General features: G+C 61.8%; 52 protein-coding genes and 1 tRNA gene (2 of these 53 cut by a window edge). 25 read left to right on the top strand and 28 right to left on the bottom strand.

Annotated elements, in window-relative coordinates; translation table 11 throughout:
- The 3 genes from PQR08_RS21125 to frc form a co-directional block, all read right to left on the bottom strand.
- Positions 1 to 347, bottom strand: partial view of a hypothetical protein gene (locus PQR08_RS21125; protein WP_408162238.1) — the start only. 361 nt of this gene lie to the left of the window's left edge; 347 of the gene's 708 nt are visible here — the first part of the coding sequence; it begins with the start codon at positions 345 to 347; its stop codon lies off the left edge, out of view.
- A gap of 11 nt (positions 348 to 358) precedes the next feature.
- Positions 359 to 1,147, bottom strand: a complete 789-nt coding sequence (locus PQR08_RS21120; RefSeq protein WP_250484363.1) for a fumarylacetoacetate hydrolase family protein — start codon at positions 1,145 to 1,147, stop codon at positions 359 to 361.
- Positions 1,148 to 1,417: 270 nt separating this feature from the next.
- The gene (gene frc / locus PQR08_RS21115; protein WP_187605218.1) at positions 1,418 to 2,680 is read right to left on the bottom strand and encodes a formyl-CoA transferase; all 1,263 of its coding nucleotides are present in this window, start codon (positions 2,678 to 2,680) and stop codon (positions 1,418 to 1,420) included.
- 412 nt (positions 2,681 to 3,092) lie between these two features.
- Here frc and sucC point away from each other — a divergent pair, with 412 nt between their 5' ends.
- Positions 3,093 to 4,283, top strand: coding sequence for an ADP-forming succinate--CoA ligase subunit beta (sucC, locus tag PQR08_RS21110; RefSeq protein ID WP_238292843.1), 1,191 nt, complete (start codon positions 3,093 to 3,095; stop codon positions 4,281 to 4,283).
- Positions 4,284 to 4,295: 12 nt separating this feature from the next.
- Positions 4,296 to 5,168: a succinate--CoA ligase subunit alpha gene (gene sucD, locus PQR08_RS21105; protein ID WP_250484362.1), complete on the top strand. Its 873-nt coding sequence runs from the start codon at positions 4,296 to 4,298 to the stop codon at positions 5,166 to 5,168.
- 88 nt (positions 5,169 to 5,256) lie between these two features.
- Here sucD and PQR08_RS21100 read toward each other — a convergent pair whose 3' ends face one another.
- The 5 genes from PQR08_RS21100 to oxlT form a co-directional block, all read right to left on the bottom strand.
- On the bottom strand, positions 5,257 to 6,000 hold the full coding sequence (locus PQR08_RS21100) for a GntR family transcriptional regulator (RefSeq protein WP_035502489.1): 744 nt from the start codon (positions 5,998 to 6,000) through the stop codon (positions 5,257 to 5,259).
- The gene (locus PQR08_RS21095; protein ID WP_075583861.1) at positions 5,990 to 6,211 is read right to left on the bottom strand and encodes a hypothetical protein; all 222 of its coding nucleotides are present in this window, start codon (positions 6,209 to 6,211) and stop codon (positions 5,990 to 5,992) included. Before PQR08_RS21095 ends, PQR08_RS21100 begins: the two co-directional genes overlap by 11 nt.
- A 114-nt stretch (positions 6,212 to 6,325) precedes the next feature.
- Positions 6,326 to 7,339, bottom strand: a complete 1,014-nt coding sequence (locus PQR08_RS21090) for a 2-dehydropantoate 2-reductase (protein WP_035502487.1) — start codon at positions 7,337 to 7,339, stop codon at positions 6,326 to 6,328.
- Positions 7,340 to 7,499: 160 nt separating this feature from the next.
- Positions 7,500 to 8,438: a LysR family transcriptional regulator gene (locus PQR08_RS21085; protein ID WP_250484361.1), complete on the bottom strand. Its 939-nt coding sequence runs from the start codon at positions 8,436 to 8,438 to the stop codon at positions 7,500 to 7,502.
- A gap of 15 nt (positions 8,439 to 8,453) precedes the next feature.
- Entirely contained in the window at positions 8,454 to 9,800 is a 1,347-nt protein-coding gene (gene oxlT, locus PQR08_RS21080) for an oxalate/formate MFS antiporter (RefSeq protein WP_187605222.1), read from the bottom strand.
- A 478-nt stretch (positions 9,801 to 10,278) separates the two neighbouring features.
- Between oxlT and PQR08_RS21075 the strand changes: the two genes are divergently transcribed.
- Both PQR08_RS21075 and PQR08_RS21070 read left to right on the top strand, forming a co-directional pair.
- A complete protein-coding gene (locus tag PQR08_RS21075) occupies positions 10,279 to 11,226 on the top strand; it encodes a LysR family transcriptional regulator (protein ID WP_250484360.1) in 948 nt (315 codons plus the stop codon).
- Positions 11,227 to 11,323: 97 nt separating this feature from the next.
- Complete coding sequence (locus PQR08_RS21070) at positions 11,324 to 11,662, top strand: hypothetical protein (protein WP_035502482.1); 339 nt, start codon at positions 11,324 to 11,326, stop codon at positions 11,660 to 11,662.
- A 104-nt stretch (positions 11,663 to 11,766) separates the two neighbouring features.
- Here the strand turns inward: PQR08_RS21070 and PQR08_RS21065 are convergent, their stop codons facing one another.
- Positions 11,767 to 13,218: an aldehyde dehydrogenase family protein gene (locus tag PQR08_RS21065; protein WP_187605224.1), complete on the bottom strand. Its 1,452-nt coding sequence runs from the start codon at positions 13,216 to 13,218 to the stop codon at positions 11,767 to 11,769.
- A gap of 213 nt (positions 13,219 to 13,431) precedes the next feature.
- Here PQR08_RS21065 and PQR08_RS21060 point away from each other — a divergent pair, with 213 nt between their 5' ends.
- Positions 13,432 to 13,773, top strand: coding sequence for a zinc ribbon domain-containing protein YjdM (locus PQR08_RS21060; protein WP_238214721.1), 342 nt, complete (start codon positions 13,432 to 13,434; stop codon positions 13,771 to 13,773).
- Positions 13,774 to 13,862: 89 nt separating this feature from the next.
- On the opposite strand, the gene PQR08_RS21055 is transcribed toward PQR08_RS21060, so the two are convergent.
- Positions 13,863 to 14,291, bottom strand: a complete 429-nt coding sequence (locus PQR08_RS21055) for a hypothetical protein (protein WP_187605226.1) — start codon at positions 14,289 to 14,291, stop codon at positions 13,863 to 13,865.
- A gap of 332 nt (positions 14,292 to 14,623) precedes the next feature.
- Between PQR08_RS21055 and napE the strand changes: the two genes are divergently transcribed.
- The 14 genes from napE to PQR08_RS20985 are packed head-to-tail and all read left to right on the top strand — an operon-like array spanning position 14,624 to position 25,295.
- Positions 14,624 to 14,782: a periplasmic nitrate reductase, NapE protein gene (gene napE, locus PQR08_RS21050; RefSeq protein ID WP_035502476.1), complete on the top strand. Its 159-nt coding sequence runs from the start codon at positions 14,624 to 14,626 to the stop codon at positions 14,780 to 14,782.
- Positions 14,783 to 14,807: 25 nt separating this feature from the next.
- A complete protein-coding gene (locus tag PQR08_RS21045) occupies positions 14,808 to 15,155 on the top strand; it encodes a chaperone NapD (protein WP_273654951.1) in 348 nt (115 codons plus the stop codon).
- Complete coding sequence (gene napA, locus PQR08_RS21040) at positions 15,127 to 17,610, top strand: periplasmic nitrate reductase subunit alpha (RefSeq protein ID WP_250484358.1); 2,484 nt, start codon at positions 15,127 to 15,129, stop codon at positions 17,608 to 17,610. The genes PQR08_RS21045 and napA overlap by 29 nt, the downstream gene beginning before the upstream one ends.
- Positions 17,611 to 17,621: 11 nt before the next feature.
- Entirely contained in the window at positions 17,622 to 18,107 is a 486-nt protein-coding gene (locus PQR08_RS21035) for a nitrate reductase cytochrome c-type subunit (RefSeq protein WP_187605230.1), read from the top strand.
- A gap of 9 nt (positions 18,108 to 18,116) precedes the next feature.
- Positions 18,117 to 18,722, top strand: coding sequence for a NapC/NirT family cytochrome c (locus tag PQR08_RS21030; protein WP_284509012.1), 606 nt, complete (start codon positions 18,117 to 18,119; stop codon positions 18,720 to 18,722).
- A gap of 40 nt (positions 18,723 to 18,762) precedes the next feature.
- Complete coding sequence (gene ccmA, locus PQR08_RS21025) at positions 18,763 to 19,386, top strand: heme ABC exporter ATP-binding protein CcmA (protein WP_250484357.1); 624 nt, start codon at positions 18,763 to 18,765, stop codon at positions 19,384 to 19,386.
- On the top strand, positions 19,383 to 20,051 hold the full coding sequence (ccmB, locus tag PQR08_RS21020; RefSeq protein ID WP_250484356.1) for a heme exporter protein CcmB: 669 nt from the start codon (positions 19,383 to 19,385) through the stop codon (positions 20,049 to 20,051). The genes ccmA and ccmB overlap by 4 nt, the downstream gene beginning before the upstream one ends.
- Positions 20,052 to 20,055: 4 nt before the next feature.
- Positions 20,056 to 20,799 (top strand): heme ABC transporter permease CcmC, encoded by a 744-nt coding sequence (gene ccmC, locus PQR08_RS21015; protein WP_250484355.1) that lies wholly within the window; start codon positions 20,056 to 20,058, stop codon positions 20,797 to 20,799.
- Entirely contained in the window at positions 20,796 to 20,936 is a 141-nt protein-coding gene (locus tag PQR08_RS21010) for a hypothetical protein (protein ID WP_238292867.1), read from the top strand. Before ccmC ends, PQR08_RS21010 begins: the two co-directional genes overlap by 4 nt.
- Positions 20,933 to 21,388: a cytochrome c maturation protein CcmE gene (gene ccmE, locus PQR08_RS21005; RefSeq protein WP_250484354.1), complete on the top strand. Its 456-nt coding sequence runs from the start codon at positions 20,933 to 20,935 to the stop codon at positions 21,386 to 21,388. The genes PQR08_RS21010 and ccmE overlap by 4 nt, the downstream gene beginning before the upstream one ends.
- On the top strand, positions 21,385 to 23,355 hold the full coding sequence (locus tag PQR08_RS21000) for a heme lyase CcmF/NrfE family subunit (protein ID WP_250484353.1): 1,971 nt from the start codon (positions 21,385 to 21,387) through the stop codon (positions 23,353 to 23,355). The genes ccmE and PQR08_RS21000 overlap by 4 nt, the downstream gene beginning before the upstream one ends.
- Complete coding sequence (locus tag PQR08_RS20995) at positions 23,352 to 23,891, top strand: DsbE family thiol:disulfide interchange protein (protein WP_250484352.1); 540 nt, start codon at positions 23,352 to 23,354, stop codon at positions 23,889 to 23,891. The genes PQR08_RS21000 and PQR08_RS20995 overlap by 4 nt, the downstream gene beginning before the upstream one ends.
- On the top strand, positions 23,878 to 24,276 hold the full coding sequence (locus PQR08_RS20990; RefSeq protein ID WP_284509011.1) for a cytochrome c-type biogenesis protein: 399 nt from the start codon (positions 23,878 to 23,880) through the stop codon (positions 24,274 to 24,276). The genes PQR08_RS20995 and PQR08_RS20990 overlap by 14 nt, the downstream gene beginning before the upstream one ends.
- Entirely contained in the window at positions 24,273 to 25,295 is a 1,023-nt protein-coding gene (locus tag PQR08_RS20985) for a tetratricopeptide repeat protein (RefSeq protein ID WP_250484350.1), read from the top strand. The genes PQR08_RS20990 and PQR08_RS20985 overlap by 4 nt, the downstream gene beginning before the upstream one ends.
- 72 nt (positions 25,296 to 25,367) lie before the next feature.
- Here PQR08_RS20985 and PQR08_RS20980 read toward each other — a convergent pair whose 3' ends face one another.
- The 9 genes from PQR08_RS20980 to PQR08_RS20940 form a co-directional block, all read right to left on the bottom strand.
- Positions 25,368 to 26,492 (bottom strand): porin, encoded by a 1,125-nt coding sequence (locus PQR08_RS20980; protein WP_250484349.1) that lies wholly within the window; start codon positions 26,490 to 26,492, stop codon positions 25,368 to 25,370.
- Between the two features lie 57 nt (positions 26,493 to 26,549).
- Positions 26,550 to 27,215, bottom strand: coding sequence for a 3,4-dihydroxy-2-butanone-4-phosphate synthase (ribB, locus tag PQR08_RS20975; RefSeq protein ID WP_250484348.1), 666 nt, complete (start codon positions 27,213 to 27,215; stop codon positions 26,550 to 26,552).
- Between the two features lie 49 nt (positions 27,216 to 27,264).
- Positions 27,265 to 27,678: a GFA family protein gene (locus tag PQR08_RS20970; protein ID WP_250484347.1), complete on the bottom strand. Its 414-nt coding sequence runs from the start codon at positions 27,676 to 27,678 to the stop codon at positions 27,265 to 27,267.
- A gap of 97 nt (positions 27,679 to 27,775) precedes the next feature.
- The gene (locus PQR08_RS20965; protein WP_250484346.1) at positions 27,776 to 29,392 is read right to left on the bottom strand and encodes a 3-(methylthio)propionyl-CoA ligase; all 1,617 of its coding nucleotides are present in this window, start codon (positions 29,390 to 29,392) and stop codon (positions 27,776 to 27,778) included.
- Positions 29,393 to 29,405: 13 nt separating this feature from the next.
- Entirely contained in the window at positions 29,406 to 30,833 is a 1,428-nt protein-coding gene (locus PQR08_RS20960; RefSeq protein ID WP_408162227.1) for an aldehyde dehydrogenase family protein, read from the bottom strand.
- Between the two features lie 134 nt (positions 30,834 to 30,967).
- On the bottom strand, positions 30,968 to 32,419 hold the full coding sequence (locus tag PQR08_RS20955; RefSeq protein WP_250484344.1) for a spinster family MFS transporter: 1,452 nt from the start codon (positions 32,417 to 32,419) through the stop codon (positions 30,968 to 30,970).
- Positions 32,420 to 32,560: 141 nt separating this feature from the next.
- Positions 32,561 to 33,571, bottom strand: a complete 1,011-nt coding sequence (locus tag PQR08_RS20950; RefSeq protein ID WP_250484343.1) for a flavin reductase — start codon at positions 33,569 to 33,571, stop codon at positions 32,561 to 32,563.
- 86 nt (positions 33,572 to 33,657) lie between these two features.
- Complete coding sequence (locus tag PQR08_RS20945; RefSeq protein WP_238292892.1) at positions 33,658 to 34,722, bottom strand: LLM class flavin-dependent oxidoreductase; 1,065 nt, start codon at positions 34,720 to 34,722, stop codon at positions 33,658 to 33,660.
- A 303-nt stretch (positions 34,723 to 35,025) separates the two neighbouring features.
- Complete coding sequence (locus PQR08_RS20940; protein ID WP_250484342.1) at positions 35,026 to 35,919, bottom strand: LysR family transcriptional regulator; 894 nt, start codon at positions 35,917 to 35,919, stop codon at positions 35,026 to 35,028.
- Between the two features lie 424 nt (positions 35,920 to 36,343).
- Between PQR08_RS20940 and PQR08_RS20935 the strand changes: the two genes are divergently transcribed.
- From PQR08_RS20935 to PQR08_RS20925, 3 genes are read left to right on the top strand one after another with little or no spacing between them, the layout of a single operon-like run.
- Positions 36,344 to 36,883 (top strand): DUF3302 domain-containing protein, encoded by a 540-nt coding sequence (locus PQR08_RS20935; protein WP_250484341.1) that lies wholly within the window; start codon positions 36,344 to 36,346, stop codon positions 36,881 to 36,883.
- On the top strand, positions 36,883 to 38,016 hold the full coding sequence (locus tag PQR08_RS20930) for an HlyD family secretion protein (protein WP_250484340.1): 1,134 nt from the start codon (positions 36,883 to 36,885) through the stop codon (positions 38,014 to 38,016). Before PQR08_RS20935 ends, PQR08_RS20930 begins: the two co-directional genes overlap by 1 nt.
- A gap of 2 nt (positions 38,017 to 38,018) precedes the next feature.
- Entirely contained in the window at positions 38,019 to 39,446 is a 1,428-nt protein-coding gene (locus PQR08_RS20925; protein WP_250484339.1) for an efflux transporter outer membrane subunit, read from the top strand.
- Between the two features lie 107 nt (positions 39,447 to 39,553).
- Here PQR08_RS20925 and PQR08_RS20920 read toward each other — a convergent pair whose 3' ends face one another.
- Positions 39,554 to 39,730, bottom strand: coding sequence for a DUF1073 domain-containing protein (locus PQR08_RS20920; protein ID WP_250484338.1), 177 nt, complete (start codon positions 39,728 to 39,730; stop codon positions 39,554 to 39,556).
- A 375-nt stretch (positions 39,731 to 40,105) separates the two neighbouring features.
- Between PQR08_RS20920 and PQR08_RS20915 the strand changes: the two genes are divergently transcribed.
- Together PQR08_RS20915 and PQR08_RS20910 are read left to right on the top strand one after the other, a co-directional pair.
- Positions 40,106 to 40,336 carry a hypothetical protein gene (locus PQR08_RS20915; protein ID WP_250484337.1) on the top strand — a complete coding sequence of 77 codons (231 nt, stop codon included), beginning with the start codon at positions 40,106 to 40,108 and terminating at the stop codon, positions 40,334 to 40,336.
- A gap of 116 nt (positions 40,337 to 40,452) precedes the next feature.
- On the top strand, positions 40,453 to 41,814 hold the full coding sequence (locus PQR08_RS20910; RefSeq protein WP_408162224.1) for a M23 family metallopeptidase: 1,362 nt from the start codon (positions 40,453 to 40,455) through the stop codon (positions 41,812 to 41,814).
- A 253-nt stretch (positions 41,815 to 42,067) separates the two neighbouring features.
- Here the strand turns inward: PQR08_RS20910 and PQR08_RS20905 are convergent, their stop codons facing one another.
- The 8 genes from PQR08_RS20905 to PQR08_RS20870 all read right to left on the bottom strand — a co-directional run bounded on the left by PQR08_RS20905 (position 42,068) and on the right by PQR08_RS20870 (position 56,694).
- Positions 42,068 to 45,238 carry a type I restriction endonuclease subunit R gene (locus PQR08_RS20905; RefSeq protein ID WP_250484336.1) on the bottom strand — a complete coding sequence of 1,057 codons (3,171 nt, stop codon included), beginning with the start codon at positions 45,236 to 45,238 and terminating at the stop codon, positions 42,068 to 42,070.
- Between the two features lies 1 nt (position 45,239).
- Positions 45,240 to 46,484 carry a restriction endonuclease subunit S gene (locus tag PQR08_RS20900; protein WP_238214727.1) on the bottom strand — a complete coding sequence of 415 codons (1,245 nt, stop codon included), beginning with the start codon at positions 46,482 to 46,484 and terminating at the stop codon, positions 45,240 to 45,242.
- On the bottom strand, positions 46,481 to 48,034 hold the full coding sequence (locus PQR08_RS20895) for a type I restriction-modification system subunit M (protein WP_238214729.1): 1,554 nt from the start codon (positions 48,032 to 48,034) through the stop codon (positions 46,481 to 46,483). Before PQR08_RS20895 ends, PQR08_RS20900 begins: the two co-directional genes overlap by 4 nt.
- Positions 48,035 to 50,138: 2,104 nt before the next feature.
- Positions 50,139 to 50,215: transfer RNA gene (locus PQR08_RS20890), tRNA-Ile, on the bottom strand.
- Positions 50,216 to 50,338: 123 nt separating this feature from the next.
- Complete coding sequence (gene rpoD / locus PQR08_RS20885) at positions 50,339 to 52,396, bottom strand: RNA polymerase sigma factor RpoD (protein WP_187605576.1); 2,058 nt, start codon at positions 52,394 to 52,396, stop codon at positions 50,339 to 50,341.
- A gap of 466 nt (positions 52,397 to 52,862) precedes the next feature.
- Positions 52,863 to 54,743, bottom strand: coding sequence for a DNA primase (dnaG, locus tag PQR08_RS20880; protein WP_187605574.1), 1,881 nt, complete (start codon positions 54,741 to 54,743; stop codon positions 52,863 to 52,865).
- 20 nt (positions 54,744 to 54,763) lie between these two features.
- Positions 54,764 to 55,210, bottom strand: coding sequence for a GatB/YqeY domain-containing protein (locus tag PQR08_RS20875; RefSeq protein WP_035502425.1), 447 nt, complete (start codon positions 55,208 to 55,210; stop codon positions 54,764 to 54,766).
- A 257-nt stretch (positions 55,211 to 55,467) separates the two neighbouring features.
- Positions 55,468 to 56,694, bottom strand: coding sequence for a BaiN/RdsA family NAD(P)/FAD-dependent oxidoreductase (locus PQR08_RS20870; protein ID WP_035502424.1), 1,227 nt, complete (start codon positions 56,692 to 56,694; stop codon positions 55,468 to 55,470).
- 76 nt (positions 56,695 to 56,770) lie between these two features.
- On the opposite strand from PQR08_RS20870, the gene tsaD reads away from it, so the two are divergent.
- Positions 56,771 to 57,671, top strand: partial view of a tRNA (adenosine(37)-N6)-threonylcarbamoyltransferase complex transferase subunit TsaD gene (gene tsaD, locus PQR08_RS20865; protein ID WP_238214734.1) — the 5' portion only. It continues 128 nt past the right edge of the window; only the first 901 of its 1,029 coding nucleotides appear in the window; its start codon is at positions 56,771 to 56,773; the stop codon falls past the right edge of the window.

The following is a 57,671-nucleotide window of genomic DNA, read 5'->3' as shown; positions in this document are numbered from 1 at the left end:
GCCGCCATCGCGCCGCCTGCGAAGACCGCATACGCGCCATTCGCGCCCGGCAGCACCCATGCGACGAAAGCGATCGTGGTGAGCGACGCGTGCGTCGATGCGCCCGAAGCAATCGAAGCGCTCCCGCCGAATCGATATCCGGCGAATCCCGCGACACCGGCGAGCAGGAGCGCGGCGGCCAGCGTCGCCACGGCGGCAGGGCCGCCGCTCGCGCAGGCCGCGACGACGATCACCGCGCCGGCTGCCACCAACGCACGCGCATGGGAACGCGCCGCGCCTGCCCGCATCGACGAACCCGCCGACAACGCCGCGAGCACGCACAGCGCGCCGGCCAGAGCATCGGACATGCGTCGCTCCTTCAGACGGCCAGCACGTTCGACAGCGTGCCGATGCCCGCGATCGACACATCCACGCGCGCGCCGTCCTTGATCGAACCGACGCCGATCGACGTGCCGCACGCGATCACATCGCCGGGCACGAGCGTCATGTCCTGCGATAGCATGCTCACCTGTTCGGCGGGCGAGAAGATCATATCGTCGAGCGGATAGTTCTGACGCTCGACGCCTTCGAGCGTCGTGACGACGTTCGCTGTGCGCCAGTCGAAGCCGTTGCCCGGCGTGACGATCGCGGGCCCGAGGCACGTGAACGTGTCGAAGCCCTTCGAGCGGCACCACTGCGCGAAGTTGGGATCTTGCTGCAGCAGTTCGATCGCGGTGACATCGTTCACGCACGTATAGCCGAAGATCGCCTCCTCGGCTTCCTCGACCGACGCCCCGCTCACCGTCTTGCCGATCACGATGCCCAGTTCGCCCTCGTACGCAATCTTGCCTTGATAACTCTTCGGCCGTCGGATCGACTCGTTCGGCCCGATCACCGACATCGGCGGCTTGATCAGAAAGAGCGGATGCTGCGGCGGCGCCTTGTCGAGCTTCTGCGACAGCGCGTAGTAGTTGTTCCACAACGCGATGACCTTGCTCGGCTGGCACGGCGCGAGCAGCGTGAGGTCGTCGGCGGCGAAGGAAATATCGGTCGGGCGCGGGCGGTCGAACATCGCGCCTTCGTGCTGCACGACGCGGCCCGAGTGCTGATCGAGCGTACCGAAGCCGATGCTGCCGCCGGCATTGCGAAAACGAATCCAGTGTGTCAAATCTGTCTCCTTGAGAATAGGAGCGCGGGCGTACATGGCCCGCGCTCTCGTCCCCTCCTCCTTACATCGGATCAGGCCCGCGCCGCGGGCCCACTTTTACTTCGCGCCGAGCATCATGACGGGCAGTTCCGTGGATGAGCTTGGCTGCTTCGCTTCGTTACAGGACAACCGTGCTGCTCATGTCGCGCGTCTCGGTTTCTATGGACGTGCCGGGTCCGCGCCGCCTTCTTTCGAAGGCGGCGGGAGGCAGAGCAATTGCGTGAGAGGCGTCTAGATCGCGCCGAGACTCTTCAGCGTTGCGACCTGATCGGGTGTATAGCCGAGTTCGGCCATGACTTCGTCCGTATGCTCGCCGAGCAATGGCGAGCGCACGACTTCGGTCGGGCTGTCGGACAGTTTGATCGGATTGCCGACCGTGAGATATTTGCCGCGCACCGGATGATCCACTTCGACCACCGTGCCCGTCTTGCGCAGCGACGGCTCTTCGGCGATTTCCTTCATCGAGAGAATCGGGCCGCACGGAATGTCGTGCTTGTTGAGGATTTCCATCGCCTGGAATTTGGTCTTCGACATCGTCCAGCGCTCGATCTCCGCAAAGATGTCCTTCAGATGCGGCAGGCGCGCGTTCGGCGTCTTGTAGTCCGGATGGTCGATCCACTCCTCTTTGCCGATCACCTTGCAGATTTCACCCCACACCGGCGCCTGCGTGATGAAGTAGATATACGCGTTCGGATCGGTTTCCCAGCCCTTGCACTTGAGAATCCAGCCAGGCTGACCGCCGCCCGATGCGTTGCCCGCGCGCGGCACCGCTTCGCCGAACGAGCCGTTCGGGTACTGCGGATATTCCTTCATCACGCCGGTGCGTTCCAGCCGTTGCTGATCGCGCAGCTTGACGCGACAGAGGTTGAGCACGCCGTCCTGCATCGCGGCGAGCACTTTCTGGCCGCGTCCGCTCGTGTTGCGCTGATACAGCGCCGTGACGATGCCGAGCGCGAGATGCAGGCCCGTGCCGGAATCACCGATCTGCGCGCCGCTGACCACCGGCGGGCCGTCGTCGAAACCGGTCGTCGAAGCCGCGCCGCCCGCGCATTGCGCGACGTTTTCGTAGACCTTGCAGTCCTCATAGGGTCCGGGGCCGAAGCCTTTTACCGAAGCGACGATCATCCGCGGATTCAACTCCTGGATGCGCTCCCACGTAAAGCCCATGCGATCGAGCGCGCCCGGCGCGAAGTTCTCGACGAGCACGTCGCATTTCTTCACGAGCGTCTCGAGCACCTTCTTCCCTTCGGGATTCTTGGTGTCGATGGTGATCGAGCGCTTGTTGTGGTTGAGCATCGTGAAGTAGAGGCTGTCGGCGTCGGGAATGTCGCGGAGTTGTTCCCGCGTGATGTCGCCCGCGCCCGCGCGTTCCACCTTGATCACGTCCGCGCCGAACCACGCGAGCAGCTGCGTGCAGGTCGGTCCCGACTGAACGTGCGTGAAATCCAGGATGCGCACGCCGTCCAGCGCCTTGCCAGAGTTGTTCACCGTCATGGCTTGTCTCCCAATTCTTTAGTTCGACGTTTATGGATTCAGATTCATTTGTACATCCTTTGCGCCATCGTGCCAGCCTTGCGCGCATCCTCGCGGCAGCTGCCGAGCATCTCGGCTCCCGTGATATACAATATTCCAGACACAATATTAGTCAACTGTAGTTCGGTCGGAACAAACCCTGTGATGCACTGCACGATTGTCTGAAATGCTCTACCGATGGTGCTTTCGCCATCATCGATATTGCGTCGCAGCAACTACCGTATTCCTCCGAAGTTTCGTCCATTACCCGCGTCAGTCCACCATACCCGCTAAAACCTTTTGCTCGCCGTGAAATCTGATATACAGTATTTCAGCGCGACGAGGGATGCGTTTTCGCCGCGCCTACTCCCATTAGAGGACATCAGGAGACGCAATGAATATCCACGAATATCAGGCGAAGACGCTGCTGCGAAAGTACGGCGTCGCGGTTCCGGAAGGCCGCGTCGCCTTTTCCGCGCAGGAAGCCGCCGACGCGGCGCGCGCGATTGGCGGACCGGTCTGGGTCGTGAAGTCGCAGATTCACGCCGGCGGCCGCGGCGCGGGACGCTTTTCCAATGATCCGGACGGCAAAGGCGGCGTGCGCGTCGTGAAGTCCGTGGACGCGGTGCGCGAGAACGCGCAGCAGATGCTCGGATCGGTGCTCGTGACGAAGCAGACCGGGCCGGCGGGCAAGGAAGTGAAGCGTCTCTATGTCGAGGAAGGCTGCGATATCGCGCGCGAGTTGTATCTCGGCATGCTGGTCGATCGCGCCACGTCGCGCATCACGATCATGGCATCGACCGAAGGCGGCATGGAAATCGAGGAAGTGGCGCACCGCACGCCGGAAAAGATCCTCAAGGTCGCGATCGATCCGGCGACCGGGCTGCAACCCTTTCACACGCGTCAGATCGCATTCGGCCTCGGTCTGAGCGGCAAGCAAGTCGGCGCGGCGTCGAAATTCATCACGGCGCTGTATCAGGCGTTCGTCGATCTCGACGCGTCCATCGTCGAAGTGAATCCGCTCGTCGTGACCGGTTCCGGCGACGTGATGGCGCTCGACGCCAAGCTCAATTTCGACGACAACGCGCTCTATCGCCATCCCGACATCGAAAAGCTGCGCGACGAGGACGAGGAAGATCCCGCCGAAATCGAAGCGGCGAAACACGGTCTGAACTACGTGACGCTCGACGGCAACATCGGCTGCATGGTGAACGGCGCCGGCCTCGCGATGGCCACGATGGACATCATCAAGCTATACGGCGGCGAGCCGGCCAACTTTCTCGATGTCGGCGGCGGCGCGACGCAGGAACGCGTGGCCACCGCATTCAAGCTGATTCTGCGCGACCCGAAAGTGCGCGGCATTCTGGTCAACATCTTCGGCGGCATCATGCGTTGCGACGTGATCGCGCAAGGCGTCGTCGCGGCCGCGCGCGAAGTCGATCTGCGAGTGCCGCTCGTCGTGCGCCTCGCTGGAACGAACGTCGATGCGGGCCGCGAAATCCTGCGCACCTCCGGCCTCACGATCATCCCCGCCGAAAACCTCGCCGATGCCGCCGACAAGATCGTCGGCGCCGTCGCTCACTGAGAGGACACCAGCATGAGCGTCTTGATCAATAAAGATACGAAAGTGATTTGCCAGGGCTTCACCGGCGCGCAAGGCACTTTTCACTCGGAGCAAGCGATCGCGTACGGCACGCGCATGGTCGGCGGCGTGACGCCCGGCAAAGGCGGCACGACGCATCTGGAGTTGCCCGTGTTCGACACCGTCGCGGATGCGGTCGCGAAAACCGGCGCCGACGCGTCCGTCATCTACGTGCCGCCGCCCTTTGCCGCCGATGCGATCCTCGAAGCCATCGACGCGCAGGTGCCGTTCATCGTCTGCATCACGGAAGGCATTCCGGTGCTCGACATGCTGCGCGTCAAGCGCGCGCTCGCCGGCTCGAACAGCCGGCTCGTCGGGCCGAACTGTCCGGGCGTCATCACGCCGGGGCAATGCAAGATCGGCATCATGCCGGGGCATATTCACCAGCCGGGGAAGATCGGCATCGTGTCGCGTTCGGGCACGCTCACGTATGAGGCCGTCGCGCAGACGACCGCCGCCGGGCTCGGGCAGACGACGTGCATCGGCATCGGCGGCGATCCGGTGAACGGCACGAATTTCATCGACTGCCTCGCGCTCTTTCTCGAAGACGACGCCACCGAAGGCATCATCATGATCGGGGAGATCGGTGGATCGGCGGAAGAGGAAGCCGCGCAATTCCTTAAGGAATCGAAGACCAAAAAGCCGGTGGTTGGCTTCATCGCCGGGACGACCGCGCCGCCGGGACGCCGCATGGGCCACGCGGGCGCGATCATCTCGGGCGGCTCGGGCACGGCGAACGCGAAAATCGACGCGATGAAGTCGGCGGGCATCCATGTCGCGGATTCGCCTGCCGCGCTCGGCGAAACGATGGTCCACGCGATACGCTAGTCGTATCGGTTCAACGATCCTGAACGCAAAAAAGGCTGCGCGGCAAACGCCACGCAGCCTTTTTCATGACTCGAACTTCAATCCGGCATCAGTCCAGAAAGTCGCAATTCGCCTCGACGAACGCCGCCAGATCCAGCGAATGCTGCTTCACGAGCCGCTCGACCAGCTCGGTGTCCCGCTTCTCCAGCGCCTCGATGATGCGCATGTGATCGACGATCGAGCGCGACGCCCGGTCGCTCTGCGAGATCGTCATCTTACGGATCGCGCGCACGTGCACGAAGATGTTCTTGATCGTCTCGAAAATGATTTCCGACTTCGACAGACGCACGATCGCGGAATGGAAAGCGATATTCGCATCCGAATACTCGTCGATGTGCTCGGCGGGCGTCGAGTCGCGGAAGTTGTCGAACATGTGGCGCAGATGGGCGATTTCCTCGTCCGTCGCGCGCTGTGTCGCGAGCCGCGCCGCCATGCTTTCCAGCGCCGCCCACATGTGGATCATCTCGACGATCTCGCGCTTGGTCTTGCGCAAGATATAGACACCCCGGCGCGGCACCGTGCGCAGGAAGCCTTCCTGCTCGAGCAGCGTCATGGCCTCGCGGATGGGTGTTCGCGAGACGCCGAGCGCTTCGGTCAGCTCTTTCTCGTCCAGACGGATTTCTTCCCGCGAGCGGTAGATATCCGCCTCGGCGATCGCCTGCCGCAGCTTCGCGTACGCCTGATCGCGCAGCGAAACCGTGGCATTGATCGGCTCCAGCGAAAGCGTGAGCCCGGACGGACGAACGTCGGGGCGAACTTCCGGTCTGTCTACGGATTGAGTATCAGATGGCATTGATGGCTTGATTTCCCATGTGCGGACGGCGAGCGTCGACACGCTTGCCCGAACCGCCGTTCTGGTCATCCGCCGCAAGACCGGCGAAGCGACCGTGATTCTGTGCGCGCTGCAGCATGCTCTGCGGCACCGCCGACGCAATCATAAACGTAACACCCGTACCCACGGCAACCAGCGCGAATCCGACAACCACCAACAGGGCGATGCTCATTTCAGGCTCCAGTCAAATCACTCAAGAGCCCTCAGTATATGCTGCATCGCAACAGAGATCAACATATTTTGCATCTTGTATATCAGAAACAACGCTGGTGCCTTCGTCTGCAGTTTAGGCGGCTTTTTGCGATTGCGGGAGCGGCAGCGGCTTCGCCGTGCCCTGATTCACGCCCTCGCGCAGCTTGATCAATGCGAGCACCGCATCGAGCATCGGCGTGTCCACGTGAACGAGACGGCCGATTTCCTGCACGACGGTCATCAGCGGATCGATTTCCATCGGGCGATTGGCCTCGCAGTCCATCAGCATCGACGTCTTGTGCGCGCCGACCGCGCCCGCGCCGTTGATGCGCCGCTCCACGTCGACGCGGAAGTTCACGCCGATCTTGTCGCCGATGGCCTTCGCTTCCAGCATCATCGCCTTCGAGAGCGCGCGCGTGCCGGGATCGCTCGTCAGGACGTCGAGCGTCGCGCCGGTCAGCGCGCTGATCGGGTTGAAGCACAGGTTGCCCCAGAGCTTCAGCCAGATTTCGTCGCGGATGTTGTCGCGCATCGGCGCTTCCATGTCCGCCTTGGCCATCATGTCGTGCAGCGCCTGCAGTCGCGGCGTGATTTCGCCGCTCGGCTCGCCGATTGGAAACTTCTTGCCGTAGTGATGCTCGATGACGCCCGGCTCCGCGATCTCCGCCGCCGGCAGCAGCACGCAGCCGATCGCGCGTTCCGGCCCGAACACGTCCCACTGCCGGCCGCCAGGATCGACGCTCTGCAACTTCGTGCCTTCGAGCTCGCCGCCGTGCTTGTAGAAGTACCAGTACGGCAAACCGTTGACGGCCGTGACGATCGCCGTCTCCGGCCCAAGAAGCGGCGGAATCAGATCGACGACGCCGGGAATCGAATGCGCCTTGAGCGCGATGATCACGTAATCCTGCGGACCGAGTTCGGCGGGATTGTTCGTGCAGCGCACCTTGACGACGTGCTCCTGACCATCGATGCGCAGCTTCACGCCGTTCGCCTGCATGGCCGCGAGATGCGGGCCGCGCGCGACGAAACTGACCTCCGCCCCGGCGCGCGCCAGTTGCGCACCCATATATCCGCCGATCGCGCCGGCGCCGTACACGCAGATTTTCATGGTTCGTCTCCTAGGGTTGTAGCCTTATAGCTCTCTGATATACAAGATACTACATTCCGTATCGACCAAGAACAAGGCGAATCGTGTTCTTGCGGACGAGCGGAAACCCGCATGCGCGAGGCGCGCCGCGGGTTGAAATGAATACAGGGAAAAGCGCCGGTCAGGCGTCGACAGGCTGACCCGAGATCACAGTATGCGACGAGGCCGCCACGATGTGCGACCACACACCGGCCGCGCTCGCGCGCAATGCGCGGCTCTTGCGCCGCACGAGCATGATCGTGCGCGACGTGTCCGGCACGAGCGGGATGAAGCGCGCCTGCGCGCTGTCGCATGCGGCGCGCGCGTGCATCGGCAGAATTCCGACGCCGAGTCCCGCTTCGGCCATGCGCGCGACCGCCGCCGACTGTGTGAGTTTCTGGCGAACCGCGCCGGTCACGCCGTGCAGCGCGAGCGCGGCTTCGATGGCGCCGAGGCTGCCGGTGTCGTCATCGAGAAGAAGCAGCGGCGTGCCGCGCAACTGCTGCCAGTCGATGCGCGCCGCCTCGCTGAGCCGATGCGACGCGCTCACGACCGCCGCGAGTCCATCGGCGAAAAGCGGTTCGGCGGCGAGTTCGTCGAGATTCTCCGGCGCGATCACGACGCCCAGTTCCGCCTCGCCCGAGCGAACGAGTTGCAGCACGGCGTTCTGCGGCCGATCCATCATCACGATCGTGATATCCGGCAAGCGCTCGCGGCAGGACGCGAGCATGCCGGGCAAGACGCTCGCGGTGAGACCAGAACTGCTCGCGAGATTCACGACGCCCGGCTCGCCACCCTCGTGCGCACGCGGCCGCAGCGTCGCTTCCAGTTCCTCGACGAGCGGCGCGATGCGCGCGAGCAGGCGGCGTCCGGTGTCGGTGAGTGCGACCTGACGCGTGGTGCGATCGAAGAGCCGCAGCGCGACTTCGTCTTCGAGTTCTCTGATGCTGCGGCTGACTGCCGATTGCGTGATGCCGAATTCATCGCCCGCGCGGGTAAAGCTGCGATGCCGCGCGAGCGTGACGAACAATCTCAACTGATGCAGCGATACGCTGAGCGATGGAGACGGTTCGCGCGGCATGCCTCGACTTTGCCCTTACTGAACCGTGTTGCGCGATGCGTCCCAGCCCGTCTGGAACGACGCGTTGACCGACGATTCCGCCGACGTTTCCGTCAGCGTGTTTTCGATCCAGCGCTTGCGCATCGGTGCGAGGACGAACTTCGCGCACAGTCCCGCCGCGATCGACGTCACGGCCGCCGCGATGAACACCGCGTTCCACGAACCGACAGACGCGAGCACCGATGCAAGCGGCACCAGCATCGATGCCGTGCCCTTCGCCGTGTACAACGTGCCCGCGTTGGCGGCGGCGTACTTGCTGCCGAAGGTATCGGCGCAGGTCGCGGGGAAGATCGAGAAGATTTCGCCCCAGCACAGGAACGTCATCGCCGCGAACAGCATGAAGAGATACGGATCGTGTCCGAACTCCATCAGCCCGAGCAGCGCGACGCCTTCGCCCAGGAAGATGATGAACATCGTGTTCTCGCGGCCGATCTTGTCCGAGATGAAACCGCACAGCGGACGCGTGAAGCCGTTGCACAGGTTATCGATGGACAGCGTCATCGCGAGCAGCGGCAGCGTCACGCCCAGCAGGTTCACCGGCATCTTCGCGAAGCCGTACTCCTTCGCGATCGGCCCGAACTGCGCGGTCGCGATCACGCCGCCCGCCGCGACGAACACGAACATCAGATACAGCACCCAGAAGAGCGGCGAGCGCACCATCTGTCCTGTCGTGTAGTCGATTTTCGTCGACACGATGCGCTTGGCCGGCACGATGCCCTTCGGCGGATTGGGCCGCACGAGCATCAGCGCCAGCACGAAAATGCACGCGCCCTGGAGGATGCCGAAGAACATGAACGCGTGCTCGTAGCCCGAGCTCTGGATCATGTTGGAGATCGGAATCACGGTGACGGCCGCGCCCGCGCCGAAGCCCGCCGCCGTCATGCCCGCAGCGAGACCGCGCTTGTCCGGAAACCACTTGAGCGCCGTGCCGACGCACGTGCCGTACACGCAGCCCGCGCCGATGCCCGCGACCACCGCCCCGATGTAGAGATGGATGAGACTCGTCGCATTCGCGTCGATGATCCAGCCGAGCGCCGCGCAGATCGAACCGCCGATGACGACCGGCCGCGGCCCGAATTTATCGACGAGCCAGCCCTCGACGGGCACAAGCCAGGTTTCGGTGACGATGAAAATAGTGAAGGCGGTCTGAATCGCCGCCTGACCCCAGTGATGCTTCGCATCCATTGGGACGACGAACAGGGTCCATGCGTACTGCAGGTTGGCGACCAGCCCCATGCATATGATGCCGATCACTAGCTGGAACCATCTGTTGTGATGACGCCCGTGCGATTGCCCGGACACAACCGTGTCTGCGCTTGCCATGTCTGTCTCCGTTATGTTTTATAGCGCTCGTGCGGCGCTTGATGTGCTGCGAGAAACCGGCGCGGTGCGCCGGCGGCGAGCGGTCGGTCAGGGGAAGTGCTCGGTCCAGGCGGCGTGGGCGTGAGGCCGCCTGTCGCGCATGTCGCGCGTGCTGCACATACTGAAGTGGGCGATCGATTCGCACGTCAGGCAAACATCCGCGTCAGGCGATCGACGAATCATTTCAAGCGATTCCCAATAAAGTCCGGATGGTTGATGCGCCTTTGCAGGCTTCGGGTTTTTGCTGAGTCGTGCCGTGATACATGGCGAAAAGCGCGTGGCTGATGCTCGGGGTTAAGCATAACCGTTCGTGCTAGCCGCGACCGTCCTCCTTACAACTTTTGGGGACGTGAAAGCATCGTGGGGGAGAAAAACGATTAAGGAAAGTTAGAAAAAATTATTGTATAAATTAGCTATCGTTAATGGATGAAGGATCGCCGTGCTCCGCAACGCCACCCTGCGTCAGTTGAAGATCTTCGAGACCGTTGCCCGTCGACTGAGTTTTTCTCGCGCCGCCGAGGAACTCTATCTCACTCAGCCCGCGGTCTCGACGCAGGTCAAGCAACTGGAGGAGCACGCTGGCTTGCCGCTCTTCGAGCAGTTGGGCAAGAAAATCTACCTCACGCCGGCCGGGAATGAAATGCTCCATTACAGCCGTGCGATCCTGGAGCAATTCCGCGAAGCCGACGACGCAATGGCGCGGCTCAAGGGCATTTCGGGCGGCAGGCTGAACGTCGCTGTGATCAGCGCAGGCGATTATTTTTTCCCACGCCTGCTTGCAGCGTTCACGCAACGTAATACCGATGTCAGGCTCAATCTTGCGGTACACAACCGCGAAGAACTGCTGCATCAGCTTTCCGACAATCTCACCGACCTCGCCGTGATGGTGCGTCCGCCGCGCGACATGGATACGGTCAACGTTTCCTTCGCCCCGCATCCGTATGTGATCGTCGCGCCGCCGGATCATCCGCTCGTCGGACGCAAAAACGTGCCGCTCGAAGCACTGGCCGACGAGCCGTTCATCGTCCGCGAGCGAGGTTCGGATACCTGGAACTCGATGGAGGAAGGTTTCGCCGGCCGGCTCTCGAACCTCAACGTCGCGATGGAAATCACCAGCACGGAGACGATCAAGCAGGCGGTGATCGCCGGCATGGGCGTGAGCTTTCTGTCCGCGCACACGATCAGCATGGAGTTGCAGGTCGGCAAACTGGCGGTGCTCGATATCGAGGGTTTTCCCGTGATGCTCAACTGGTTCGTCGTGCATCGGAACAACAAGCGTCTGCCGCCGGTGGCGCTCGCGTTCAAGCAGTTTCTCGTCGAAGAAGGGGCCGCACAGATCGAAGCGATCACACAAATCGTCGCTAAGACCGGTAAGCCCAATTCATAACGCTTACTGAATATATAAGCGAAAAAACTTTAACTATCGTATATGGATCGTGTTCCCTATCCTGCATTCATGCCCCCCGGCCATACAGGAGACGATCATGATCCATGCAATGTACAGCGATGACCGCGAAGTTCAGGCGCAAGTCTGCGCATTCAATACCGCTTTCGAAGAACTCGATCTGATGTTCCGCTGGGATGCGCAGACCTATCTCTCGCTCGCGTCGGCGGACAGCGACTACGGGAAAATCGCGCAGTACATCGAGACGCACTCTCCGCATCTCCTGAAAGCGTACAGCGCGGAGTTTCTCTGCCAGGCGATCGTCGAGCGCAAGAATTCGACCGTCGAAGCATGCCGGCAAAACACGGTTCAGTATGAAGACAGCACGCAGCGGGCGCGGCTTTGGCGAGCGCGCAACCAGGAAACCGCGCGCGCTTAAGGCTTTTCACTCTCGATAAGGGCGGTCCGGGAAATTCCGGACCGCCCTTTTGCGTCTTCTCGTGTTTGCATGATTCGCCGCGGTTGCCCGCGGCGGCGTTCACCTTAAGGCGTCAGTGCGACCCAGACCGCCTTCGGCTCGGTGAAGTTCTCGATGGCGACATCGCCATGTTCGCGGCCGAAGCCGGAATCGCCTGAGCCTCCCCACGGCAGACGCACATCGGTGAAGCCGTAGGTATTCACCCAAACCGTGCCCGCCTTGAGTTCGGCGGCCATGCGATGCACGCGGCCGATATCCGCGCTCCACACGGCCGCGGCGAGACTGTATGCGGTGCCGTTGGCGATGCGCAATGCGTCGGCTTCATCGTCGAAAGGAATGACGCTCGCGACCGGCCCGAAGATTTCCTCCTGCGAGATGCGCATCTCGTGTTCGACATTCGCGAACACTGTCGGCTCGACGAAAAAGCCGCGCTCGCCTGAGCGCCTGCCGCCCGTCACGAGCGATGCGCCCTCTTCCTTGCCGACATCCACATAGTCCAGCACGCTCTTCATCTGCTTGGCGGAGATGAGCGGGCCCATATTGGTTTCGCGGCTCGACGGATCGCCGAGCTTGATCGTCCGCGCGCGTTGGGCGAGGCGCTCGACGACTTCGTCGTAGACGGCGCGTTGCGCGAGAATCCGCGAGCCCGCCGAGCAGACCTGGCCCGCGTTGAAGAAGATGCCGGAGGCCGCCGCGCGCACGGCGCCATCGAGATTCGCGTCCGCGAAAATCACGTTGGCGGACTTGCCGCCGAGTTCGAGCGTGACGCGCTTGAAGTTGCCCGCCGCGCCCTGCAGGATGCCGCGACCGACCGACGGCGACCCGGTAAACGTGACCTTGTCGACACCGGGATGCGCGACGAGCGCGTCGCCGACGACCGAGCCCTTGCCGGTCACGATATTGAGCACGCCCGGCGGCACGCCGGCTTCGAGCGCGAGCCGTCCGACCATCAGCGCGGAGAGCGGCGTGATTTCGGCGGGTTTCACGATCAGCGTGCAGCCGCATGCGAGCGCGGGCGCGATCTTCCACATGCCGATCATCAGCGGGAAATTCCACGGCACGATCGCCGCGACGACGCCGACAGGTTCACGCACGGTGTAGGTCAGCGCGTCGGGGCGCGCGGGCACGACCTGGCCGTTGATCTTGTCGCACCAGCCTGCGTAATAGGCGAGTGTGTCGATGGCGGCGGGCACGTCCTGGCGCTGCACGCCCGCGATCGGCTTGCCCGCGTCGAGACTTTCGAGCGCCGCGAGTTCTTCCTGATTTTCGCGGAGCAACTCGGCGAGCTTCATCAGGATGCGGCCGCGCTCGGCTGCACGGATCGCGTTCCACGGTTTGAGCGCGGCGCGCGCGGCCTGCACTGCGCGGTCGACATCGGCGGACGTGCCTTGTGCCACGCGGGATATCGGGTTCTCTGTGGCGGGATCGAGGTTCGTCGAGTATTCACCTCCGCTCGGAGGAACGAATTCGCCGTTGATCAGCAATTCGTAGCGCTTGAGGTCCGTGTTGTTGTCCATGTCTCGCTCCATGTGATTTTCAGAATCACCTCATGTTGGCGCAGAACCACCATTCACGAAAGCAAAACATTCTTATCGTTTATATAGGACGGAATGTATGAACGGATATAGCGGCGAGGGGTGAGGTTGGGGCTGGTGCGGCGTCATGACCTGACCATCGGACGGCGTTATACTGCGGGCCTTCAATTTTCCGCAAGTCATCGAGCGATACGTATGAACCCACTACCTCCCTGCCCTCAGTGCCAATCGGCATTCACTTACGAAGATGCGGGCATGTATATCTGCCCCGAATGCGCGCACGAGTGGTCCGCGCAGACGGACAGCGCATCGGAGCCCACCGCCAGGGTCTATCGTGATTCCGCTGGGAACGTTCTTCACGATGGCGACACAGTTACTGTCATCAAGGATCTGAAGCTCAAAGGCGGCGGCGGCGTGGTCAAGATGGGCACGAAAGTCAAAAATATTCGGCTCGTCGATGCCGATCATGACATCGACTGCAAGATCGATGGCTTTGGAGCCATGAGTCTCAAGACGGAATTCGTCAAAAAGGCTTAACGTAGTCTACGTTCTAGGGAAGCCTATACGCGGCGAATTGTGTAGGAATCCTTATATAATTCGATCTTGCGAATCAGGAGCCACATTCCTCACGACCCACACACCGGCGGCCGATACCCCGGAATCTGCCGCAACGCATGATCGCAAGCCGCCGATAGCGCGGCCAGCCGCTCCACATTCGCGCGCATGTCGACTTGCGTTTGCGCGATCGTCTCGCGAATTCTCTCAACACGCGGCATGATGCCCTCCGCAATCACCGCACACTCCGCATCTCTACCAATACACGCTTGCGCATCCTCGCGCGCTTCGTGCAGTTCCATCACCGAAACCTTGTTCTGTGCGAGAAGACGCGCATAAGCTTCTGCCAGTTCGCCGAGGCCCATCGATTGCATTCGCGCGACGAAATCCCGCGTCGATCGATAAGCGAGCTCGCCCGCGTCATAGGCCATGAATTGAGCGTCGAAGATGGAAAGCGAGAGACGTCCTTCGGGGGTCTGGAATTCGAGCTTGGTCGGCATGATCCAAATTGCGTGATTTGAGATGCCCGAATTCTATGAACCCGACCGCCAGGTGGCTTTCGGACTACGGCGAAAGTTATGGCAAAGGCATGCAATGCAGCGTTGCGACACGCAGTCATCCAACGAAGCGAATGTTCAATGAGCCGAAACGATAAAGGCCTGTCGCACCGCAATCGGATACGTCTCGCCCGATCAGACTTAATTAACCGTTACACGAGCCGCAACGCGAATAACGCATTTTCGCCTTGAAAAGATGTATTCCCTATACCAACATTAAAGTCATCTTTCGTGCTGGCCTTTCCCACATTGCCAAACGAGATCAGACGTGCCTCATGGATGAGAAAAACGAAATACGCCAGTCCGAAGAGTTGCGCAGCTTTCTGTTTCTGACCGTCGTCATGGTTCCCGTGCTCACGGTCATGATCATTGCCGCTTACGGATTCGCGGTCTGGTTCTATCAGATGCTGGTTGGCGGCCCTCCACATCATTAACGAGCGTCGCGATTATTTCAATTAAATGAAGCTCAAGCTCGTCGATAGCAGTAATCGTTTCGACGATAAGACTGACCAGTCTTGCGAGTATCACATCGCCGGGGTCGTTGTATACGCACGAATAGAAGCCCTGGCACGCGTCAAGCAGGCGCTCGCCGCATTGCCCGGCGCACAGGTTCACGGATCGAGCGCCGAAGGCAGGATCGTGCTCACGCTCGAAGCGGACCGCTCATCCCACGTTGCCGATCAATTGCACGCGGCGCAGTCGATACCCGATGTCGTGAGCATCGCGCTCGTCTATCAGCATCACGAACACGCCGATTCGCTGAACGAGGAAATCCCCGATGAAACTGACTCGTCGCGCGTTCATTAAGCAGACCGCCGCCACCACGGCCGCCGCATCCGCGGGCATCACGCTGCCCGGCATGGAGGCCGTCGCCCAGAGCGACGACATCGCGTGGTCCAAGGCGCCCTGCCGCTTCTGCGGCACCGGATGCGGCGTGCTTGTCGGCGTGAAGGGCAATCAGGTGGTCGCGACGCAGGCGGACCCGCAAGCCGAAGTCAATCGCGGGCTCAACTGCGTGAAGGGCTACTTCCTCTCGAAGATCATGTACGGCCAGGATCGCCTGACCACGCCGCTCATGCGCATGAAGAACGGCAAGTTCGACAAGACCGGCGAGTTCCAGCCCGTCTCGTGGGACGTCGCGTTCGATGTGATGGCCGACCAGTTCAAGCGGGCGCTGAAGGAGAAAGGCCCGACCGCCGTCGGCATGTTCGGCTCGGGGCAATGGACCGTGTGGGAAGGCTACGCGGCCGTCAAGCTGATGAAAGCGGGCTTTCGCAGCAACAATCTCGACCCGAACGCGCGGCACTGCATGGCCTCGGCCGTGACGGGCTTCATGCGCACCTTCGGCATGGACGAGCCGATGGGCTGCTACGACGACATCGAGGCAACCGATGCCTTCGTGCTGTGGGGCTCCAACATGGCGGAGATGCATCCCGTGCTGTGGACGCGCGTGACGGCGCGGCGGCTGTCGAACCAGAACGTGCGCGTCGTCGTTCTCTCGACGTTCGAGCATCGTTCGTTCGATCTCGCCGACGAGACCATCGTCTTCACGCCGCAGTCCGATCTCGCGATCATGAATTACATCGCGAACTACATCATCAAGAACGGCAAGGTGAACCGGGCGTTCGTCGACAAGCACACGAATTTCAGGAAGGGCAACGCGGATATCGGCTATGGGCTGCGTCCCGACAATCCGCTGCAAAAGGCGGCGAAGAACGCCGGCGATCCGAACGGCTCGCAACCGATCAGCTTCGACGAGTTCGCGCAGTTCGTCTCGCGCTACGACGCGGCCTATGTGACGAAGCTCTCGGGCGTGCCGAAGAACAAGCTCGATCAGCTCGCGAAGCTGTACGCCGATCCGAAGACCAAGGTCGTGTCCTTCTGGACGATGGGCTTCAATCAGCACACGCGCGGCACGTGGGCCAACAACATGGTCTACAACCTGCACTTGCTGACGGGCAAGATCTCCACGCCCGGCAATAGTCCGTTCTCGCTGACGGGACAGCCTTCGGCATGCGGCACGGCACGCGAAGTCGGCACGTTCTCGCATCGGCTGCCCGCCGACATGGTCGTGACCAACCCGAAGCATCGCGAGGAAGCGGAGCACATCTGGAAGCTGCCCGAGGGAACGATTCCCGACAAGCCGGGCTTTCACGCCGTCCTGCAAAACCGCATGCTGCGCGACGGCAAGCTCAACGCCTATTGGGTGATGGTCAACAACAACATGCAGGCCGCCGCGAACATCAACAACGAGGCGTTGCCGGGGTATCGCAAGGAATCGAATTTCGTCGTCGTGTCGGATGTCTATCCGACGGTCACGGCCGTCGCCGCCGACCTGATCCTGCCGTCGGCGATGTGGGTCGAGAAGGAAGGCGCGTACGGCAACGCGGAGCGGCGCACGCAGTTCTGGCATCAGTTGGTGCAGGCGCCCGCCGGCGCGCGTTCGGATCTCTGGCAGATCGTCGAGTTCTCGAAACGCTTCAAGGTCGAGGAGGTCTGGCCCGCCGAACTCATCGCGAAGAAGCCGGAATACAAGGGCAAGACCCTCTACGACATTCTTTATCGGAACGGCCAGGTCGACAAGTTTCCCGCATCGCAAATAGACGCGAAGTATCGCAACAACGAAGCGGCGGCGTTCGGCTTCTACGTGCAGAAGGGTCTGTTCGAGGAGTACGCGAGTTTCGGGCGCGGCCACGGTCACGATCTCGCGCCGTTCGACATGTATCACCAGGCGCGCGGCATCCGCTGGCCGGTCGTCAACGGCAAGGAGACGCTCTGGCGCTACAAGGAAGGTTCCGATCCCTACGTGAAAGCCGGCGCCGACTGGCAGTTCTACGGCAATCCGGATGGCCGCGCCGTGATCTACGCGCTGCCCTACGAGCCGCCGCCGGAATCGCCGGACAAGGAATATCCGTTCTGGCTCGCGACCGGCCGCGTGCTCGAACACTGGCATTCCGGGTCGATGACGCGCCGCGTGCCGGAGCTCTATCGCGCGTTTCCGAACGCCGTATGCTTCATGCATCCCGATGACGCGAAGGCGCTCGGCATCCGGCGCGGCGTGGAAGTGCGCGTGATATCGCGGCGCGGCGAGATGCGCACGCGCGTGGAGACGCGCGGCCGCGACAAGCCGCCGCGCGGGCTCGTGTTCGTGCCGTGGTTCGATGCGAGCCAGCTCATCAACAAGGTGACGCTCGACGCCACCGATCCGATCTCGTTCCAGACCGACTACAAGAAGTGCGCGGTCAGGATCGTGCGGGTCTAGGAGCACATGTCATGCGCACGCTGATCGCTCTCGTCATCGCATCGCTGCTCGCGCTTGCCGCCATCGCGATCGCGCAGCCCACCGTCCCCAATCTGCCGTTCCACGACTCGCTGCGCGGCACGACACCGATCGGCGAAGAGACCCGCGCGCCGCTCCTCGCGCCCACCGAAAACAAGGACGTGATACGCGGCCTCAACTACGCGCAGCAACCGCCGACGATCCCGCACAAGATCGATAACTATCAGCTCGACAAGAACGCGAACCGCTGTCTCGCGTGTCACGCGCGCAGCCGTGTCGAAGAGAGCGGCGCCGTGCCCGTCGCGGTATCGCATTACATGGACCGCGAAGGCATGGTGTCCGGGCATCTGTCGCCGCGCCGCTATTTCTGCACGCAGTGCCACGTTCCGCAGGCCGATACGAAGCCGCTCGTCGGCAATACGTTCGTCGCTGTCGAAGACATCAAGCGGCAGCCGGCATCCAAGAACCAGAAACGATGAGCGATCGCCATGTGGGCACTGATCAAGCGCTACTGGATCACCATCCGAAGGCCGAGCCTGTATTACAGCCTCGGTTTTCTGACCCTGGGCGGCTTCGTCGCGGGCGTGATCTTCTGGGGCGCCTTCAATACCGCGATGGAACTCACCAACACCGAAGTCTTCTGCACCGGCTGTCACGAGATGCGCGACAACACCTATGCGGAACTCAAGAACACGATCCACTTCAGCAATCGCACCGGCGTGCATGCCAAGTGCTCGGACTGCCACGTGCCGCACAACTGGACCGACAAGATCGCGCGCAAGATGCAGGCGTCGAAGGAAGTGTGGGCCAAGGTATTCGGCACGGTGAACACGCGCGAGAAGTTTCTCGACAAGCGGCTCGAACTCGCCGAGCACGAATGGACACGCTTCAAGGCCAACGATTCGCTCGAATGCCGCAATTGCCATTCGTTCCAGTACATGGACTTCACGCGTCAGAGCCCGCGCGCGCAGGAGGCGCATCAGCGCTTCCTGGAGACGGGCGAGAAGACGTGCATCGATTGCCACAAGGGCATCGCGCATGAATTGCCGAACATGGTGAAGGCTCAGGAGATCGAGGACAGAAAGAAGAAGTAAGCGACGCTCGGCCACGCCTTCGAGGAGAGAGGAAACATCGATGCTCAGCGCCCGGCAACTCGACGTGATGCGCGGCAGCCGCACCATCGTGGCTGGCGCGGATTTGTGTGTCGATAGCGGCGCGGCGCTCGTCATCCACGGCGCGAACGGAAGCGGCAAAAGCTCGTTGATCGCCGCGCTCGCGGGCCTGCTGCCGCTCGCGGCAGGACGCGTGTCGTGGCGCGGCATCGACGTGCGCGACGATCCTCCTCGCTTTCGCCGCGACCTAGCCTGGCTCGGCCATGCCGACGGCTTCAACGGAGAACTGACCGTCGCGGAGAATCTGCGTTTCGCCGCGTTGCTCGGCGCGAGCGCGGCGCATCGGAACGAGCGCGATGTGCTCGACCGCGCCGCCGTGCTGCCGCTCATGCACACGCGTCTCAACCGTCTCTCGCAAGGGCAGCGAAGACGCGTCGCGCTCGCGCGTCTCGTGCTGTCAGGCAAGCCGCTCTGGCTGCTCGACGAACCCACCGACGCCATTGACGACAGCGGCGCGCTCTGGTTCGCCGCGTGCATCGACGATCATCTGCGGGAAGGCGGCACGCTCGTCGCGACGACGCATCGCCCGTTGCCCGTCGATGCCGCGCGCACACGGCACCTGCATCTCGCGCGAGGCGCGGCATGATCGGGCTGACGCTTCAGGTGATTCGCCGCGAACTCCTTCTGAACTGGCGCTCCCGCACGCTGACGCTGTCCGTGCTGCTGTTCTTCGTATTGGCGTCGAGCCTGTTTCCGCTCGGCATCGGTCCCGATCCGAAGCTCCTGCACGCGATCGCGCCGGGCGTGCTGTGGGTCACGGCATTGTTCGCGGCATTGCTTTCGGCGGGCCAGCTCTTCAGCAACGATTTCGCGAGCGGTGCGCTCGAACAGATGCTGCTTTCGCCGCAGCCGCTCGCGGGCATCGTGTTCGGCAAGATCGCCGCGCACTGGCTCACGACGGGACTCGCGCTCGTCGTGCTCGCGCCGGTCGTCGCGCTCGAATACGGGCTCGATGCGCGCACGATTCTCATGCTGATGGCCTCGCTCCTGATCGGCACGCCGCTGCTGTCGCTGATCGGTTCGATGGGCGCGGCGCTCACGCTCGGCGTGCGCGGCGGCAGCGTCGTACTCGCTCTGTTGATCCTGCCGCTTTACGTGCCGGTGCTCGTGTTCGGCGTCGGCGTGGCCGATCCAGCGGCGAGCATTGCATGGTCGAACGCGAATTTCTCGCTGCTCGCGGCGGCCCTCTGTCTTGCGCTGTGGCTATGTCCGTGGGCGAGCGCCGCGGCGCTGCGCATATCGATGGAATAGCGCCATGAACTGGTTCCGCTATGCGTCTCCGCGCAACTTCGAACGCTTCGCCGCGCGCGCGACGCCGTGGTTCGGCATCGCGTCCATCGTGTTGATCGCGACGGGGCTCGTCATCGGCCTCGCCATCGCGCCCGCCGATGCGCTGCAACGCGACATCTACCGCATCATGTTCGTGCACGTTCCCGCTGCGTGGATGTCGATGTTCATCTATCTCGTGATGGCCGCGTACAGCGCGCTGCATCTCGCGATGAACACGCGCCTCTCCGCGCTGATGGCGCGCGCGCTCGCGCCGACCGGCGCGCTCTTCACCGCGATCGCGCTGATCTCCGGCGCACTGTGGGGCAAGCCGACGTGGGGCACGTGGTGGGTCTGGGACGCACGTCTCACGTCGGAGCTGATCCTGTTCTTCCTGTACGTGGGCTTTCTCGCGCTGCATGCCGCGATCGACGGCGCGCGCCGGGCAGACCGCGCGTGCTCGGTGCTCGCGCTGATCGGCGTCGTGAATATCCCGATCATCTATTTTTCCGTGCAGTGGTGGTACACGCTGCATCAGGGGCCATCGCTCGGCTTCGGCAGCGGCGTGTCGATGAGCGCATCGATGGCATGGGGCATCGTCGTGATGAGCGCCGGATTCTGGTCGTACGCGATCGCGATATCGCTCGCGCGCGTGCGCGTCGTCATGCGCGCGGCGAATCGCGTGCCTGCGGGCGATGAACGTCCGTCGCGAATCGAGGAGCATGCCGCATGAGCACGTTCGAGTCCGTCATCGCGATGCTCGCCGCGAATCCGATTCTCTGCGCCGCGCTCGCGATCACTTTTCTGCTGATGGGCGCGGAAGCCTGGCTCGTGCTCCGCGCGCTGCGCGAACCGGCGTTGCGCCGATGAGAGCGCGCCATCGCCGCTTCGCGTTCATCGCGCTCGGCATCGCGAGCGTCGCGCTCGCGTGCGCGTTCGTGCTCGATGCGTTTCGCGCCAACGTCATGTTCTTCGTGAGCCCTAGTCAGATCGTCTCGCACGAAGCCGCGCGCACACAGCGCTTCCGGCTCGGCGGACTTGTCGAGCGCGGCTCGCTCGTGCGCGATCGCGATGGCCGCGCCGTGCGCTTCGTCGTCACGGATGCGCGCGCATCGGTGGAGGTCACGTACGCGGGCGCGCTGCCCGATCTCTTCCGCGAAGGCAGCGGCGTCGTTGCGCAAGGCACGCTCGGCGCCGATGGCCGCTTTCACGCCGACGAAGTCCTCGCGAAGCACGACGAGAACTACACGCCGCCGCAACTGGAACGCGCGCTGCGCGAAGTGCGCGCGACGGCGGACACGAGCCCGGGCGCGCGCCGATGATTCCCGAGCTCGGCCACTTCGCGCTGATTCTGGCGATGCTGCTCGCGCTCGTCGCGGGCATCGTGCCGATGCTCGGCGCGCGCTTCGGTATCGAACGATGGATGCGCGTCGCCGCGCCCGCCGCGTGCGGGCAGTTCGGCTTCGTCGCGATCGCGTTCGCCTGTCTCGCGGCATCTTTTCTGCACGACGATTTCTCGGTGATCTATGTCGTCGAGAACTCCAATTCGGCGCTTCCGGCGATCTATCGCTTCACCGCCGTCTGGGGCGGCCACGAAGGCTCGCTGCTGCTCTGGGTGCTTCTACTGACGCTCTGGATGATCGCCGTCGCCGCGTTCGGTCGCCGGCTGCCGCGACAGTTCACCGCGCGCGTGCTCGGCGTGATGAGCTGGATCGATGCGGGCTTCCTGCTGTTCATGCTGCTGACGTCGAATCCGTTCACGCGCCTCATGCCGCCCGCGATGAACGGCCGCGATCTCAATCCGCTGCTGCAGGACCCGGGCATGGTGATCCATCCGCCCTTGCTGTACATGGGCTATGTCGGCTTCTCGGTGGCTTTCGCGTTCGCGATCGCGGCGCTCCTCGACGGCAGGCTCGATGCCGCGTGGGCGCGCGCATCGCGTGCCTGGACGCTCGCCGCGTGGATGTTTCTCACGCTCGGCATCATGCTCGGCAGCGGCTGGGCGTACTACGAACTCGGCTGGGGTGGATGGTGGTTCTGGGATCCGGTGGAGAACGCGTCGTTCATGCCGTGGCTCGTCGGCACCGCGCTGGTTCATTCGCTCGCCGCCACCGCGAAGCGCGGCACATTCCGCGCGTGGAGCGCGCTGCTCGCGATCTGCGCGTTCTCGCTTGCGCTGCTCGGCACATTTCTCGTGCGCTCAGGCGTCGTGACATCGGTGCACGGATTCGCGTCCGATCCCGCGCGCGGCGTCTTCATCCTCGTGCTGCTCGCGCTTTTTTCGGGCGGCGGCCTCGCGCTCTTCGCATGGCGCGCGCCGCGCGCCGCATCGTCGCCGGAGGGATTCGAGCCGGTGTCGCGCGAAACGCTGTTGTTGTCGAACAATCTGCTGATGCTCGCGGCCGCCGCTTCGGTGATGCTCGGCACGCTCTACCCGATGATCCTCGACGCGCTCGGCCTCGACAAGATTTCCGTCGGCGCGCCGTACTTCGACAGCGTGTTCGTCCCGCTGATGGCGCCCGCCGTGTTCCTGATGGGCGTCGCGCCGCTCGCGCGCTGGAAGGCGGCGCGCCTGCCGGAGATCACGGTGCGCCTGCGCTGGGCGGCGCTCGTGAGCGTCGTGTCGGCGTTTCTGCCGGGCGTGTCGCGCCCGCTCGTGAGCCTGGGCTTCCTGCTCGCCGCGTGGACCTTCGCGACCATCGCGACGGGCATGTACCAGCGATTCGCCAGCGGCGCGCGGCGCGTGCGGCTCGCGACCATCGGCATGTGGCTCGCGCATGCGGGCGTCGGCGTGTTCATCGTCGGCGTGACGATGGTCAAGGGCTTTTCCGTCGAACACGATGCGCGGCTCGCGCCCGGCGACAGCGTCGATATCGGCGGCTATCGCGTCCGTCTCGACGATGTCCGCGCGAGCGACGGACCGAACTACCGCGCGACGCGCGCGACCATCGGCGTGACGCACGATGGCCGCGCCATCGCCACGCTGCATCCGGAGAAGCGCGAGTTCATCGTCTCGAACACGCCGACGACCGAAGCGGCCATCGATCAAGGCGTGCTGCGCGATCTCTACGTCGCGCTCGATCAGCCGGCGGGCGGCAACGCGTGGACCGTGCGCATCCAGATCAAGCCGTTCGTGCGCTGGATCTGGGGCGGCTGCATTCTGATGGCGCTCGGCGGCCTGCTCGCGGCCGCTGACCGGCGTTACATGCGGCAGCGTGCGCCGCAGTCCCGGCGCGCTGAGGCGACGCCTGCCGAAACGCCGCAAGCCCTCGGCGAGACCGGACGATGAAACGCTTCCTGATCCCGCTCGCCGTGCTGGGTCTCCTGGTCGCGGTGCTGGCGGCGGGCCTGAGACACGATCCGCGCCGGCTGCCTTCGGCGCTGATCGGCAAGCCCGCGCCCGCGTTCGATCTGCCGCGCCTCGATGCGTCCGGGCAGAAGATGTCGTCGGAAGCGTTGCGCGGACAGGTGTGGATTCTGAACGTGTGGGCGTCGTGGTGCGAGGCGTGCCGCGACGAGCATCCCGTCCTCATGAACGTCGCGGCGAGCGGCGCCGTGCCGGTGTATGGCCTGAACTACAAGGACGAGCGCGCGCCCGCGTTGCAGTGGCTGGACACGGCCGGCAATCCGTATGTCGCTACGCTGGTCGATCGCGACGGCAGCACGGGCATCGACTATGGCGTGTATGGCGTGCCGGAAACGTTCGTGATCGACCGGGCGGGCGTCGTGCGATACCGGCAGGCCGGGCCGATTACCCGCGCGTCGCTGGAGCGCGTGATTCTGCCGCTCGTCGGCAAGTTGCAGAAGGAGAATGCTCGTGATTAGGCGGATCGCGTTGCTGCTCCTCACGCTCGTGGCGTGCGTTCATGCGCAGCAATCGCCGGTCGACGAGCGCGCGCGCCGTCTCGCCGAGCATTTTCGCTGCGTCGTGTGTCAGAACCAGAGTCTTGCCGATTCGAACGCGAGTCTCGCCGCCGATCTTCGCGCGCGCATTCGCGAGCAGGTGGAGCACGGCGCGAGCGACGAACAGATCGAGTCCTACATGGTGCGCCGCTATGGCGATTTCGTTCTCTACCGGCCGCCGGTGAAGCCGGTCACATGGGCGCTGTGGTTCGGACCGTTCGCGTTGCTGGCGGCGGGCGCGGTCGCGATGGCGCGACATATTCGACGCGCGCGAGATGCCCGGCGCGAGAGGAGTCTGTCTCCATGATGGCGTTCTGGCTGATCGTCGCCGCGATGTTGACGGGCGCGCTCGCGTGCATCGTGCCGCCGCTGCTGCACGGTCCCACTCCCGGACGCGGGACCTCGCACGCGGCGCTCGCGGGCTTGCTGATCGCGCTCGTGCCGGCGTCGGCGCTGACGCTGTACATGCGTATCGGCGATCCTGCGGCGCTCGCGATCCAGGAGGCGGCCAGCGCACCGACGCGCGAACATGCGGACACGCCGGCATCGATGGAAGCGGCGGTCAGTCTTCTGGCCGCGCGATTGCAGCGCGATCCGAACGACGCGCAAGGCTGGTCGATGCTCGCGCGCTCGTACATGGTGCTCGATCGTCCCGGCGACGCGACCGAGGCTTACCGCCGCGCGGTCGCTCTGAATCCGCGCGACGCGGAACTGCGCGCCGATTACGCCGACGCCATCGCGAGCGCGAACGACGGCAATCTCGACGGCGCGACATCGAAGGTCATAGAATCCGCGCTCGCCATCGATGCGAATCAGCCGAAAGCGCTGGCGCTGGCGGCGTCGGCTGCGTTCGACCGGCGCGATTTCGCGGGTGCGATCCGGTACTGGGAGAGGTTGATGAATGTGCCGGATCTGGCGCCGGAGATCGGGCAGCAGGCCCGGAAGAATATCGACGAAACGCGCGCGCTTGCCGCGAAAGGAGCGTCGGTGAATGTGCGTGTGAGTCTGAGTGCCGAGCTCGAAAAGCGCGTTCGTCCGACGGACACGGTCTTTGTCTATGCGCTCGCCGACGATGGTTCGCGCATGCCGCTCGCGGTGCAGCGCCTGAGCGTGAGTCAGTTGCCCGCGACCGTGCGTCTCGACGATTCAATGTCGATGACGCCGGGGCGTCGGCTGTCCGATTTCTCGCGTATCAGTATCGATGCGCGGGTGTCGGCGTCGGGACAGGCGCGGCCGGCGTCGGGCGACATGATGGGGTCGAGCGGGATTGTGTCGTTGGAGGGGGCGAAGGTTGTCGAGGTGAGGATCGATGATGTGGTGCGGTGAGCGGGCATTTTTGAAGCGGGGCTCGTGGGTCACGTCGACCCACATCATCATTCCCGAGACCGTACTGCGTGCCTAGAACTTCTGACGCAAACCAACCATGACAGCCGTTGTCGCCATGCCAGGCGCGACCGGTTGACCATACGCGATCGTCTGGGTCATCGTTCCCCGGTTGTTCACGTGCCCGACCTCTCCATACACCATCGTGGCCTTCGACAGGCTGTACTCGCCGCCCGCCGCGACTTCGATGGATTTGTTCGCCGAGTTGTTGCGGTCCCTGAGGTAGTAGACGCCGCTCGTCACCCTGAACGCGGGCGTGAACAGATAGCCGAGGCCGAAGGTGTACATGTCGATGCTCACCTGATTCGAGCGTGCCGGGTTCTTGCCGTTGGTGTACGACGCCGATACCGAGAAGTCATGCAGCGTGTAGAACGCCCCGAGATAGAAGAGCCGATTGTTGGCGAGACCGGTCGGCACCGCGTTCGGCCCGGGGTTGGTGTCGTGGCCGTTGTAATAGGCAGCCGCGAGTCGCACGCCATAGTTCGAGTACTTCAGCACGGCAGACTCGCGCGTGTTGCCCTGAAAGCTCCCCGCGACGCCGCCGGGAGCGTATTCGAGCGAAGCCTTCACGCCGCCGAAGCTCGGCGTCTCGTAGATGAGTGCGTTGCTGTCGTAGAGTGCGCCGATCGGCCCGTTGGTGCTCGTGCCAGTCCAGCCCGCCGCCTGGTTCATCCCGAGCCACGACGTGAGGATGCTTCCGAACCACCTGCCGCCGCGGACGTCGGTCTCGCTCATCGCGAAGGCGAGCGGCGCGATCTGGCGCCCGGCATTGAACGAACCAAACGGCCCCGATATGCCGACGCTCGCGATCTGGTTGAATAGTCCCGTGACGCCCGGGGTATCGGTAATGCCAGCCTTGCCGGTGCCCGTATCGAAGGTCCCCTGCAGCTTGAAGTTCGCGCGATAGCCGCCACCGAGATCTTCGGTGCCGGTCAGGCCGAAATTGCTCGAGTAAATGCCGGCGTCCTTGAAGCGATACAGCTTGCCCATATTCTTCGATGCCGGATTGAACGATGCCGCCGATGTGCTTTGATACATCAGCCCCGCATCGAGCACGCCATACAGCGTCACCGATGATTGTGCCTGTGCCGCGCTGCCGATTGCAGCGCCAGCGACGGCTGCCACCCATTTCAATTTCATCTCGTCTCCCTATCTCTTTGTATTTGAATCAAACTTCATTAACGGCATGCCGCGCTATCAGGAGGCCACGGCTTCGCATTCGCTCATCGCCACCGCATACGAACGCTCGCGGTAATCGATCAGGTCGCGAATCGAAACGATCGGCAAACCATGCAGGCGTGCGAATCGAATCAATTGCGGCAAACGTGCCATGCTGCCGTCATCGTTGACGATTTCCGCGAGCACGCCGCCTTCGCGCAGACCTGCCAGACGGCACAAGTCCACCGTCGCTTCGGTGTGCCCCGGGCGACGCAGCACGCCGCCCGGCACCGAACGCAACGGGAACAGGTGGCCGGGCCGGTTGAAATCGCCGGCGCGGGCCTGCGGGTCGACCAGCGCGCGAATGGTCGTTGCACGGTCGGCCGCCGAAATGCCGGTTGTCGTGCCGTGCCGGTAGTCGACCGTCACCGTGAACGCGGTTTGCATCGAATCGTTGCCGCGCGCGACCATCATCGGAATTTGCAGCGCATCGAGCCGCTCGCCTGGCAGCGCCACGCAAAGCACGCCGCTCGTCCAGCGGACCATGAAGGCGATCGCCTCCGGCGTCGCGAGCTCCGCGGCCATGATGAGATCGCCCTCGTTTTCGCGATCTTCATCGTCGACCACCACGACGAGCGAGCCACGCCGGATGGCGGACAGCGCATCCTCGATTCGATCGATCGATATTAGTTCTTCAATTTCCATCTCTTGCATTCCTGATTAATTTGATTGGCGTCTGCGCGGCGCTGTGGATTCAGGCCGGGGGATTGCGGTCGAAGCAAACGGCACCTTCCGAAACCTGTCCCCAGGATTTCGCCGAACAACGCCACATATGCACTTGCGGCTGCACCCACGAAGGGTCATCGAGCGTGCCCGCCTTGATCGCGACGACATCTGGATTGGCGTCCAGCTCGGTGTACACCGGCGAACCGCATTTCCGGCAGAAATGGCGTTTTACGCCTGCGCCGCTTTCGCCTACATCATTGAACGTGCCGAGGGTCGATGACGCAATCTCGAAGCCCGCAGAAGGCACGACCACATTGGTCGAGAACGCACTGCCGGATTGCTTCTGGCAATGGATGCAATGGCATACCGCGCTCATCAGAGGCGCCCGCGCGGTTTCATAGCGAACGCTGCCGCACAGGCAGCCGCCCTTGATCTCGTTCATGTTTTTTCCTGATCGAAGCTGACGGCCAATGGTCCGTCAGCCCGTTGTAGAAGCCACTTGGTCGCACGAAAACGTGCAGGCAACCCAATTAAGCCGATCACGCCAGCACGTTCGCGTATTGCTGGCGCAAGGTCATTTTTTGCACCTTGCCCGTCGCGCCGAGCGGCAGTGCGTCGAGGAAAATTACTTCGTCCGGTAGCCACCACTTCGCGACCTTGTCCTCGAGATAGGCAAGAATCTCCGCCTTGTTCACGGTCTGCCCGGGCTTCGTCACGACCAACATCACTGGCCGCTCATCCCACTTCGGATGCTTGACGCCGATCACCGCCGCCATCAACACCGCCGGATGTCCGACGGCCGCGTTCTCCAGGTCGATCGAACTGATCCACTCGCCGCCGGATTTGATGACGTCTTTCACACGATCGGTGATCTGCATGTAACCGTCGGCATCGATGGTGGCGATGTCGCCGGTCGGAAACCAGCCGTCACGCAACGCGGGCTTCTCGCCCTTGAAATACGCCGCGGCAATCCACGGACCGCGAACCTCCAGTTCGCCGGCGGCCTTGCCATCGCGCGGTTGCTCGTTGCCGCTTGCATCGACGATCCGCATTTCGACGCCGAACACCGCACGCCCCTGCTTCGCGCGCTGCGCGCATTGCTGCTCGATAGTCAGGTTCGCATGCTTGGGCAGCAGGCTTCCCTGCGTGCCAAGGGGGCTCGTTTCCGTCATGCCCCACGCGTGCCGCACCTCGACGCCGAACTTTTGTGTCCATGTGCGAATCAGTGCTTCCGGCATCGCCGAGCCGCCGACCACGGTGCGCTTCATCGTCGAGAGCGAGAGATCGTGCTGCTCCATGTGTTGCGTGAGGCCGAGCCAGATGGTCGGCACGCCGGCGCTACACGTCACCCCTTCGCCCTCGATCAGCTCATACAGGCTCGCGCCGTCGAGCTTCGGACCCGGCAGCACCAGCTTGCAACCGTTCATCGCGGCCGCGTAGGGAATGCCCCATGCGTTGACGTGAAACATCGGCACCACGGGCAGGAGACAGTCATGCGCGGAGAGCGAAAGCGTATCGGGCAGGCTGACCGCGAACGTGTGGAGTATCGTCGAGCGGTGCGAGTAGAGCACGCCCTTCGGGTTGCCCGTCGTGCCCGACGTATAGCAAAGCGAGCTCGCCATGCGCTCGTCGAGTTCGGGCCAGACGAAGTCATCTTCACATGACGCCAGCAGGTCCTCGTAGCAAACGAGATTCGGAAAACGATCGTCTTTCGGCATCTCCTGCGGGCCCGCCAACAACACGTAATGGCGGATCGTCGGGCAATGCGCCGCAATCGCCTCCACCAGCGGCAGGAAGGCGCTGTCGAAGAGCAGCACTTCATCTTCCGCGTGATTGACGATATAGACGAGCTGCTCCGGATGCAGGCGCGGATTGCAGGTGTGCAGCACCGCACCGCTGCCCGACACGCCGAAGTACGCTTCCAGGTGCCGATGGTCGTTCCATGCCAGCGATGCGACACGGCTTCCGTTCTTCACCCCTAGCTGCGCGAGCGCGCGAGCCAGTTGCCGCGCCCGTCTGGCTGCATCGCGAAACGTGTACCTGTGCAACGCACCACTCTTTTCGCGCGATACGATTTCGCTATCCCCGAACTGTCGCTCGGCGTGCTCGAGCAGGGACGAAACCAGCAGCGGGCGATCCATCATCGATCCAAACATGAGATCATCCATTTCACTGAACCGGTAACTGCACGGCTTTGTATTCGAGGTATTCCTCGAGGCCGTACTTGCCGAACTCGCGGCCATTGCCCGACTGCTTGTAACCGCCGAACGGCGCAAGCAGGTTGAACGGCGCCCCGTTGATATCCACCTGACCCGTGCGAAGGCGTCGCGCCACGCGCTTCGCGCGCTCGACACCGGCCGACCACACCGCGCCGCTCAACCCGTAGACCGAATCGTTGGCGATGCGCACGGCATCGTCCTCGTCTTCATACGCAAGGATGCTCAGCACCGGGCCGAAGATTTCTTCACGGGCAATCGTCATCTTCGACGTGACATTCGCGAACACCGTCGGCTTGACGAAGAAGCCTCGCTCCAGCCCTGCGGGGGCGTCCGGGCCGCCGCTCACGAGTTCGGCGCCCTCTTCCAGGCCCTTGCGGATATAGTCCCGCACGCGCTGCCGCTGCAGCGCCGAGATGACCGGGCCGATCTGGGTCTGTTCGTTCAGAGGACTGCCTACTTTCATGCCGCCGACCACTTGAGCGGCGATCTTCTTAACCTCTTCCATGCGCGCTTTCGGCACCAGCATGCGTGTATGAGCGAAGCAGGTCTGGCCGTTGTTGAGAAAGCACGCGTTGATCGCGCCGGGAACCGCAGTGGCGAAATCGGCATCGTCGAGGATGATCGCGGCGGACTTGCCTCCCAGTTCGAGCGCAACCCGCTTGACGGTCTGCGCCGCCAGTTCGGTGACCCGACGGCCCGCGCCCGTCGAACCCGTGAACGACACCATGTCGACCTCGGGATGCGACACCAGCGCCTCACCGACGACCGGACCGAAACCCGGCACCATGTTGAATACGCCCGCCGGCAAGCCTTCCTCGTGAATCACCTCGGCGAGAAGATAGGCCGTGAGCGGCGCCACTTCCGACGGCTTGAGCACGACGGTGCAGCCCGCGGCCAGCGCCGGCGCGACCTTGGCCGCGATCAGGGTGAGCGGGTAATTCCACGGCGTGATGCAGGCCACCACACCGATGGGTTCGCGCAGCACTTCGGAGTTGCCCACGGTTTCGGCAAACTCAAAGCTGCCGAGCAACTGCGCGGCCACCGCGAAATGTCCGATCGCCGCGCCGGTCTGCGCAAACTGCGACCAGCCGATCGGCGTGCCGACTTCGTCGCTGACGAGTTGCGCCACTTCCGCGGCGCGGGCTTCGAGGCCCTGTGCGATTTTGGCGATCCATTCGGCACGCTGCCCCGGCGTGGTTTGCGACCAATGGTCGAACGCAGCGCGCGCGGCGCACACGGCGTGATGGGCATCGGTTTCGTCGCCGAGGCGCACGCGTCCGATGACGTCTTCCGTGGAGGCATTGGTCACATCGGCATATTCGCTACCGTGCGGATCGATCCATTTGCCGTTGATATAAACCCGATCGAAAATTTTCACGGTTCCTACTCCTCAATTAACCTGGTTATCGAGATATCGATTTTTTAGAGCGCACGAAGCCCCGCCCGGCTTTCGCCGTGCGCGTGCTTCGTGACATAGACAGTGTTGTTTGGTTCGCTACCGACCGCGTAGCATCAGCGGCCCGGCGCGCCGGCTTTCGAGGCCGCTTGCCCGATGGAGGCAACGGACTCGGGCTGCCAGTCGGCCGCGTTCTTCAGCGTGTTGCGATACGACGCGAAGCCGAATCGGAAGATGAGTGCAGCGATCATGCCGCATGAGAAGCAGAGGATTCCGATCGAACGCCCGACCGCGCTCGGATCGCGGAACAGGTGGTCAGTCAGCATACCTATGGCGACCGGGCCGCAGCCCGCGCCCAGCAAGTTCACAAAGCCCGTATAAAGCGCTGCGAACTGGCCGCGCATGGGGCTTGGGGCAACTTCCTGAACTGCCAGCGGCCCGGCGGCAAACATGAAGCCCGTGAAGCAAGTCGTCAATGCCATGAAGACGAGCGCCAGATTTGCGCTTGGCATGCTCACCATGCCGGCAGCCGACACAGCGATGCCGAGACTGCCCGTCAGGGCAACGCGAAGGTAGCCGTGAGGCACGCCGCGACGCGTCCAGAAGCCGCCGAGCCAGCCACCGAACATGGCGCTGAGCGGACCGATCACAGCCAGGAGCACGCCCAGCACCGCGCCGATTTGCGGGTACTTCCAGCCAAATTCACGCACGAAGTACGTCGGCACCCAGGCGGCCCAACCGTACACACAGGCATAAAAAAAGCCTGCGCCGATCATGAGCGACACCAGCGTCCTCAAGTTCCCGGCAATGTAGCGCTTGACCACGGCGACTGGTACGGCCTCGCGCAGTTGCGCATTCGTGTCGTCGGCGGAAGAGCGAATTCCGGAATCGCGGCGTGCATTTCTGGGTTCCGGCACAGCCAGCATCATCAGGGCAACGATCAGACCGGGCAGACCCAGGACCATGAGGGTAGCCTGCCACGGATGGAGCGCACCTAGCCAGGGCAGCACAGGAGGCGCAGCGGTGAACACGCCGAGAATCAACCCGCCGACGATCAGCCCTGCGCCGGAGCCGAACGATCCGCTCGCACCGAACAGGCTCATGGGACGACCACGCCGGCCGGCCGGGAACAGATCGGCGATGAGGGATATGGCTCCCGGAATCAGGACAGCTTCGCCAACCGCTACACCGACGCGGGCGAGCAGCAGATGCCAGTACTCGGTCGCGATGCCGCCGGCGGCGGTCGCGAGACTCCACAGGGCGATGCCGATCGCAATGATCAAACGCCGGTCGCCGCGATCGATGATGCGGGCAATCGGCAGTCCCATCAGCGCATAAAACACTGCGAACGTGAAGCCGTGCAGCGTGCCTATCAGCGTGTCGTTGACATGCAATGTCTGCTGAATCGGGCCTACCAGCAGCGTGAGGATCTGCCGATCCATGATGGAAAAAATGTAGGCAACCAGCAACACGCTGACCGCATACCAGGAACGGCCCGCACTAGTACTTGAAACTTCCCGGCAACCAGCATACTTGTCCTGGCCCGGTTCAATTGTCTCTGCTCTCATGCTTGTCTCCCCTTCACTGGATCGCCTGATTTTGTTATTGGCGATCAGTCGGGTTAATTAAGTATCAGTCTGGCGATTATCACGACGCGTGGATGAACGCGACTTTCGGTGGATTTGAATCCTAGCTGGGACGCCGGCAAGTCATGCCGTGTCGGACGCTACGGGATCGTTCCAAAGATTGTTCGCCCGCCAGAAATGATCTTTCTGCCAATGATCAGGCAGCGTCGCTGCCGTCGAACGGATGACGCGCTTCAGCAACAGCGTCATGACTTGCGCCTCGCGGTAGTCGAGGTCACGTTCCGCATCGCTCTGCGCCGCCTTGGCGATGGCCAGCAACTCGAAAACGTAGGTGCGGCCCGTTTCGGTGAAGCACACCACGCTCTCGCCGTCCCCGTTCACTCCGAGCGTAAGGAGACCGCGCTCCACGAGCTTGTGAATATCGCCGTCCGACACGCGTGAGCCGGAAATCGACACGAGTCGATCGAGTTCCGCAACCGTTCTTCCATCGCCCATGCTCAGCACGGTCAGAATGTCGTAGTCGATATCGCGCAGGCCATTGCTGCGCAGGTTCTGCCTGACCGGCATCAGTAATTGATAATAGGCGCGAGCCAGCAAAAAGCCGAGCCAGCCGTTACCGAAGCTCGAATTCGCGTCGGCGACGTCCTCAGCCTTCTTCATCACCAAACCGTAGTTCCCTCCGTGAAAAACCAGTGGCGGCTGCTCGAAGCTGTCGAAGTTCGTGACTTCTCCAACGAAGATGACGTGGTCGCCTCCTTCGTATTGGTGAACGACGCGGCATTCGAACCGTGCCGAGCAGCCTTCGAGCAGCGGGACGCCGCCATCGCCGCGTGCGAGCTTGCAGCCCGCGAACTTGTCGGTTCCGCTCTTCGCGAACTGATTCGACAGGCGTTCCTGATCAGCCGCCAGGATATGCACCGCGAAATGCGCGGTGGCCGCAAAGACCGGCAAGCTGGAAGATTTCTTTCCGAGGCTCCAGAGAACCATGGGCGGGTCCATCGAAACGGAGTTGAAGCTGTTCGCCGTCAATCCGTAGTCTTTTCCGTCCTCACCTTTCGTGGTGACGATCGTAACGCCCGTGGTAAATGAACCGAGGGCTTTACGAAATTGCTTGGCATCGACTGCCGTAGTCATATCTGTCTCCGTCTCTATGTCCCGGCCGATTAGTTGTTTTGATCATGCGGACCGGGACTGTAATGTCTTGCTTCGATGTGCTTTCGTTACCGCGTCAGCAGCGGCATGACCAAACGTCCGAAGCGCTCGGCTTCTTCGTGGTGCGGGTAGCCCGACAGGCAGAATCCGCTGCAACCCGCGTCGACGAACTCCAGGAGCTGCGCGGCCACCTGCTGCGGATTGCCAACTACAGCGACGCCCGCACCGGGACGCACTTCGGTGATGCCGGTCCACAGATGAGGCGTCATCTTGCTGCCGACCGTCTGCGCCAGTTCACGTTGACGCTGGTTGGCGACCGAATTCATGTTCGCGCTCAGATTCGTGGCCTGGTCCTTCCAGCCCTGCGCGCCTTCGATCAATCGATTCGCCGCTTCCCATGCTTCGTCTTCGGTCTCGCGACAAACGACCTGCAAGCGCATGGCGAAACGCAACTCGTCTTCACGGCCGTACTTCGCGGCACGGGCACGCATCTCCTTGATCTGCTCGGCGATGCGCTCCGGATAATCGCCCCAGAAAAGATGCACGGCCGAATGGCGGGCAGAAATCTCGGCTGCCTGTTCCGAACCGCCGCCGAGGAAGATCGGCGGATGCGGGTGCTGCACGGGCTTCGGAATGATCAGCGGCTTATCGACCTTGTAGTACTTGCCGGAATACTCGACCTGCTCTTCCGACAGCAGCTTCTTGATGATGACGACCTCTTCTTCGAGCTGCTCGTAACGCGCCTCTTTAGAACCGAGTTGCCCTTCGGCAATGGCGTCTTTTTCACTCAAGCCGGCAATCAGGTTGATGTAGATGCGCCCGTTCGACATCTGATCGAAGGACGAGATCATCTTGGCCTGAGCGACCGGATGAATGAAGCCGGGCTTGACCGCGATAAGGGCCTTGATCTTCGAAGTGCGGCTGACGACGAACGACGCCGCTACCCATGCATCCCAGCAATACGGGGTGACCGGCACCAGCATGTAGTCGAAACCCGCATTCTCGGCGGCACGCGTGACGCGCTCGAAGTGCTCCATCGACTGAGGAAAGGCCTTGGACGGATCGCCGAATGCGCTCGTGTCGCCGAGCGTGGGGCAGAACCAGCCCATCGAGAGAGGGACTGCGTGACTCATGTGTGTCTCCTTGTTGTGTTTGCTCAATGCCTACATAACATCAGCGACACAAACATAAGTAAAATGAAGTGTTCTAATTTGTCACATGCACACGATTAATACCCGATTGCCCGCATGGAAATGCGCACGATGAGCCGCGTGGGAGCAAGGGAAATCACTGATGTCGGGAATGAGCTCGAGCGCAGGCGCAAGGCCCGTCGAGGTCGCGTTATCCCTTAGCTGAAGTGGCGAGTGAAGCGCGAAGGGGAAACTGCTCGAGCTGTCGAAGTCGAGCACGTTCGCCCTGCGTGAGTGTCGTCCGCCTCACGCTACGGAAACGACGAACCGGATCTGATCCAGGAACCACGCGTGCGCGGGATCCGCGTCGAATCGTCTATGCCACGACATGAACAGCGGAGACGTGTCGAAGGCGATGGGGGGCTCGTGCACACTCAGTTCGAACAGTTCTGCGAATGTGCCGGCCATGCGGCTGGGGACATTGCAGATGAATCCCGTTCTGGCGGCGACCATCGGCATTGCCATGAAGTTCTGCACCACCGCACCGATTTGCCGCTGCAAACCGCGTTGCGCGAGCGTCTGATCGACGATCGATCCCTGTCGATCCGGTAACCGGATCACCACGTGAGGCCGCTTCAGATACAAGGCAAGAGGAAACCGCGGCTTGCTCAGGTTTTCGCGCTTCCAGACGAGGGTGAGCAGGTCGATCTGCGCGAGGGTCTCGTCATGAATTCCCATCTCCTTGACGGGCTGACCACTGATAACCGCATCGAGATCGCCTGACTCCAGACGCTGGTACGCGAGCCCTTCTTCCGGGACAGGTCCCAGCCGAACGACGATGCCGGGCGCCTGCTGCCGGATATGTTCGACCAACTCGGGAATGAACGAAAACTCCACCAGATCGCCCGCCGCGATGTTGAATTCTCTTCGGGCCAGCGAGGGAACAAATGTTTCCTCATCTCGAAGGGCGCCATAGATCTTTTCGAGTGCTTCTCTGACGGGGCCTATCAGTGCCTCGCTTCGCGAAGTGGGCACCAAGCCACCTTTCGCGTTCACGAACAGTTCGTCGCCGGTTGCGTCACGCAAGCGACGCAACGCATGGCTGACCGCAGGCTGTGTCAATGCCAGCCGATCGCTTGCTCGCGTCACGCTTCGGGTGTCCCAAAGCATCATGAAGACTGCAAGCAGATTCAGGTCCAACGACTTGGTATTAGCTTGGCGCATAGTGACAACGATAGTACTTCATTTCACTTTTGCACCAAAGGCTATTCGCGACTCGCAATAAACGCCACGACGAGGTTACGTCGATTTTTACTGTTTTCGTTTCATCGACGTTTTTTTGAATGTCTTAGTAAATGACCGAGGTGGTGTCTAAGTTCGACGCTTCGATTGGCATACGCCGAGTGGAACTTTCCCTTTGTCCGTTTCATCGCAGCCAAGCCTTTTTGTGGCCGCCCCCGCCCGGCTCCTTCTCGTCGTGCATTGACTGTGATATTGATGAACAAAGCTTCAGTTCACCACCAGCGTATTCGTTTGTGGCGTGTAGCAAGAATGAACATAAACGCTCAGAGGCACCGATTACTGACGGTAGTCAACGAGCGATCCTTGGGGGGTTTCGACCGCGATGAAGGCCAATCTCACGCTTCTTGGCGTTCTTCTGTCATTCATTCCTTCTTCTGGCTTTGCCCATGCGTCCACCGAAACGGTGGACAAAATCGCAGACTGGCTAGCCATCTTCGTTATTAGCGTTGTGCCGGTGGCGTGTGTAGTGATCCTTTTACTCATTCACGTGCTGCCCGAAAAAATTGCGGAGAGGCGTCATCATCCGCAGAAAGAAGCAATCCAGATGTTGTGCTTTCTCTCACTGGTATTCGGCGGCCTCCTTTGGCCGATTGCATGGCTCTGGACGTATTTCAAACCGCTTGGCTATCGCATGGCTTACGGCACCGATAAGCATGATGACTTCTTCTTCGAAGCCGTCCACCGGGCAAGGCTCGGCACACTACCCAGCGATGAGCTGGGCTATATCCTCGGCGAACTCGACAGCATCGCAGCTCGACGCATTCTGCCGCCGGAACTGCGGCGCGCCCGCGACGAACTAGAGGCGCTTCAGTCTAATGCTCCACCGCCTGCACACAACTCCAAGGGAGCAGGAGAAGCCTGATGGAAATCCTACTTCTTGCCATCTACGCGACGATCGCGTGGCTCATTTTCGGAAAGTTCAGGTGGCTGCCCTGGAATATCGTTACCGGTTCGATCACGATCGTCCTGCCGATCATCGCGCTCACCATCCTGATTCTGACGCTTAACGTTGTCGCACCTGCATCGGAAGACGTGCGCGTCATCCGCTACGTAGTGCAAATCGTTCCGCAGGTGCGCGGCCGTGTCGTCGAGGTGCCGATCACGGGCAACACGCCCATCAAAAAGGGCGACGTGCTCTTCAAGATCGATCCGACGCCCTTCAACCTGCAAGTGAAGGCGCTCGAAGCGCAGCTCGTGAACGCGCAGGGTTCAGCGAAGAAGCTCAACGAAGACCTTTCCGCCGCCACCGCGAAGAGCGATGCCGTGCGCGCGCAAATCGATCTCGCGAAGCGGCGCGTATCGGAGAACCGTCAGCTTGTCGATCATGGCGCCGGCGATCGTTTCGCGCTCGAGCAAGCGGAGGCAAACCTCAAGTCGCTGCAGGCCGACCTCGCCGCCGCACGCGCACAGGAAGCGCAGGTGCGCGCGGTACTGAACGCGACCGTCGACAACGATCAGGCCGAAGTCGCGCAGATTCGCGCGCAGCTCGAATCCGCGCGATGGGATCTCTCGCAGACGACGGTCGTCGCACCGGCCAACGGCGTCGCGATCAATCTGCAGTTGCGGCCGGGCTCGATCGTGACGCCGCTTCTTCAGAACCCGGCGCTGAGCTTTGTCGAGGACGATTATCAGGTGATCGCTCTGTTCGCACAGAACGAATTGCGGATGGTTGTCCCTGGCGACGAAGCCGAGATCGCGCTTCAGACGATTCCGGGGAAGGTGCTGAAAGCGCACGTGGTATCGGTGGTGTGGGCGCAGGGCCAGGGTCAACTCACACCGAGCGGCACGCTTCCGATTACCGGCACGGAACCGACGCCGGCCGCGCGTTTCGCGGTGCGGCTGCGCCTCGACGATAGGGAGCGTGACGTCTTCCTCGCCGCCGGTGCGCGTGGACATGCGGCAATCTACACAGACCATATCGAGGAGATCCAGATTCTGCGCAAGGTGATCATCCGGGTTGGCGCGTATATCAACTACCTCGTGCTGAAGGTGTGACGGTGCGCACGCGCTGCTTTCTCCTGATCGCGTTGCTGCTCGGTGCTGGCGGCGGCTGCTCGCTGAAGAACCCGCCGGATGCCGCGGACATCCGGCGCGACAGCCTGAGCAACGCGCACGTCCCCGCGGCGTGGACCGCGCAGGGCGCCACGTCTGGTCTCGTGCGCGCCGACTGGATCGACACTTTCGGCGATCCTGCCTTGAACTCGCTCGTGGAAGAGGCGATCGCGTATAACGCGAACCTGCGGGTTGCGGCCGCGCGCGTTGCGCAGGCGGCCGCCCTCGTCAAGGTGGCAGGCGGTGAGCTCTATCCGGCGGCGAGCTTTCTCGCCCGGCCGGGCGGCAAGCTCGGCGGTGACGGCTCGGGACTCAAGGGCTGGCTCGTATCGGCTTCGTGGGAAATCGATCTGTGGGGACGCGTACGCTACGGCGCGCGCGCGGCCGAGGATCAATATGCCTCTGCACAAGCCGATGCCGATTACGCTCGCCAGTCGATCGCCGCGTTGGTCGTGAAGGCATGGTTCGGTGCAATCGAAGCGCAGATGCAATATGCCATTGCCAACGACATGGTTCGCCACGCCGATGCATTGCGCGACCTGGCAGGACATCGCCTGCGCATCGGCAAAGGCTCGCAGATCGAGGTGACGAGTGCGCAGGCGGCGGTGCAGTCGTATCGCGATACCGCGCGGCAGTTGAGGCTCGCACGCGAGCAGTCGCTGCGCGCGCTGGAGCTGCTGCTCGGACGTTATCCGGCGGCCGAAGTTGCGGTCCCTGCCAGCCTCGGTCCGCTGCCGCCGGTGCTGCCCACGGGGGTTCCCGCCGATTTGCTCGAGCGTCGACCGGACATAGTGGCTGCGCAGCGGAGGATATCGGCCGCATTCGATCTCGCGCGCCAGGCCGATGCCGCGCGGCTGCCACGCGTCACACTGAGCGCAGGTCTTCTGAGTGTGTCGAGCGAGTTGTTTCTGCTCGCCGATCGTGACAACCCGAGCTGGAGCGTCGGCGCAGGCATCCTGTTGCCGCTTTTCCGTGGCGGCGCTTTGAAGGCTCAGGCGGAATATCGAACCGCGGAACAGGATCAGGCGCTCGCCGGCTATGGACAGGTCGCGTTGCAGGCCTTCGGCGAAGTGGAAAATGCGCTTGCCGCCGAGAGTGCGCTGCGCGAGCGGGAGACCATCCTCGCGCGCGCGGTTTCGGACAACGCAAAGCTCTTCGATTTGCAGCAGGTGCGCTACAGGATCGGCTCGGGGGATCTCGTCGCGGTGACTCAACAGGAACTCGCCTACGCGTCATCACGGTCCGGGCTGGTGCGCGTGCAGAGCGAAGAGCGCATGCAACTCGCGAATCTGTATCTGGCGCTCGGCGGCGGGATTGATGCGGCGTCGAATGGTGTCGATACGGGAGGCGCTTCGACTGCGGATGCGCGATAGGTCGGTGTCGGCGCGCGATACCGGACACGATCCGCTCAAGCGGCCTGCCCGACAGGTCGGCCCTGAGTGGGTCGTGTTCGCGCTGCTTCGGTCATGATCTCATCGGATCAAAAAGCGACCGGCACGTAGCTGAAGCCGATATCCGGATCGATCGCGCCGATCAGCGAAACCTGAATCACGTTCGACAGGCGCGACAGCGGCGCGGTGAACAGCGCCTCCTGATGCGCTTCGATCCGACGATGCGCCGCTCGTCCTGATCGCCGCGATCTGCTCGTTCTTGTCATCGTCGCCCGTTCCCTTCAAGCCAAGTGGCAGTTCCCCTCGCTCGCGGAATCGCACGCGATTAGCACCCGGAACATCGAACGCCCCGTCGTGGATATGGCGGGCGGCACTCGGCTTGTCTGCGTCTTCCAAATCAGATCGATGAGTTTCGGCAGCGAGCACCTTATGACGCCGCCGAACGTGAAACCACGACATGGCTCAAGCGCTGAGCAAGAAACATCGTGACGAATGTTTCAGTGTTATCCGATGGGACGCCAATGCTCCCGTCAGCAGAATTTTTGCTCCACTGCGATGCGCTTCCGGTTTCTAGCGACCACTGCCGATGGTTTGATCGCCGTCGCTGCGCCTCGCGGCTCAAACAATGAGAAGGAGATAACGTGTATCTGACATCCAGCCAGCGCAGCGCTCTGATGAAAGCCATCGCACGAGAGCAAGACGACCGTGAGCGAATCGCCGCTATCGATGCCGTCGTCGCACAATTACGCATCGACAATCCCACCGCTTTTCATACCGTCGCGTCGCTCGAACAGCGGGTGTTTTTTCACGAACCGGGCAGCGACATTCCGTATCTCGCTGCTATCAAACCGAAAGTCCCTGCACCGCGATAGGGAAACGGCTCCGCAGTCTGGATCGCCGCGAGGGGCGCGTCGGAAATTCGCGTCGAGTTGCCGCTGCGCGTGGTCCTGACTCGGCCCACGCGCTACTTCACGCCAATCGCCACGACTTGATCGACTATGACCAGCCCCCGAACCGAAGTCCGCGCAGCCTCGTCCAACTGAACTTCACAGCAAGCGGCGTGAGACACCAACGCACGCTTACGATCGACGGCGCCGCTGTACTGTTCGCGCATCCCGAACCGCTTGGGGATTCGCTACCGGCGCCCGTACAACATGCGGCATTCCTACGCCATCAGCATGCTCATGACCGGGATGACGCCCGCCTTCTGCTCCGTCAACTCGGCCAAACGGTCGAAATGTTTCTGCGCATCTACGCGAAGTGGATCGACCGTAGCCGGGACGATCTCGAGATGGCGCGGCTAGAGAATGTGCTGACGAGACCCGGAGCCGACCTAGCGCGCCCATCCCAAATTTATCTGATTTGTCCGATAGAGGGATATCCGACGCGCTCTTACCATCTCAAAATTCTCACTGGTTGCTGGGAGGTAAGGGTGGCTTCAGTCGTCTCGCGCTCGAAAAACGATCTATACGTCGTGATGCGGCGTAGCGCGCTGCGCGCCATTGTCGGCACCGCGTGCTCGGTGGCCGTGCTCGCGCTGGCTGTCGGCCTCGCACTGGCGCGTTACGGCGTTCAGACACCGCGTGTCCACTACGAGTCCGCGAGGACGTCCGCCGCCTCCCCTTACACGAGCGGCGAGGTCGCTCGTTTGCAGGCCGCGAACGCCTCGCTGGACGCGCGCGTGGAGCGACTCGCCGCCCAGCTCGACACTCTCAGCGCGTTTGACCAACGCCTGCGCGCGCAGTCACTGCGGGCAATTCCCACCAACGCGGTGGCATCGGCGCGCACTCGCTACAGCAACGCGGCGGGTGGTCCCGAACTGCCGCCCCGGCCTTGTCAAGCAACCGATGCGCATCCAGATCCGCATCTTGACTGCCTGGCAGCGACGCTTGCCGCCGTCGAACAGGGCGCCGCGCAGCACGAAGCAGCATGGGCGACCTTCCCGGGCCGCCGTCCGCTCGCGCTCGGGCGGACCGGCTCACCCTTTGGCAACCGCCTCGACCCATTCACCCGCCACCTGAGTTTCCACCCAGGCATGGATCTGGTCGCGCCGACAGGCACCTCGATCCTCGCGGCGGCCGGCGGTCGCGTGATCCATGCCGGACGCATGCCCGGCTATGGCAACACCGTGGAGATCGATCACGGCAACGGCTTTATCACGCGTTACGCTCACGCATCGAAGATAGAGGTGCGGGTCGGGCAGCGGGTGCAGCCGCGTGAGCCGATCGCCAAGGTCGGCTCGACGGGGCGCTCGACAGGTCCGCATTTGCATTTCGAAGTACGCGTGGGCGGGCAAGCGGTCGACCCCGATGACTATCTCGCGCTGTTTGCGACTGATGCCGATGCGTAGCCGGCTATGCTATGCGCCGAACATGTGGAAGGCCGACATGGCGCTCGCCAGCTCGGTCTTACGGTAAAGTTCCTGCGCACCGATCGCCGGCCGCTAAAACGATCGCGAAATGGCGCCGACAGAGACTGTGCTGACATGGCCCTCGGCATCCTTGTGTACCGCAAACCATCAGAGCTATTTCTTCAGGCCGGCGGGATGCTCACACGCATTCCGACCAGCAGGCGTGAATGGCCGTTTCGATAACAGTACAGCATTAGTGAATACGAGCGCCCTCGCTTGCATAACGTCGCGTTACGAAACTCCACACTTGACCGACCTTTGCATTCCACAGGGCCTTTGGATAAGGTTGTTGGGGCAATTCGTTCAGTTGTTGTCGGATTTCCGACCACACCGCACCGCGCATTTCCTGACCGCGCAACCAGTCCACGCCGTCCATGAGCTCGTGGAGCTTGGCTAAGAGCGCCCTCGCCACGCGCTTAACCTCCGCCTCCTCGGCCTTGCTTAGCTTCGGCTCCGGGGTAGTAAGCAGGTCGAAGATCGCCAACTCCTCCTCAGACAGTTCTTCGCGGGCGGCACGCTGTTCCTCCTCGGATAGGCCGACCACGAATTCTTTCAGAGCCTCGAAGAATTTTTCCGCGTCGATAGAGCCCGCGTTGTATTCAGCGACCAGCTTTTCCAGTTTCTCGATCAGATCAACGCGAGTCGGATTGGCCTCGGCCATCTTCTTGAGCTTGTTTTCTGCGCGCTCTCTCGCGCGTTCGGCTGCGACCTTCGGGCTCTTTTCGAACAACTCGGCGAGCTTGCTGAAATCGATACCGGAGAGATCGACACGCCCCTCAGGGCCCACCCCTTCAACGATAGGCGTCAGGATGGCGACGCCTTCCAGTTTCTCGTCCAGCAATTCGGTGATTTTCGCCTGAACGGCGGAGATATCCGTCGGGCCGAGCTTCGCCCTCACAGCGTCCGCCAGCATCTGGAACACCACAACCGATCTAAGATAGGGCGCAGCCCGCTCATCGGGCAGCAATGCCTTATAGGCTTTGGTCACCGCGCCGGCAAGCTGGCCAAACGTCCTCCTCCGCTCGTTCGGCGCGACGAGCGCCTCGACAGCCTGAGCAATCAGGCCAAGACGCGAGAGCGCACCAGCCGCCGTGATCGAATCGATATTGATACCCAGCGAAACTGTGAAACTCCGCGCGGGTTCTAGCGCTTCCTCCAACGCCTTCACTAAAGCGTCCTTGTTCTTGATTGGCGTAGCGTCCTTGCCCAATCCACCTGCGCTTCCGGCATAAATCGCCAGCGCCTTTTGTAGATTGCTGAACACGCCAAGATAGTCAACGATCACGCCGCTGGTCTTGCCCGGCGCATTGCGGTTGGCGCGCGCGATGGTCTGCATCAACGTGTGGTTCTTCATCGGCTTGTCGAGATAGACAGTGCCGATGCTGGGCACGTCGAAGCCGGTGATCCACATCGCGCAGACGAAGACGAGGCGAAGCGGGTCGTTGTCGTCCTTGAACTTCGTCTCCAGATCCTCCTTCTGCATCCGCTCGCGGTGCGGAAGGATATCGAGGCCCTTTTTCTTGAGGTCGTCGATCTCGTTCTGGCTCTGGCTAACAACCACGGCCATATCGAGCTCACGCAACCACAACAACCGCTCCGCAATAGCCGCGCCCCTCGCCTCATGCGCGGTCTTGAGCGCATTCTCATCCGCCGCAATCAGTCGGGTGATCGCCGCCTTGACACGATCATGCATGGAAACCGCAGTCGCCTTGTCGATGGCAACGAACATTGCCTTTCCGCGATAGCCGCGCATGGCGAAGTGCAGCGCTACATCATCGGCCACCTTGTAGAGCCGGTCGGTATTGGTAATGAGCGTATACTGACGGCTGAATTCGCGCTGCAGCCTCTTTTCTTGCTCTTCGCTCAGATCCCCCTCATCGAGCAGCTCGTCCAGTTCCGTTTTTAGTTCGTCAGCGTTGAGCTGAAGCTCGGGCTTGCGCGATTCATAGTAGAGCGGCACCGTCGCACGATCGCGGACGGACTGGGCGAAGTCGTAGACCGAGACGTAGTCGCCGAACACCTCGCGCGTGCGGCTTCCCTCGCCCTGAATCAGCGGCGTGCCGGTAAAGCCGATGAAAGCAGCGTTGGGCAGCGCCGCGCGCATATTAGCGGCGAGCTGGTCATACTGGCTGCGGTGGGCTTCGTCGGTAATCACAATGATGTCGGAGCGATCGGAGAGCACAGGCATCGGCTCGCGGCCAGCGGTCGAGAACTTCTGGATCAGAGTGAAGACATAACGTTCGTTTCCCGCCAGCAATTCCCGCAAATGCGCCCGACTACTCGCCTGCACTTGTTGCGTATCTTTGGTAAGAGCCCCGACGCTGGCGAATTGCCCGGCGATCTGGTCGTCCAGTTCGGTGCGATCGGTCACGATCACGAAGGTGTAGTTCCCGCCCAGGCGCCGAAGTACCTTCTCGGCAAACATCACCATGGAGAGTGACTTTCCCGATCCCTGTGTATGCCAGAACACGCCGAGGCGACCCTTGTTCCGGCCGACATGCTGCACCGCGGCCATCGCGCGGTTTACACCAAGCACCTGATGATATTTACCCACAACCTTGCGTAGACCGCCCTTGGCTTCATCGAACAAAAGGAAGTTTTCAATCAGGTCGAGGAATCGAGTCGGGTCGCATGTGGCGCGCAGCATCGTCTCAAGGCTCGGGTCTTCCGGGCCGTCTTCATCGAGGCGTTTCCACGGCGCGAAGAGATCGAAATCTGTATGCGCGCCGCCCATCAGCGATTCATGGCCGTTGGAAAGGATAACGAAGCAGTTGAACGGGAATAGCTGCGGGATGGTGTCGCGATAATCGCGCAAGTTTTCGTCGTAGGCGTTGAAGATTGGCTTGGAAAGCGCTTTCCACTCCGCATGTAGGAGGGGCAAGCCATTGACGAATCCGATGGTGTCCGCACGACGCTTATGCAGCAGACCCTCGATCCAGACCTGGCTGGCGACGAGAAAATCATTCGCTGCCACATCGCGCCAGTCGATTACGCGGACGGTGATGGTTTCGCTTTGGCCGTCATCCGGGCGCTTCACCTCCACACGGACGCCGTCGCGCAGCAAAAAGTGAAACTCACGATTGGCAGCGATGGGAGAAAGCGCAGAGCGATCCTGCACCAGCGCTTCCTCGGCCAGATTTACTGCTTCCTCCGGCAGATTGGGGTTGAGTTTGATGAGCGCCGCGCGCAGGCGCGTGGGAAGCCAGGTCTGGCGGAAGGTGGTGCGGCCGGTGGGGTTGTTTGCCACCAGCGTTTCGTCGCGGAGGCTAACGTGCTCCCAGCCCAGTTGTTGCAATAGCGCCAGTGCAGGTTGTTCCACGGCGCTGTCTTCGGAGAACTCGCTGGAGAGCGACGGCTGCACCATCTCAGGCGGCCTCCAGTTCCTGTTCAGCCTCGCTGAGTGAAAGCTGGCCGGAGATCAAGCGGGGGAGGAGAAGATCACGGGCGACGGCAAGGCTCCGAATGGATTGCTCAATATTCCAATGCAACGCATATAGCGGGCTAAGCTGTTTTTCGAGTTGTTCGCGGATCGCCAATGGTGGCAGCACAATTCCGATCCGCTCGATGTCGTCTCGACCGACAGCTTTATAGATAGCACCATTTCCGATCAGGTCTGTCGCGTGGAATGTCGCGCGTAGATGGGCCAGTAGAAAAGACGGGCTTCCGGTCTTGCTGCGGATCGAGCACACCCCACGACCAAGCACAACATCTTCGGTTGCCCAATTGATACGCCCAACGGGAGCCCTAACGCTAAAGAGAATGTCGCCTGCGACGGCCACTTTCTTCCTATTGGGTGGGGTGCAGAACACGCGCTTACATAGAAAAAGCGCGCCGAAATCCGTAACTCCCTGATGGAACGGCAACCCGTTTCCATCTTTATTCAACAGTTCCGATGACGGCGATTGGCCCATGATCAGATCGGCCACATTCCCCAAGGGTACGATCTGCCAACCGGCGGGCGTTACCGTCGCCGCGCTGCCACCTGCTGCATGTGGCAGGCTTCCTAGCGGGCCAGTAACAAAACTTTGGAACAGCCCCCGCGCCATCTCCTCCAGCACCGCGATCCTCCGCTGGTGGACTTCGATCAGATCGTCGTAAGCCCCCAAAATCCCTGCTATCTGGCGTTGAGTTTCGAGAGAAGGAACCGTCAACTCAACTTCCCGTAGGATGGTTGTATTAAGGTTCGGCAACGTGGAGCCAACTGCCCGGTTCCGAAGGGCTGAAACTGTTCCGGGGTGTCCTAATCGGTAAAAGAGGAAGCGGGAGTCAGTTTGATGGCCGACCGTAATGCGCAAGCAACCTGTGCCGCACAACCAGCCGGCCTCTCGTTCAGAGACAAGTGCTTTGCGGCCGATGTCACCGCGCCGCCCATAAACGATATCGCCCTTGGCCAATCTGTGATGCGATAGCCGCTCGACATGATCCAAGGAAACGCGAGCAATCGTGGCCTCATCGACCCGGCCCGTTGCAATGTCCTTGGGCATGACAACTGGCGTGCCGATCTCGCAGTAGTCGGACTCGTGCAGTTGGGAGCCGAAAGGGCCAGTTCGAATGTCGCCCTTATCTTCGTCGCATAGCTCGCCAAGCGTGACGTTTCGCCACTCGCTCATGCCAGCACCTCGGCAACATTTGCCGCAATCATCGCCTGCAACCGCGCAGCCTCGGCGTTAAGCCCTTCCAGTTCCTTCTGCAAAGCCTCAAACCGTTCCCGAAAATCCTCGTCGTCAGTTTGCTCCTCCGGGGCTACGCCCACATAGCGCCCAGGATTCAGACTCCAATCCTGCGCGGCAATCTCTTTGCGAGTAGCGACTTTGCACAGGCCGGGAACGTCCTTGTAGCGCTTACCGCCGAAATGCGCGGTCATTGCTTGCCTGCTTCCCGCCTCCAGTTCCGCTTTTTCGCCGCGCCACAGGCGCACGATATTGCCCAAAAACTCAATCTGGTCAGGCGTGAAGTCTCGATGAGCACGCGTCACCTGTCGGAATACATGGCGCGCATCGATAAACAGCACTTGATCCTCGCGCGTGCTCCCTTTTTTGCCCTTATCGAGGAACCATACCGTCACCGGTAACGTGACGGTAAAAAACATATTCGGCGAGGTAGAGATGATCACATCCACCGCCCCGCTCTCAATCAACTTGCGCCGCATCTCCCGCTCGGAACCACCCGCGTCCGAAGCGGAATTAGCCATCACGAAACCTGCACGGCCGTGTTCGTTGAGCGCGGCATTGAACAGCCCGATCCACAGATAGTTAGCGTTGTTGACGCTCGGCACGCCCAGCGAAAAGCGCGCATCCACATGCCCTGCCTCATTGACCAATCGGGCGGTATCCACCTCCTTTTGGTTGAACGGCGGATTAGCCATCACGAAGTCGAACTTGCCCAGCATCTGATGCGGGTCTTCGTAATAGCTGCTGGCAACGCGGATATCGCCGGAAAGGCCGTGGACCGCGAGATTGAGCCGACACAGCTTCTGCGTATCGGCCATCTTCTCCACGCCATAGATACTTATCGCGCGCGCGGGGTTTTCGTTATGCCGCTTCACGAAATCGGCGGAATGAACGAACATGCCACCGGACCCGCACGCTGCGTCGAAAATGCGGCCATGGAAAGGCTCGATCACCTCGACGATCAGCTTCACGATGCTGGAGGGCGTGAAATATTCACCACCCTTTTGCATGAAAGCGGAGGCGAACTCGCCCATGAAGAATTCGAAGATCAGGCCATAGGCATCGCCTGCAATCGCTAGCGGTTGCAGTAGCCGCAACAGTTCACGCAGCACCGAATTGGGCAGCGAACCGTAGCCCTGCGGCAGCACACCGTCGAGATCGGGATTGTGTTCGGCGATGGTCTTCATCGCCTCGTTCAACGCCTCGGCCAGATTCTCTGTCTCCGGCATGCCGAGTAGATAGGAAAAGCGGGCATGCGGCGGCAGGAAAATCGCGCCCTTTGCATGGTAGTCCGGCGGAGTGGGATTGCCGAGCCGCCCGCCGCGCGGAAGCTGCGCATCGACGACATCGAAGCGCGCCTCCATCTGCCGCAGAGCAATCAGCGCCAATACGGGCTGCGCATACTGATCCGGCCTCAGTTCGGTGTTGGTCCAGAGCTGGTTCGCCGTGGCGAACAGGCGGCGAGAAAGGTCTTGAAGATCGATTGCCAATGTTTCCCCGGGTGGTCATATGCCACCTAATCAGCGATTCGACTCTTCTAATCCATCCTTCTGCATCCGCAGACGTCTGCGAGCAACGCATTAAGCATCGGCTTCTCTTTGGAATGCTAATGAAGAAGCATCCTCTGACGACGACAGCAATATGCGCTTGCGAGACAGTTTTAATATCAGGTCTCCCTATCCCGCCGCGTCAATTGCTTCGCGGACGTCGCTGGACGATACGATCTACCGCACGCAGTTGCAGGTTGAGATGATGGTCGAATCTGTTTCTTTTGAGTTTATGACCTTGTCGATCATTGCGGGGGAGTATGCAGATCAGCCAATTCTGAACCTATCGGACTTGTCCTAATTTTGGCACCGAGACGTCTGGAATAACGCCAAGCCTGACCAAACGCACAAAGGCATTCTTACCGTACAACTTTGAGGCCGGTACACACGCATTCACCGTGACACCCATTCGTCGCGACCAATTCCATAAACACGACTGCACTCATCGTACGCATCTTCGCGAGAGGCAAACCAATGATCCGAGATCGGAAGGGCGGCGTCTACGGATTCGTATCGTATCAGCAGAAAACTTCCATCATTAAGCTGTTCGATTGCAACTTTCTTGGTTATACCTTGGCCTGCACCTCTGCCATCAAGAGACTTTCGTGTCAACGCCAAAATCAATATAGATAGTCGATAATTTTCGGAAAGTACATTCCCGATTGTTCAGTTCAGGTTAACTAACGATTCTTGACGACTGACGTGTGTGCGTCGAACGACTCCCGGCCGAGCTCTGTCGTCAATCCAAACGATAGCTCGACATCAACCGCGTCCCGGCGCATCGCGTGAAGCATTGATCTCACTCGTCGCCGATAGATAAGTGTCTCTCGCCAATCGTCCACAGATATTGCTCGACCAGAAATGCGGCTGCAGACCGCGCCCTATCATTCCAAAACGCTTCAGCAGCGCGAATACGAACATCTTCTTGCTCTAGCGCTTCGGGTGCCCAGTAGGTCCTAACGGCCGCAAAAGGAGGATCGTCTGTCTCTAATGCGATCGCAAGGAATAGCTGGAAGTCTGGCTCCCCGTCAACCTTGATCCATCGCGCCAAGGGCAGCATGGCTCTCGCTGTTGCCATGATGCCAAGACGGGCCGCAAGAAGATCCGCTGCTCTAGCGCGAATCTTTCGACAATGCTTGCGCTGAAGCTCCTCATTCTTTATTCCTGGCGGGATTCTAAATTCCTGTGGCAGGACTTGTTCGCAATTTATTTCATCGGGCCATCAAAATATGCTGACAATTCACGGGCGCGTGTTGTTGAACGGCCTTAATCTGGCCCAAGAATGTTTTCATACACACGTGACCAAACGCTGCTCATTGCTCAATTTCTCAACTGCGCTAAAACGCCTAGCACCAACATTAGAAGGCCGAAGCCAGCGCTGCCCCACATCGCAGTAGCACGAAACGTGCGGTATCTGTAGTCCATATTGCGCAGAGCCCACGACCACGTCACAACCAAAAGCGGGATCAACCCGGAGAGTCTGGATATGGCCATTACTGACGCGCTTTGAACGTTATAGCGCATGAGTTGGGCCCAGATCACAAACCAAGCAAGCCCACCGACGAAGGAACATGTCCAGAGCGCAAAGGCAGCAATGCAATTAAAACGTTTCATCGTTTTTCAACTAAACCGTGGGTGATACGAACGGCCGACGTATCCCGTTTGTCGATTGGCTATATCAGGCCGAGTTAGGTAATCGTAGAAGCGACAAGCAGCAGATCACGCCTTATGAAACGGCATTTGACTTCGTTGATGAAAATAAACCTAACCGATTGTTTATGTGGATCGCACTATGGTGTACCCGCTTTCGAGTTATGAAACAGCACCGCCAGCAGATTCGCCTAGCCGGGTCGCTTGGCAGCGTCCTAGCCTACAACACGAAACGCGAAATATTTGGGTGAAGGCAGACTGGGCAAGGCAGCAATCGGAGAAGCCCCGTGTGGGTGAGGTGACCCACATAGTCCCCGGAACTGTCCCCGGCGTGGCCCTGAAAGCCCCTCGTCAGGGACACTGTTCCGCCAAGTCTTTGATACTTTTAAGTAAATACTGGTGGGCCGGGTGGGGCTCGAACCCACTATCGGTCGATTATGAGTCGACAGCTTATACCAGTTAAGCTTCCGGCCCTCTGCACTAAAAGGGCAAAAAGAAAGCGCCGATAGCGGCGCTTTCTGTTACTCCCGAACATTGCGCGAGGCGACTACGAAGGGTTGCGAGTGTGCCTCACAACGCCTCTCAAAACAAGTCCCGTCAGTTGCCTTCGAGGAAAGATTTCAGCTTGTCCGACCGGCTCGGATGCCGCAACTTGCGCAGCGCCTTCGCTTCGATCTGGCGGATCCGTTCACGAGTCACGTCGAACTGCTTGCCCACTTCCTCGAGCGTGTGATCCGTGCTCATCTCGATACCAAAGCGCATCCGCAGCACCTTCGCCTCACGCGGCGTCAGCGAGTCGAGCACATCCTTCACGACATCGCGCATCGATGCATGCAACGCGGCATCGGACGGCGCCACCGTGTTCGTATCCTCGATGAAATCTCCGAGATGCGAATCGTCGTCGTCGCCGATAGGCGTTTCCATGGAGATCGGCTCCTTCGCGATCTTCATGATCTTGCGGATCTTGTCCTCCGGCATCTCCATCTTCTCGGCAAGTGTCGCCGGATCCGGTTCGAGGCCGGTTTCCTGCAAGATCTGCCGCGAGATGCGGTTCATCTTGTTGATCGTCTCGATCATGTGAACCGGAATGCGGATCGTGCGCGCCTGGTCCGCGATCGAGCGCGTGATGGCCTGCCGGATCCACCACGTCGCGTAAGTCGAGAACTTGTAGCCGCGACGATATTCGAACTTGTCCACCGCCTTCATCAGACCGATGTTGCCTTCCTGAATCAGGTCGAGGAACTGCAGACCGCGATTCGTGTACTTCTTCGCGATGGAAATCACGAGACGCAGGTTCGCCTCGGTCATTTCGCGCTTCGCCTGACGCGCCTTCAATTCGCCCGCCGCCATCTGACGGTTGGTTTCCTTCAGGTCCTTCAGCGGCAGCACGACCCGCGCCTGAAGATCCAGGAGACGCTGCTGCTGCTCGCGGATAGCCGGAATATTGCGCTCCAGCACCGCGCTGTATTCGTGACCTTCCGCGACGACCTTGTCGGACCATTCGAGATCCGTCTCGCTGCCGGGGAAACGCGTGATGAACTCGGCGCGCGGCATGCCGCACTTGTCGACGACCGTATGCAGAATCTGCCGCTCGACCTGACGCACCTCATCGACCTGCGCGCGCAACGTATCGCACAGGCGCTCGACGGTGCGCGCCGTGAAACGGATGTTCATCAGCTCCGTCTGGATGGCTTCCTGCGCCTTGAGATAAGCCTTCGACTTGTAGCCTTCCTTCTCATAGGCGCGGCGCATCTTGTCGAACCATTCGCTGATGAGCGCGAACTTCTCGAGCGACTGTGCCTTGAGGGCTTCGAGTTGCGCGGCATTGGCGCTGGCTTGCGCGCTGCCGTCGTCCTCTTCTTCCTCTTCCTCGTCGCTCTCTTCCTCGGTTTCCTCTTCTTCGGATTCGATCGCCTCGGCTTCCTGCTCGGAGAAACCGTCGGTGTCCTGCGCATTCGGATCGATCAGGCCGTCGACGAGTTCATCGACACGGATCTCTTCGTTCTGCACACGCTCCGCCATTGCGAGGATGTCGGCGATGGTCGTCGGGCACGCGGAGATCGCCATGACCATGTGCTTCAGGCCATCCTCGATGCGCTTCGCAATCTCGATTTCGCCTTCGCGCGTCAGCAACTCGACCGTGCCCATCTCGCGCATGTACATGCGGACCGGGTCGGTGGTGCGTCCGAATTCCGAATCGACGGTGGAAAGCGCGACTTCGGCTTCTTCCTCGACTTCGTCGTCGGAGGAGGCGTTCGGCGCGTTGTCGTTCAGCAGCAGGGTCTCGGCATCCGGCGCTTGCTCGTACACCGCCACGCCCATGTCATTGAACGTGCTGATGATGCCTTCGATCGCCTCTGTCTCCGTGAAGTTGTCCGGGAGGTGATCGTTGATCTCGCCGTAGGTCAGGAAACCGCGCTCCTTGCCGAGCTTGATGAGCGCGCGCAGCTTCGAGCGCCGCTCCTCGAGTTCCTCTACGGTGCCAGGCGCGCTCGACGAGAACGCGTCCTTCAGCAGTGCTTTTTCCTTCGCGCGGCGATCGCGAGCCTTGGCCTTTTCGACCTTCGCCGCAGGAGCGGCAACAGACTCCGCGTTTTGCGTTGCGTCGTCTTCGACGGATACATCGTTCAGCTTTTTCGTCATGGAGTTCGCCATACCGGCCTTAGTCTCGACTCGCGGCTGCTGGACAACAGCCGATGGAACCGTGAATACCCAATACGCGCACGCTGCTTCGTCCTGCGTGCCCTGCCCGGGGCGCCATCGCGGTTCGAACGAGTGTGAATCGTCTCCTCGCCCTACCCTCAATAGCAGCCGCTTCCCTTATGCCCGTCTGTTCGTCGGCGTGCTTATCGGCCTCTTTTGTAAGATTTATGCGGCGTGCACCACGTATGACCGTGCCGCATTCCCGAGAACCGATTCAGCCAGCCTTCCTTCTTTCTTCCCGCTTCTTTCCTGCTGCTCTCCCGCACCGGACAACCACGCCGGCATTACCGCCAAAACCTTCCAAATGCTCTTTGCCCGTTTGCCCGGGGCGCCGCCGCCAAACCACGTTTCAGAACGATGAAAAACGCCTGAACAGTTGACAAAAAACATTCATTTTGAACTTTTTATTATAGCATTCTCACTTTCCGGCATCCGGGCTCGCGCCCCGCCCAGCCTTGATCTGTGCGACTCTCGCCGACAGATCCGAAAACTCCGCCACCTCTTCCGCCGACAAGCTGCTTTGCCTCGCCAGTTGATCGAGCCGCGCCCGATAGCTGTCGTGCCGCAACTTCACCACCGTCGCCTGCAACTCTTCCGCGAGCAGACGCTTCTGTTCCTCGACTCGCTGCGCCGCGTCCTCGTCGGCCGGGTCGCGCATCAGCAAATCGCGAACGTTTTCATCATAGGCGAGAATTTCCTGGAAGATATCGTCGTACGTGGGCGCGTTTGCGGCATTTCTCAAGATCTCGGACAGCAACTGGAATTCCGCTGCGTCGCCCAGTTCGCGCGCGTGCGACACCACCTCGCTGAACAGTTCGCCATGCTCGGTCATCGTCACGAGGGTGCGCTCGCTGTCCTGATCGAGCGCAGCCGCGATGCCCGGGTACATCACCAGATTACGCAGCGCGCGCTGTTCCTGCCCGGTCACACGCCGGCGTTCGCTCTTCGGCACGTTCGCACGCGCCACGGCCGCCGCGCGCGAATCGATGTCGCACAACGCCGCGATCTCGGTAAACGGCGTGTCGAGCCGATCTGCGAGCATATGCAGGATCTGCACCCGCAACGCATTCGCGGGCAGCGCCTGAAGCAGCGGCTTGGCGTCGAAGAGCGCCTTCGCGCGGCCTTCGGGCTGCTCCAGTTCCTTGTCGTTCAGCACCTCGTTCAGGAGAAACTGCGACAGCGGCATCGCGCGATCGACCTGCTCGCCGAATCCGTCCGTGCCGAATTCGCGCACGTAGCTGTCCGGATCGTGCTCTTTCGGCAGAAAGAGGAACTTGACCGTCCGGTTGTCCGCCGCGTGCGGCAGCGCCGCTTCCAGCGCCCGGCGCGCGGCGCGGCGGCCCGCCGAATCGCCGTCGAAGCTGAACACCACTGTGTCCGTCTGGCGAAAGAGCTTCTGTACGTGGATCGGCGTGCAAGCCGTGCCGAGCGTCGCCACGGCGTTCGCAAAGCCGAGCTGCGCGAGCGCGACGACATCCATATACCCTTCGACGACGAGCACGTAGCCCAGTTCACGAATCGCGAGACGCGCTTCGAACAGTCCGTAAAGCTCGCTGCCCTTGCTGAAAAGCGGCGTCTCCGGCGAATTCAGGTACTTGGGCTCGCCGCCGTCGAGCACGCGCCCGCCGAAGCCGATCACGCTGCCCTTCACATTGCGGATCGGGAACATCACGCGCTCGCGGAAGCGATCGTAGCGCCGCGCCTGTCCCTGCGAATCGGTCTTCTCGCTGACGATCACGAGGCCCGATTCGACGAGGTTGTCATCCCGATAGTCGGGAAACGCCGATTCGAGGTTCTGCCAGCCATCCGGCGCGTAGCCGAGCCCGAAACGCGCGGCGATTTCGCCGGTCAGGCCGCGTTTCTTCAAATACGCGATGGCCTCGGGCGCGCCGCGCAGTTGCTTGCGATAGAAATCGCACGCAGTCTGCATGACTTCCGTCAGCGCGACGCTGACCGCCTTGCTCGGCGCGCTTTCGCCGCCGCTGCCGCCACGGAAGCCGTTCGATGGCTCTTGGGGAACCGTAAGGCCCGCGCCTTGCGCGAGGTCCTTCACGGCCTCGGGAAACGTGAGGCCGGTGTGCTCCATCAGAAAGCCGATCGCGGTGCCGTGCGCGCCGCAGCCGAAGCAGTGATAGAACTGCTTGGTCGGACTGACCGTGAACGACGGGCTTTTCTCGTTGTGGAACGGGCAGAGGCCCATGAAGTTCGCGCCGCCCTTTTTCAACTGGACGTAGCGACCCACCACGTCGACGATATCGACGCGGTTGAGCAAATCCTGCAGGAAAGCGTGCGGAATCACCGAATCAGAAGCAGTGCAAGTTACTTGGCGAGTGCGGCTTTCACCTGCGCGGAGACAGCGGTCATGTCGGCCTTGCCTGCGAGCTTCGGCTTCAGCACGCCCATGACCTTGCCCATGTCCTGCGGGCCGGCGGCGCCGGTCGCGGCGACGGCGGCCTGAACTTCGGCGGCGATCGCATCGGCGGAAAGCTGTTCGGGCATGTACGCCGACAACACCGCCAGCTCCGCTTTTTCCTTGTCGGCGAGATCGGTGCGGCCCGCGGCTTCGAACTGGCTGATCGAGTCCTTGCGCTGCTTGATCATCTTGTCGATGACGGCGGTGATGCCCGCGTCGTCGAGCGTGACGCGATCGTCGACTTCACGCTGCTTGATTCCCGCGAGCAGCAGTCGAATCGTGCCGAGGCGCTCGGTTTCCTTGGCGCGCATGGCAGTCTTCATGTCGTCGCTGATCTGGTCTTTGAGGCTCATCGTTCACCCGGTGCAATTGCGAAATTATGGATTCCGGCCGGCGCCCGGCTCCCGCGAAAGCAAAAACCCGCTTGGGAACACTTCCTCAAGCGGGACTTTTAGCGGGCCGTTTTGAGGCGCGGCAAAGCGGTACGACGACCCTTGCCGCGCTAACCGTATTAGCGCCTGCCAGAGCGGAGAGAATCCTCCGATGACCGTCTGAGTATAGCAAACGGGTTCGCGTTTCGAGACTCGCCAAAACCCCCGGCCAGGCGTGCTCAGGCGGCTGTCGACGCGTTCCGCGCGAACTCGCCCGCGGCCTTGCCCGCCGCGACGCCCGACGCCCACGCCCACTGAAAGTTATAGCCGCCGAGCCAGCCCGTGACATCGACGGCCTCGCCGATGAAATAGAGCCCCGCGACGCGTTCGCTCATCATCGTTGCGGAGGAAAGCTCGCGCGTATCGACGCCGCCGCGCGTGACTTCCGCCTTGCGATAGCCTTCGGTGCCGCTCGGCGTGAGCGTCCAGCTGGACAGCGACGCGCCGATCGCCTTCAGCGTGCGGTCGGGCAGATCGGCGAGGCGCGCATCGACGGGCACGCGCTGCGCTTCCAGCCACGCGTGGGCGAGACGCGCCGGCACGTGCTCGGCCAGAAAATTGCCGATCTGCTTCTTCGAGCCGGCCTTGGCTTCGAGCAGCGTTTCGGTGGCGTCGGCATCGGGAAGCAGGTCCACATGAATCGGCTCCGACGTATTCCAGTAGCTCGAAATCTGCAACACGCCTGGCCCCGACACGCCGCGATGCGTCAGCAGCAGATCTTCGTCGAACTCGCCGCGCGTCTTGCCGCGCCCCGTGCTGATGCGCACCGGCAACGAAAGCCCCGAGAGCGCGGCGAACGGCGCCCAGTCGGCCGACGTGAACGTGAGCGGGACCAGCGCCGGACGCGTATCGACGAGCTTGTGGCCGAACTGCTTCGCGACGCGATAGCCGAACTCCGTCGCGCCGATCTTCGGAATCGACAGGCCGCCGGTCGCTATCACGAGCGCCGCCGTGTCGATCGCGCCCGCGGTCGAATCGAGCGTGAAGCGCGCGCCGTCATGGCGGATTTCATGCACGACGACCGGACGCCGCCACGCGACGCCGCCCGCATCGCACTCGCTTTTCAGCACGTCGATGATGGTTTCGCTGGAGTCGTCGCAAAAGAGCTGGCCCTTGTGCTTCTCGTGCCACTTGACGCGGTATTGCTTAAGCAGCGCGAGAAAATCGCGAGGCGTATAGCGGGCGAGCGCGGAGCGGCAGAAATGCGGATTCGCCGACAAGAAATTGGCCGGCTGCGCGTTGATGTTGGTGAAGTTGCAGCGTCCGCCGCCGGAGATGCGGATTTTTTCGGCGAGACGCTCGGCGTGGTCGATGAGCACGACGCGGCGCCCGGATTGAGCGGCCACGGCCGCGCACATCATGCCGGCCGCGCCCGCGCCGATGACGGCGATATCGAAGGATTCCATGGCGCGCATTTTACCTTCGACACGCTCATCGAAGCCCGCTGCTATACTTTTCTGTTACCTCTGACGCATTGAATCCATGCTCGTTCTCGGCATCGAAAGCTCCTGCGACGAAACCGGCCTCGCCCTCTACGACACCGAGCGCGGCCTGCTTTCGCACGCCCTTCACTCGCAGATCGCGATGCATCGCGAATACGGCGGGGTCGTGCCGGAACTGGCTTCGCGCGATCACATCCGGCGCGCGCTGCCATTGCTGGAAGAGGTGCTCGAACAATCCGGCGCGCAGCGCGCCGACATCGACGCCATCGCGTTCACGCAGGGGCCGGGACTCGCGGGCGCGCTGCTCGTGGGCGCGAGCATCGCGAATTCGCTGGCGATGGCTTGGGACAAGCCGACCGTCGGCATTCATCACCTGGAAGGGCATCTGCTGTCGCCGCTGCTCGTCGATGCGCCGCCGCCGTTTCCGTTCATCGCGCTGCTCGTGTCGGGCGGACATACGCAACTCATGCGCGTAACCGATGTCGGCGTCTACGAGACGCTCGGCGAAACCCTCGACGACGCCGCCGGCGAAGCCTTCGACAAGACCGCGAAACTGCTCGGCCTCGGCTATCCGGGCGGGCCGGAAGTGTCGCGGCTTGCGGAATTCGGCACGCCGGGCGCGGTCACGCTGCCCCGTCCGATGCTGCATTCCGGCGACCTCGATTTCAGCTTCAGCGGCCTGAAAACGGCCGTGCTCACGCAGAGCCGCAAGCTCGGCACCAACGTCTGCGAACAGGCGAAGGCCGATCTCGCGCGCGGTTTCGTCGATGCTGCGGTGGATGTGCTCGTCGCGAAATCGCTCGCCGCGCTGAAGAAAACGGGCCTGAAGCGGCTCGTCGTGGCGGGCGGCGTCGGCGCGAACCGGCAGTTGCGCGAAGCGCTGTCTGCGGCCGCGAAGAAGCGCCGCTTCGACGTGCATTACCCCGATCTCTCGCTCTGCA

The organism is Caballeronia jiangsuensis, from assembly GCF_046030135.1.
Lineage (GTDB): Bacteria > Pseudomonadota > Gammaproteobacteria > Burkholderiales > Burkholderiaceae > Caballeronia > Caballeronia jiangsuensis.
This window is presented reverse-complemented; position numbering and strand designations above follow the sequence as displayed.

Coding starts and splice junctions, on each gene's coding strand:
- frc (WP_187605218.1), bottom strand. CDS start 2,680: ATGACGGTGAACAACTCTGGCAAGGCGCTGGACGGCGTGCGCATCCTG.
- sucC (WP_238292843.1), top strand. CDS start 3,093: ATGAATATCCACGAATATCAGGCGAAGACGCTGCTGCGAAAGTACGGC.
- sucD (WP_250484362.1), top strand. CDS start 4,296: ATGAGCGTCTTGATCAATAAAGATACGAAAGTGATTTGCCAGGGCTTC.
- PQR08_RS21100 (WP_035502489.1), bottom strand. CDS start 6,000: ATGCCATCTGATACTCAATCCGTAGACAGACCGGAAGTTCGCCCCGAC.
- PQR08_RS21095 (WP_075583861.1), bottom strand. CDS start 6,211: ATGAGCATCGCCCTGTTGGTGGTTGTCGGATTCGCGCTGGTTGCCGTG.
- PQR08_RS21090 (WP_035502487.1), bottom strand. CDS start 7,339: ATGAAAATCTGCGTGTACGGCGCCGGCGCGATCGGCGGATATATGGGT.
- PQR08_RS21085 (WP_250484361.1), bottom strand. CDS start 8,438: ATGCCGCGCGAACCGTCTCCATCGCTCAGCGTATCGCTGCATCAGTTG.
- oxlT (WP_187605222.1), bottom strand. CDS start 9,800: ATGGCAAGCGCAGACACGGTTGTGTCCGGGCAATCGCACGGGCGTCAT.
- PQR08_RS21070 (WP_035502482.1), top strand. CDS start 11,324: ATGATCCATGCAATGTACAGCGATGACCGCGAAGTTCAGGCGCAAGTC.
- PQR08_RS21065 (WP_187605224.1), bottom strand. CDS start 13,218: ATGGACAACAACACGGACCTCAAGCGCTACGAATTGCTGATCAACGGC.
- PQR08_RS21060 (WP_238214721.1), top strand. CDS start 13,432: ATGAACCCACTACCTCCCTGCCCTCAGTGCCAATCGGCATTCACTTAC.
- PQR08_RS21055 (WP_187605226.1), bottom strand. CDS start 14,291: ATGCCGACCAAGCTCGAATTCCAGACCCCCGAAGGACGTCTCTCGCTT.
- napE (WP_035502476.1), top strand. CDS start 14,624: ATGGATGAGAAAAACGAAATACGCCAGTCCGAAGAGTTGCGCAGCTTT.
- PQR08_RS21045 (WP_273654951.1), top strand. CDS start 14,808: ATGAAGCTCAAGCTCGTCGATAGCAGTAATCGTTTCGACGATAAGACT.
- napA (WP_250484358.1), top strand. CDS start 15,127: ATGAAACTGACTCGTCGCGCGTTCATTAAGCAGACCGCCGCCACCACG.
- PQR08_RS21035 (WP_187605230.1), top strand. CDS start 17,622: ATGCGCACGCTGATCGCTCTCGTCATCGCATCGCTGCTCGCGCTTGCC.
- PQR08_RS21030 (WP_284509012.1), top strand. CDS start 18,117: ATGTGGGCACTGATCAAGCGCTACTGGATCACCATCCGAAGGCCGAGC.
- ccmA (WP_250484357.1), top strand. CDS start 18,763: ATGCTCAGCGCCCGGCAACTCGACGTGATGCGCGGCAGCCGCACCATC.
- ccmB (WP_250484356.1), top strand. CDS start 19,383: ATGATCGGGCTGACGCTTCAGGTGATTCGCCGCGAACTCCTTCTGAAC.
- ccmC (WP_250484355.1), top strand. CDS start 20,056: ATGAACTGGTTCCGCTATGCGTCTCCGCGCAACTTCGAACGCTTCGCC.
- PQR08_RS21010 (WP_238292867.1), top strand. CDS start 20,796: ATGAGCACGTTCGAGTCCGTCATCGCGATGCTCGCCGCGAATCCGATT.
- ccmE (WP_250484354.1), top strand. CDS start 20,933: ATGAGAGCGCGCCATCGCCGCTTCGCGTTCATCGCGCTCGGCATCGCG.
- PQR08_RS21000 (WP_250484353.1), top strand. CDS start 21,385: ATGATTCCCGAGCTCGGCCACTTCGCGCTGATTCTGGCGATGCTGCTC.
- PQR08_RS20995 (WP_250484352.1), top strand. CDS start 23,352: ATGAAACGCTTCCTGATCCCGCTCGCCGTGCTGGGTCTCCTGGTCGCG.
- PQR08_RS20990 (WP_284509011.1), top strand. CDS start 23,878: ATGCTCGTGATTAGGCGGATCGCGTTGCTGCTCCTCACGCTCGTGGCG.
- PQR08_RS20985 (WP_250484350.1), top strand. CDS start 24,273: ATGATGGCGTTCTGGCTGATCGTCGCCGCGATGTTGACGGGCGCGCTC.
- PQR08_RS20980 (WP_250484349.1), bottom strand. CDS start 26,492: ATGAAATTGAAATGGGTGGCAGCCGTCGCTGGCGCTGCAATCGGCAGC.
- ribB (WP_250484348.1), bottom strand. CDS start 27,215: ATGGAAATTGAAGAACTAATATCGATCGATCGAATCGAGGATGCGCTG.
- PQR08_RS20970 (WP_250484347.1), bottom strand. CDS start 27,678: ATGAACGAGATCAAGGGCGGCTGCCTGTGCGGCAGCGTTCGCTATGAA.
- PQR08_RS20965 (WP_250484346.1), bottom strand. CDS start 29,392: ATGTTTGGATCGATGATGGATCGCCCGCTGCTGGTTTCGTCCCTGCTC.
- PQR08_RS20955 (WP_250484344.1), bottom strand. CDS start 32,419: ATGAGAGCAGAGACAATTGAACCGGGCCAGGACAAGTATGCTGGTTGC.
- PQR08_RS20950 (WP_250484343.1), bottom strand. CDS start 33,571: ATGACTACGGCAGTCGATGCCAAGCAATTTCGTAAAGCCCTCGGTTCA.
- PQR08_RS20945 (WP_238292892.1), bottom strand. CDS start 34,722: ATGAGTCACGCAGTCCCTCTCTCGATGGGCTGGTTCTGCCCCACGCTC.
- PQR08_RS20935 (WP_250484341.1), top strand. CDS start 36,344: ATGAAGGCCAATCTCACGCTTCTTGGCGTTCTTCTGTCATTCATTCCT.
- PQR08_RS20930 (WP_250484340.1), top strand. CDS start 36,883: ATGGAAATCCTACTTCTTGCCATCTACGCGACGATCGCGTGGCTCATT.
- PQR08_RS20920 (WP_250484338.1), bottom strand. CDS start 39,730: ATGACAAGAACGAGCAGATCGCGGCGATCAGGACGAGCGGCGCATCGT.
- PQR08_RS20905 (WP_250484336.1), bottom strand. CDS start 45,238: ATGGTGCAGCCGTCGCTCTCCAGCGAGTTCTCCGAAGACAGCGCCGTG.
- PQR08_RS20900 (WP_238214727.1), bottom strand. CDS start 46,484: ATGAGCGAGTGGCGAAACGTCACGCTTGGCGAGCTATGCGACGAAGAT.
- rpoD (WP_187605576.1), bottom strand. CDS start 52,396: ATGGCGAACTCCATGACGAAAAAGCTGAACGATGTATCCGTCGAAGAC.
- PQR08_RS20875 (WP_035502425.1), bottom strand. CDS start 55,210: ATGAGCCTCAAAGACCAGATCAGCGACGACATGAAGACTGCCATGCGC.
- PQR08_RS20870 (WP_035502424.1), bottom strand. CDS start 56,694: ATGGAATCCTTCGATATCGCCGTCATCGGCGCGGGCGCGGCCGGCATG.